The organism is Mesobacillus harenae (genome assembly GCF_013343715.1).
Lineage (GTDB): Bacteria > Bacillota > Bacilli > Bacillales > Cytobacillaceae > Mesobacillus_A > Mesobacillus_A harenae.
This window is the reverse complement of sequence record NZ_JABUNR010000008.1, coordinates 1-57671: the sequence shown is the minus strand read 5'-3', so window position 1 is coordinate 57671 and position 57671 is coordinate 1. Positions and strand designations below refer to the sequence as shown.

Below are 57671 nucleotides of genomic sequence, written 5' to 3'. Positions count from 1 at the left end.
AAAGTCACTACCCATAACAGAACATAACCATACAATTGCTGGGTGGTTCAAAATAGCATGTACATACTCTAGATGGTAATCGCTACCATCCGCTATAGAAACTGCACAATATCCTGCTGTCCCTCCAGAAGCTATTACCATGTCGTTGTAATCTAAAAGATTTAACGGATTTCTTCTATGTGTATTTACCCCAATTATTATTTTGGGATTGTTTTTAAAATCTTTAAAAGCTTGGTTTCTACCATAATGATACCACGTATCCTTTGTTGCATGGGGAACATCTCGTCCTTTTTTATTGGGACTAAGTTGTTTTGGTAGCAGTCTGTTATAGTAATGGTTTAAATATTTCCAGGTTTCCGAAAAATCTTTCTTCATTACTGTTGGTGAATAAATTTTTCCGCTCTCGTCATAAGGGAAAATTATCCACATGAAAGGCTGGACTATATCGTAACTCTTGATATTATTATCCTTTGATCTACGAGGTTTAAAGTATGGCTTTACTATAGCTTTTTCTATAGGAAAAGTATGGCCATCCCTATTGATATAGAAATAACTGCTATCTTCTTTTATGATATCTTTCTTAGAGAAGGAATAGACAGCTGGTTGTTCTGCGCTTGTTTGTACACCGTTAAACGTATGGAAAAAATTCTCGTCCCCTAGTAATATACTATCCCTGTACAAAATACTAATTAAATCCCATTCTTTTGGGTTAGCGACTAAAAGCCAAAGGTCTTTGGTCAATAGTTTAGAGTCTAATGTCATTCTTTTTAGGGAGTCAGGATCATCAACCTGGTTAGTCCACCACTCATTTAAATCGTTTACTTCCTCAAAAATAAATGATTCAGCAGCAGGTTCTTTCTTTATAGTAATAATAGAGCTATAAGCAATTACCTTTCTATCTCTAAATAATTGCGTTGAACCGAAATCAATAAACTCCTTAACAGCATAACTTGAAATTAACTCTCTTAATTTTTCTCCTGCGTCAATTTTGGAGAACTTATTTTGCACTATAAAACTCAAAATACCTTGGTCTTTTAATTTTGAAAGACCACGTTCAATAAACATATAATACTTGTCAAATTGCTTATACGATGTAGTATATTGTTTCTTGTAAATTTTGAATTCGGTTCCTGTTAAAAAAGCTCTCATATCATCTGTCTTTACATAAGGTGGATTTCCAACAATAGCATCAAATTCACCAAAGCCATTCGTTTCCCAATTAAATGGGGAAATCATTAGTCTTTCTTCTCTCGGTGGTAACCCACCTTGAAAGTGGTTTGAATCAACTAAGGCATTTCCTTGAAGTATATTTCTTGATAAATCTGGAAGAACCTTATTTTTACCATCTAGAGTTGGGATTGTCTCTCCTTCTAATAATTTTAGTAACAAACTAAATTGGGCTACATCTACAGCATTAGCATCAATATCTAATCCAAAAATGCATGATTCTAAAACTCTTCTTTTAAGATCAAAAGGAAGATAGTGACTATCATTTTCCCCTTCAATTAAGAAATTCCTCTGATTATCTAAGTACCAATTTTTTATATAGTTTATAAGGAAATCATACACTTCAACTAAAAAGACACCTGAACCACATGCTATGTCTGCTATCTTAAGCTCCAGCAACTCCTCTGGCTTTTTATCTTCAACCAATGGGGTTAGTGCTTTTTTAACAATGAACCTTACTATTTCCGTAGGAGTTGAGACGACATCTCTGTTTTCTGCCCTGCCTTTTTTTTCTTTCTTAATTTGTTTAACCTTAACGAGAGTAATCTCTCCATCGACTATTTTTAGCTTCTGAGATAAAAATAATTCATAGATTTCTCCTAAGACATTAGATTCAATTACATTAAAGATATAGGGGCTCTTAGGATAATAAAGCCCCTCTATCATTTCCATAACGATATTATTATCCAGGTTCATTACAATTGAATTATTTTCAAAGAGGCCAGAATTATACTTTTTGTCCGCCTGCTCAAGTACTTTAAATACCTCTTCTTTGATAACTTCGTGGTCTTTTAATGTTTCTTTTAAATTGTGATACAAAGGCAAATTACGATCTTCGCAAATACGCAGGAAAATCATCTGATTAATAAATGTTTGCGTAATATCATTAACTTGTTCTATTGAATACTCTTCATTGTCTTGATAAAACAAATAATTCGCTAGCTTCAATCTCCAATCATTTATCTGCTCCAAAAAATAGTCATCAACAGTTTTTACAACTCTATGATTAATTAAATCCTTAAAATTCGCCTCAAACTTACCACTAAAAATGGAAGCTCTTGAAATAATTGAATGGATATCATCCCATTTAGCTTGATACTCTGTATAATGGTATTTTCCAAGTAAGGCAACATGAGGTTCATCATTCTCCATTGGGATAACACTAGTATCATAGATTAGTAGATACTCAAAGTTAGTTAGCACAGTTATGTAATGTTTTGCAGAAAATCCGTAACGCCTCGCTTGTAGAGCTGCACTTTTGTTTGTCGTTATATCAACCGCTGGTTTCTTTGCTTCCAAAAAGAACTTTTTAACTCCACTCACCGTAAAGGTATAATCCGGGCGGTCTCCTTTCTTCGCATAATTCTCTGGTATGACTTCTCTTAAATTCGGTTTTAATCCATTCTGATTAGTTACATCCCATCCTAATAAGACTAAGAGCGGATCAATATATTCTATTCTTGTGGAATGTTCATTATAGCGACTTGAGCTGGATTTATATTCAGATAAGTTTGCATGGAAGTTATCCACCAAAGTTTTCAAATCATAAGCCATATGTATCCTCCTTTTATTTATTATTCGACCTATATTTAATCCCTTTAAATCACAAAAAAGACATCACCCGGTTACATTAAACTAAAGTGAACTTAACAAGCTAGCTTAAAGTTTGATTCACTTATTCTTCCTATCGTTCCATTCTTCTATTTCCCTTACTGCTCAATCAAAAGTAAGAAGTGTTTGTTTGGTTGGTTCGAATTTAACATTCGGAGAGCCTTCTATGTATATTCCATGCTAAGATATTGTCCACTTTCTTACTTTCCATTCCACATTACCGCTCCCTACAATATCTCTGCGTAAGATCTACCGTTTAAGACGCCGAATTCAACCGTTGCAGGAAACATCTTAACCCCGTCTGCGCTCGTCATTAGTACGTTTAACGCCCATCCGTGAAGCTCTTCTGGCAATATGTACGCCTTTGCTCCGTTCCCTTTCTTTACAGTTGCTATTGGCGTCTGTTTTCGGTGCATACCAACGGAAAGTACTTTGTATAATGCGCCCTGTTCTGCCGTACTCTTTAGCGTAGGAATCGCTAATACTTCGTGCTTACTAATATCTGTATACACCTTTGCTCCTGCCTTGTTCACAACATATTCCGCCATATTCTTCGCCTCATTTCACGGTATTCTACCAATATCTTACACTATTACACCTCTTTTGTATACGCACATTCGTTCGCAGTTGACCCCTCGAGTATTTTTTTGCATGCGCATTGTTTGAAAGGCAGTCGTAGAAGGGGGAAGGGGTGGCTTGGGGGGAGGGGAACTGCTCAACGTGTATCCTAATTTCATCATTCCTTTAATTTTAAACGTTGTATTTTTGTGAACATAAGCGAGTTCAGAACGTTTATGAAGCCGCTTCAATAAGTGTTATATAGGCTTTCTTTTATGCACAATACTACAAGGAAGAGCTTCCTTTATTTGCGTGCGCTCCTTCACTTTAAACTTTCATTCCAGATAGGAAGTGCAACTATGATCTATGATGCCGCCAGTTACACTATACTTACCCTGTAGCCGCATGTATGCCCGCCTGTTCTCTCTACTAAGCGCTCTTAATGGTTTGGAATTTCCCTGGCTTGCAGCATAAAAAAGAGCGCCTTATAGCGCCTTCTGCTCCCTTTTAGCCCGTATTAATGTACTCTTGCTTATGCCCGTCTTCTCTACTACTTCCGTATATGAGTGCGTTTTTAATAGCTCTAACGCAAGCTCAATTTGCTTCCTATTAAACTTTTTCGGTCTACCCTCTTTAAAGCTTGGGCGCTGCTTTGCAATTGCTTTCCCTTCTTGTGTCCGCTCTACTATCATATCTCTTTCGAACTCTGCGAAGCCGCTAATTATCGTAAGGATTAATCTACCTGTGGGCGTGTCTTCCACTAGCCCCATATTTAGGACGTGTACTTTAACGCCCTTCTGGAACAGCGCTCTTACTGTATTTATTGCGTCCACTGTAGAACGTGCGAAGCGGTCTAGCTTCGTTACTACTAACGTGTCACCTGCTTCAAGCTTCACAAGTACCTCTGTAAATTGTGGGCGCTCTGCCTTTGTTCCAGTAAACTTCTCCGAATAGATGACGTTACAGCCTTCGTGCTTTAGGATTTGTAGCTGGGCTTCTAGGTCTTGCTGTGTAGTACTTACTCGTGCGTACCCGTACTTCATCAAAAAACTCTCCTTTTGCCAATACATTTATGGCACTAAGTTATGACACAGTTCTATATATTGATCCTATCATATCCGCAAAACAGGGTCAAAACCTTTAAGTTATGACATCAATAGTATTTCGCGTAGTTGAATATTAATCTTCAAAATAAACTCTTAGCCCCCTGGGTTTGTTAGTAGCTCAGTCCGGATGACTTCCTGCGGTTGTTCACACCATCTTATAGATTCTCTATATACGTATACTTTTGTTCATTATAACGAATAAGTTATACTAGTCTTCTCTCCTATAGTCGCAAGGGTTTGGACACTTCGTTCCCTAATTTCATAGTGGTTTACATACGACTTAAAACGAATTTCTATCGGTTTGTGGAATAGTAATCATTGTCTGAACGAAAAAAGAGCGCTTATTGAGCGCCCGGGCTGCTGTCCTTTTCTGCTTCTTTCTCAGTGTCCTTAATCATAGTAGACAAAATCTTTAGTGTCTCAAAATTATATTCTTCTTTTTCATGTGTCTGATATGTTTTCAAAGACGAAGCAATTGTTTTCATAAATTGTTCAGCTTTTTCTTCCCCTTTTGGTAGTTCGTATATAACTTTTCTAATTGTATTCCTCCAGAAGTTAAGCTCTTTTCGATAATCATTTAACCGAGCTAGGAGAAGAATATTATGTTTTCTTATATCAGTTTTAAAGTTGTTTAATTCTTTCTCAAATTTATCTATTTCTTTTCGTGCATTTTGGATTTCTAGGTTTTTCTCTTCTAGTAATTTTTCATTAACCTTGTTAGCAACTTCATAAGAAGATCTTAAGTCTGCTTTGCTCTCCTCATATCCTTTAAATGCAGCATCTCTTTCTTCTTTAGCAGCTAGTATCTTTTTGTCTCGTCTCTTATCCGCCCAAGAGTTTAATGCAAAAACTATTACAGCATATAGAATAGCGTTTATTATTAATTGTCTTTTTTGATCTTCTAAAGGACTTACAACATCTGATGAATATCTAACATCTACCGCATTCCCATTTTTGTTAATTATTATATCTTTACTATTTAACATAGTGGTCGTTTCGACCATTAACCCTACAGTAGAATCAGAGTTCACTTTGGCTATCTCAAAAACAGAACCATTCTCAACCCCAATGTTATTCTCTATGCGTAAAATATTTATTGGTGCACTTGAATTGACTTGGTTCTCAGTCAATTGCTCATTCGGGATAGTTATACTTAATTTATTTATATTATTTAGAGCGTTAATATTTATAGGTGTCAAATATTGATTTTCTTTAATTTCAATAGATTCACCTACAGTTACCAAAGAATTATTCGCAAAAAAATAAGCTATTGTCCAAGTGATTATAAAGGTAAAAATTGCTGGAATTATTAGATTAAAGATTATTTCCCCTATTTTTTCAGGCATATTATTTCTCCCTTTGGATTATTGATGACTTAGCTTTAATTAAAATAGAAATATATCTCTATTATTACATTTCCTTCCTAACACGTATATAAAAAAAGAACGCTTTAAGCGTCCTCTAGATATATTCAATTTCCAATCTAAAAGGATAATACTTTCTCTCGTCGATCCTAGCAGATAGTGCTCGTATCTCTGGCGGCATTTGACGGTAATAGCGTATTTGCTTAATAATTGTCTTAAGCTGTTCATTCTGCCGGATTGAGTCGAGGTCTTTAAAGTGCTCAATCGTTTCTATCACGTCTCGTAACTTATCTTCGATTCCTTTTAAGTTTATCTCCGTTTGTTCTCTCCTTGCGTCCTCTAACCCAGCCTGTAGAGATTCAATGTTATTCGTGATCTCCTGTTTCTTAGCGGCTAGCTCTTCATGTGTAAAAATATCCAATAAAGCTATTTCGATTAATTTCTTACTCTGCTTCTGCTGTTCGACTAGCTGGCGCTCAAGCTGTGCTACTGTCTCCGCTAAGCTATGCTCGATACCGCTAGTGTCTAGTGCTAGTATCTGATCTAGCTGCTCTTCCAGTTCTATTCTGTGCGCTTCTAGCTTTTCTTTCACATCGTCTATAACGTATTCTAATAGGATTCCAGCGTTCCCGCATTTCTTCGTTGAGTATGGCAGCAGGGCGTCACAAACTTTTACGTAGTTCTTGCCGCTCTTGCTATCTTTGCGTATGGTTAGCTTTTTGCCGCAGCAGCCGCAGTAGAGAAGGTCTTTTAACATCGTTACTTCTGTTACGGATCTCTCTCTATTCTTTAGCGCTTCTTCGGCTCTGGCTTCTCGTATCTTATTTGACTTGTACCATGCAGCGGGCTCTATAATCGGCTCGTGAGCGTTCTCTGTAATATAAGTCTGGATAGTTTTATATACGTACTTGCCTCCTTCTTTTACTCGCTTCCTGTCGTTAAAAACTACTGCCCCTCTATAGGCTTCATTTCGAATAATGCGTTTAATGGATGGAAGGTTGAACGCTAAGCCCTTCGCACTCTTGTAACTTGCTTCGTTAAGAATATCTCGTATCTTGTAGCTACCTAGCCCGTCCGAGTGAAGCTTAAAGATAAGGCGTACTATATCGGCTTCTGGCTCGTATATTTCTAGTTTTTTTATCTTGTTATTGCGTCTGTATCCAAAAGGAACATTACCGCTTATATGCAACCCTGCTTTGCTCATTTGTATCTTATTTGCCTTAGAACGCTTCCCGATTAGCGCATGTTCCTGCGAAGCTATAATAGAACCGAAGCGAAATGTAAGAACGTCGTTATTGTTATTGGCTAGGTCGTAGGTATGAACAGGTGTAATAATGGGTTTATCATAGTCTTGACATTGTTTTAGCACTACTTCGCTGATGTAACCGTTACGAGACAGACGGCTCAGCTCCATTACTATAATAGCATCGAACATTTCAATTTCGTTAAGTAGCTTCTGAAGCTGTGGTCTTGCTTCCATTTCACTAGCGCCGCCGCTTAACACTTCACCGTATACTTCATAGGTCAAACCGTTTTCTTTGCAATATTCTTCCAGTATATCCCTATGGTTAGCGAGCGTCTCCACGTTCTCACTTTTCTTCTCCTGTGATATGCGCAGGTACATAGCTACGTGCTTTATACCTGTTGCCGTTTTTGTCATTCATTGCTGCCTCCTAAAATATTGATATTACAAGCATTATACCATACCTCCTTTAAAAAACGTAGTAGGGACTGCATACCCCGAAGTGTGCCCCCTGAGACCTTCAATGATTTCCAGTCCTTTTGAGACAGGTGCGCGGAAATGTCCAATTCCCTCTGATAGATCACACTGATAAATATAGTAGGGTCTTACACGAATTTTAACTAAATCATGCATGAGCTTTTTCATAATCGGCACGCTGTCATTGATCCCCGCCAGGATTACTGATTGATTTCCAACAGGCACGCCTGCATCAGCAAGCATCTCGCAAGCCAGCTTTGATTCTTCTGTGATTTCTATCGAGGTGTTAAAGTGTGTATTAAGCCAAACTGGATGATATTTTTTTAGGATTGAACACAGATTTTCTGTGATCCTTTGCGGAAAAACAACTGGTGCGCGCGTCCCTATCCGGATAATTTCAACATGCTCAATGGCACGGAGGTTTTTTAAAATATACTCTAAAATAGTATCGTTAATTAGAAGGCCATCTCCGCCTGATATTAATACGTCCCTGACTTCTGGTGTATTTCGGATATAGTTAATAGCTGCATCGAGCTGCTTTTTGGGGACCCCCATACCAATTTGGCCTGAGAATCTTCTTCTCGTACAATAACGGCAATACATTGAACATTGATTCGTGACAAGGAAGAGGACTCTGTCTGGGTATCTGTGTGTCAATCCGGCGACTGGGGAATCTTCGTCTTCATATAGTGGATCCTCCAGGTCATACTTTGTTTTGTAAATTTCCTTTGATATTGGAACTGATTGCATCCTCACAGGACATCTCGAATCATTTGGATTCATTAGAGATGCGTAATAAGGGGTGATATTTAGCGGAATTGTTTTTGTCGAAATTCGGACTCCCTCTTCCTCTTCTGGGGTCAGCTTAATAACCTTTTTTAAATCATCCAGCGTTCTGATTGTATTTGTCAGCTGCCAAAGCCAATCATTCCACTGGTCCTCAGTTACATCTTTCCACAATTCAATATCCTTCCAATGGCGTTCTGGTTTATATAAATATTGTTTCATTAAAACTCCCCCTTGGCATAGCTTCTACTTAATTACTTTGCAAGTTCTATGCCAAGAATTAAAACCTTACTTGTACTACTAAAAAGTAATGCCGATTTCTAGAAAATAACGTACATCTAACCCCCTCAATATCCATTGTAAGAGCCGATTTTATAGAATGAAGCACACATCTTAACAGAAATATAAGTTTTAAACCTGAGTAAGGATACTAAAGACAAAAAAACTGCCCGTTATTCGGCAGGTCGTTTGTTTACTTTTTTAATTTTGTACTGTAAGGTCTGCCTAGGGATTTCCAGAAGCGCAGCTGCTTTTTTTATATTTCCGTTACTAGCGGCAAGAGCCCTTTCAATGAGTTCAGACTCAAACCTGCTTAGGTTCTCTCTTAAGGATAAAGAATCTATTCGTGCCTGCTGTTTCACTCCTCTTTCTCCTCTTAGCATCAACGGCAGTTCATTTTCAGTAAGTGTGGCGCCTTCACATATGTTCATCATGTATTCAACCGTATGTTTTAGTTCTCTGACATTCCCTGGCCAAGAGTAGTTAAGGAACAGGTTTTCAACAGTTTTATCAAAGCCCGCAATCTGTTTACCCAGTTGCCTATTGAATAGGGTAATAAAATGCTCAGCTAAGTATAAGGTATCATCAGGGCGCTCACGCAGAGGAATTAATTCGAAACCTAAAACACTTAATCTGTAAAATAAATCAGAGCGAAGACGGCCCTCCTTAATAGCCTGGTGAGGATGGAGGTTCATTGCTGTTATAATCCTGACATTCACCCCGAAGCTTTTTGTGCTGCCTACTCGCCTGACCATCCCGTCTTCAAGTACGCGAAGAAGCTTAGCCTGCAATTCAATAGCCATGGTGTGCAATTCATCAAGAAACAAGGTTCCTCCATCAGCAAGCTCTAATAGTCCAGGTCTTTCTACGGCCCCTGTATAGCTCCCCTTTGCTGTACCGAATAAAATGCTTTCAAGAAGAGATTCAGGGATAGCAGCACAGTTTTGAGCCACAAAAGGAGCATCACTCCGCCGTGAAGCTCGATGCACCCCCTGAACAAATAGCTCTTTCCCAGTTCCGCTTTCTCCATAAACAAGGATGGGGGAATCAGATTTAGAAAGCTTGATTGCTTCCTGTTTAATTTTTAAAAATGCCGGATTTTTAGTAAGTAAATCCGCAAATGTAAATTTCGTTTGTTCTCTTCTGGTTTTCGCGGTTATTTTTTTATAGCCTTGCTGAATGTCAACCAGCCGTTCAGACAGCTGCTTGATCCTTGAATAATCTTTAGCTATTTCAACGGCTCCAATCATATTTCCATTGATAAAAATCGGAAGAGTGGTATTAACAGTTTCAATTCTTTTTCCATGAACATTTACAAATGTCTGTGTTTGATTGTATAGAGGCATTTTCGTTTCCATCACTTTAAGGAGAGTGCTTGAGGATTTGTTTAGAGAGGGGAAAATATTCAGCAAGGGGCGCCCAAGAACTTCTTCTGCGTTCAGGCCATCATGCCGGGCAGCTACATCGTTATAAAAAATGGTTATTCCATTTGTATCGACCACGTGTATGGCTTCGTCTATTCCATTTAAAATGGCAGATAGAATTTCTTTGGTGATCTCCTCCATGCTCCCCATATTTTCACATCCTCCCTTTTCCTGCTCATGCCGACTTTTCGGCTTTCTATGCCAGTATTTCAGCACCTTAACTTAAATTCTTCACCCACATATTCATATCTTCAAGCTTGTCATAAATATAACAGTTATTCTTAAGTCGTCCCCTATACTCATAACCAAGCTGATAAAGAGCTGCATTCATTCCAAATGACAGAGATCTGGCAATCGAGTAGGCACAAAATATTCCGTTTTCTTTCAATTCTCTCTCTAGCCTTTGCAGCAAGACTTTCATTAAGCCATGTTTTCGGTGTTTTATCAAAGTAGCACAATCAGTCAATTCTGCATTTTTATAAAAAGTGTTTATTTCAGCCGACGCTGCACTGACAATCTCTCCTTTAAAGAAGTAGCCAAAATAAACTGTGCCATCCTGCATGGTTTTTCTGACATATTCGGGATCATTCAGAGGCGTAGGGTATACCTGAAAAACCTGCTTGTAAAGAGCAGCCAAAACTTCACTATCCTTCTCTGCTATCCTCTTTAACTGATATTCTTTTGGAAGACGAATGGTTTGCTCTGAATTGCCAAGCAAATACACGCTTTTTATAATGCTGTCTTCTGTAATCCAGCTTTCACTACAGCTGCGAGCGGATGAAAAGTATTTACAAAAAAAATATGCATCAGAACCAAGGAAGTATCTGTCAACTGTGGCTTCAAGCTGATATCCATATTTTAATAAGGTTGCTAACTGTTCTGACCTTCCTTTTACAATCAGCTTTTCTGCACCATTCTCCTTACTAAGCTCTTCTGCTGTAACAAGGATTTTTTCCGTACTTCCCCAGAAATCATCAATTCGAACACGTCCATTCTCGGGATCCACAAATACATTTAAATAATAATCGTTTCCCGCCAGTTGTTTCGTTTCGCCCATGCTGTCCCCCCTATAGTTCGAAAGCCTGTGCAGCCAGGCATTGAATAAATATAAACACGTATACTTTTTATCCATTTTACCTTCTGGTGTGAGACATTTTCTATACTCGCAGACTCCTGCACATCAAACCCTTCATTTAATTGTTTAGGCGTTATTACAAGCGGCATTAATAGGCGGATAACATGGAAACATGGGTGCAGGTAAGCCTCAATTTGTTCATGCAGGACGGCAACTACCTCGGGTGGACAGTGCCCAATATTAGAGTACCGATTGCCCCGGGAAAATCTATCAACGTATTGCCATCTATATTAGTCAGAAGAGCCCCTCTTCCTTTTGCTGCAAACGTTTGAAGGGTATTGAAGGGGCCCTGCGGAACATTTTTTCCCTTTCGTTCTAACAGCTTTGTTGCCAGCGGACCGGGAATCAGCGTTCTAATACGAATATCCCCCATTCGGTTTTCCCCTTTTAGTCTGCAGCTTCACACCATTTTAATATGGCAAGAGCTATTACTTCCGCAGCCTCAAACATATCTGCCAGATTAATAAACTCATTGGTATCATGGGCTGCTTCTGTGGTTCCGGGCCCAAAGACAACTACAGGAGTTTGACCTACCGAGGATAAAATACCCCCATCCGTTCCCCAAGGAGATGCTTCAATAATTGGAGCTGTTCCTTTAACCTCACTAAAGCTTTCTGCCATTGTAGTCATTAGCGGATGATCAACAGGTAAACTGCCGGGCAGCCACCTTCCTCCAAACCACTCAATAGAAGGCTTATGATCGGATATCCACGGGTCGGCGTTCTCCCAATCCTTGAGGCATTCTAGCATTTCCTGCTTTGCCTGATCAGGACTTTCTTCAGGAGAGACACCCATCCTGCCTTCAATAATCGCAATATCTGGAACGGATGAAGGCCATTCCCCACTGGCTATTTTTCCAATATTAATTGGAATAGGTATAGGAATTCCTTTATATAAAGGATCTGTAATTTTTTCATTTCTTGCTTTCTCTAAAGCTTGCAGCCTCCCGATCAATGACATAGCTTTTTCAATAGCACTTACCCCTTCATATCTTGTACCCCCATGAGCAGAACGACCTTTTACAGTAATTCGAAACCACATAGATCCTTGTTGCTTTGGAAAAAATTTCATATTCGTTGGCTCTGGAATAATTGCTCCATCTGCTTTATAACCCCTGAGAACAGCTGCAAGTGTTCCTGCTCCTCCACTTTCTTCTTCAATTACGCTTTGATAGATAACATCACCTTTAAGTTTCACTCCTGTTTTAATAATCGCCTCCAGAGCCATGAGCATGGAGACTGTTCCGCCCTTCATATCTGTCGCTCCGCGGCCGAATAGTTTTCCGCAGCTAATATGTCCGCTAAATGGATCCTGGTCCCAGTCCTTCCGGTTACCGATTGGTACGACATCAATATGCCCGTTTAGAATAAGAGACTTTCCGCCTCCTGTTCCTTTAAGGACCCCTACCACATTGGGATTTCCCGAAAAGTCTTTCCTGTCAGAACAAAATGCCTCATGGGATACCAGTTTTGTTTCACCAATTTCCCAAATGTCTAGGTGAAGGCCTAACTGCCGGCATTTTTCCACTATAACGGCCTGGGCTGAGCTTTCATTTCCTCTTGTGCTATCCTCCTGAACGAGTTTTTGGAGCAGCCGGGTTCCCCGGAGCCGGTTATCCTTCAAATAATCTTTTAGTGTTTTCTCAATCGTTTCCACCCTCTCACTCCCCGTCAAGTTAGTATTCTATTTTTCTAATTTTACTTGCAGATAAGAATCCGCAATCCGTTTTTTCGGTAACCTCTTCTATGCTGTACGGTGAAAATAATTCAGTTAGAACCAGTGATCGGTCTTTGATTTCAAAAACAGCCATATTTGTAATCACCATATCCACACAAGCTCCCGAAGTTAACGGCAAGGTGCATTTTTCGAGAAGTTTCGATTGGCCGTGCTTATCGGTATGTTTCATCAAAACGATTACTTTTTTCGCTTTTTGTGACAGCTCCATTGCACCGCCCATACCTGGAACCTTTTTTCCAGGTACAATCCAATTGGCCAAATCACCGGTTTGGCTGACCTGTAATGACCCAAGTATCGTCATATCTATTTTTCCACTTCTGATCATTCCGAAGGCCGTGGCACTGTCACAATAAGATGCTCCTGGTACAACAGACACCGGTAACCCTCCAGCATTGCAGAGGTTTTCATCCTCTGAGCCCTTTAATGGTGTGCCGCCAATTCCGAGTATTCCATTTTCCGCATGAAACATCACAAGTAACTCAGACGGCAAATGATTGGGCACAAGGGAAGGAATTCCGATACCTAGATTAACGGCCATACCTTCTGTTATTTCTTCAGCAGCTCTTTTTGCCATTTGGTTCCTCTCGTCTATTCCCATGCCCATTTCCAGTTCACCCCACTCGATGGAATCAAGTAATCCACAAAAATCCCCGGGGTTACAATCTCTTCAGGATTTAAGTTCCCCAGTGGTACAATCTCTTCCACTTCGGCTATTGTAATAGAGCCGGCCATTGCAACGAGGGGATTTGTATTTCGAGCACTCTTATCGTAAACAAGGTTTCCATAAGGATCGCCTTTTTTCGCATATACAATAGAGACCTCAGCGGTTAACGCAGGTTCTACAAGATACTCTTTCTCATTTAATGTGAACCGCTTTTTCTTGCCTGACACTATTTCATTGTCCATACCAATATCTGATAATATAGCTCCTAGACCCATTCCACCTGCCCTTATTCGCTCCGCAAGAATTCCTTGCGGTGAAAACTCTACCTCTAGTTTTCCATCTGTCATCAATTGTCCGGCAATTGGGTTAGAGCCTATGTGTGAGGCAATTACTTTTTTCGCTCTTCCAGCCCGGATTACTTTCCCAATTCCAATATCAGGGAATCCAGTGTCATTTCCGATCAAAGTAAGTTCCGTTTTCCCACTATGCAATAGAGCATCAATTAAACCTGGGGGGCTTCCGACACCACCAAAGCCTCCAAACATTAACTCCATTCCATCATGATAATATTTCATAATATGTTTTATATCTGTTATTTTATTAAATGGATTTTCCATCCTATTCTCCCCCCTGGACAGCAACCTTTCCTAAATAACTCTTTAGATCCTCAAATGTTTGTTTTAAAAGAAAAACCACATCCTCAATCTCCCGTTTAGTTATCGTTAGCGGGGGGGCGATTAAGATAGCGTCTCCGTTTTCCCCGTCATCACCTGAACCTGCAGGGTAAACTAGAAGGCCATTCTGTTTAGCTAGCAAAACAACTTCTTGTGTGACGTTTATTCTTTTATTAAAAGGTAGCTTGCTATCCGGATCAGCCACAAACTCAATTCCGATTAACAGACCCTTCCCGCGAACGTCTCCAATAAAAGAGTAGGCATCTTTAAGCTTTAAAAGTTTGTTTTTTAAAAACACACCTTTGAACTCTACATCGTTCAACAGTTTATTCTTTTCTAGATATTCCAGAACTGCCAGAGAAACAGCACAGCATTGCGGATTAGCGCTAAGGGTATGACCGCTCATAATCGATTTGGACCCAGCTAAAATGGGCTCCATCACCCGTTCACTGACCAAAGCAGCTGCGATTGGAGCGTAGCCTGCCCCCATCCCTTTTCCAAGCGCAACAATATCAGGAATAACCTGCCAATGTTCAATGGCAAGCATGGGGCCAGTTCGCCCAAAACCGGTCATGACCTCGTCAGCAATAAATAGAATATCGAATTTTTCACAAATCGATTTAATGATTTTATAATAATCAGGTGGTGGTGTAATTGCAGCCCCCGCAGCTCCAACAATCGGCTCCGCAATAAAAGCGGCTATATTTTCTGGGCCCATTCTTTTAATGATTGTTTCCAGCTCATGGGCACATAAAGTGCCGCACTTAGGAGTGCTGAGATTATACGGGCAGCGGTAACAGTATGGTGGATGAAGGACCGGAAAATCTTCAAGCAGCGGCACAAACCGAGATCTCCTGCCAGTATGACCGGACATAGATAAAGCACCCAGCGTGATTCCGTGGTAGCTTAGCCATCTTGATATTATTTTATTTTTTTTATGCTTTCCTTTTTCCTGCCAATATTGAATCGCAATTTTCATCGCCGTTTCTGTTGCTTCAGACCCGCTATTCACAAAAAAAGACCAGTTTAAGTCCCCAGGAGTTAGCTGGGCAATTTTACGAGCCAGCTGCTCTGCTGCTTCACTTGTAAACTGAGACCGGTAAACGAAAGACACTCTGTTTGCCTGCTTCTGCATCGCCTCAATTATCTCTTTTACACCATGTCCGATATTAGCTGTTACAGCTCCTGAAGATGCATCGAGATATTTTTTCCCATCCAAATCAAACAAATAAATGCCTTTCCCATAATCAATGGCCGGATAACTTTCATCAAGCTGCGGTTTAATAAGATAGGACTGCTCCACTGCCTCACTCCGTTCCATATGAAAGCCTAAATATTCACTTTACGACAGTTCGATAAATTATATGATTAATGAAGATGAATCTTTCTTATATTTTCTTTCAGACTAGCAGAAAAGAAAATACGTTCTGGGACTTATTAGAGCAGCCAGTACTGTCAATAAAAAATAGCTGACAAGGCCACTGAAGTCTGCAAACAAAAAAGGCCGAAACGTTACGAATAGTTAACATTCTGGCCTTTATCACTGACTCATTTAATTGGACCGGTGATTTCCACTGCAGCACTCGTATCCGCTGGGCGTGCTGTTCGGAAAAATTGGCTAGATGCTGGTTCTGATAAGCACCACACATACTCTTATCCATAACTTGGTATGTTAATCTAAAACAGAAAAAAGGCCTGTCACATAGACAGGCCTTAAGATTACACACCAACCGGCTCTAGTTCTTTTGCGGTTTTTATTTTTTTAATAATATTACGGGCCACCCATACACCACATGCCCCAGCTTGGGCGAGACCTCTTGTAATTCCGGCCCCATCACCGCCGACATAGAGTCCGCTAATTTCAGTTTCAAACTGTTCCGTTAATTTTGGTCTAGCTGAATAAAACTTTGCTTCAACCCCATAAAAAAGTGTATGCTCGGAAGCCAAACCTGGGCTTACATGATTTAATGCTTCTGTCATTTCGATCAGGCTTTTCATCGTGTTATACGGAAGAACTAGTCCAAGGTCGCCAGGAACTGCTTCTTTTAGGGTCGGCTCAAGGAAGCCTTCTTTAATCCTTTTGTCTGTTGATCTTCTTCCCTTTAAGATATCGCCATATTTCTGAACAATCAAACCGCCATTTGACAGGCTGTTTGCCAGGCGAGAAACTTCGTGTGCAAATTCGTTAGGCTTATCAAACGGTTCTGAAAAGGTATGTGAGACGAGTAAGGCAAAGTTCGTATTCGGGCTGCCTAGCGCAGGGTCCTTATAGGCATGTCCATTTGCCAGCATGATCCCAGAGTGATTTTCTACAACTACATGTCCAGATGGGTTGCTGCAAAAAGTTCTCACTCTAGTTCCAACAGATGTGTTAAAGGTAAACTTACCTTCATATAAATGCTTATTGATTTCTTCCATAACAATATTGGATGTTTCCACTCGAACGCCTATATCTACCTGATTGTTTATCATTTTTAAACGGCGGGATTTTAATAATTTTGCAAGCCATGTAGAACCATCGCGTCCAGGTGCAATAACTACTTTGTCAGCAAAGATCTGTTCTCCGTTTTTAAGGTGGATCCCCTTAACATTATGGCCGTCTTTCGATTTCTCAGTGATAAGGTCTTCCACCTCAGCTTTAAATACCATGTCAACCTTATCGTTTAAGTACACATATATACTTTTTAAGATTTCGAGATTTTGCTCAGTGCCAAGATGGCGTACCTGGGCCCTTAGCAATTTTAAGCCGGCTGCGTAGCCACGATGTTCAATTTCCCTAACCTCAGGTGTTAAAGGATCTGTGATGCTCTCAGTTGCGCCATGTTCTAAATTAATTCCATCTACGTATTTTATTAAATCAATTACCTGAGAATTAGAAAGGTAGTCTGTCATCCACCCGCCAAATTCACTCGTAATATTAAATTTCCCATCCGAATAGGCACCCGCACCGCCAAACCCATTTGTTATCGAACAGGCTGGGAGGCAGCCTGCAAAATCCTTTTTACCTGCTGCAGGTGGGCATTTCTCAATTTTTTTCTGTAAAATCGGGCAATTTCTTTTATAAATATCATGACCTTTATCAATTAATAATACTCTGGCTTCTGGCATTTTCAATGTTAATTCGTAGCAGGTGAAAATTCCGGCAGGACCTGCTCCGACCACAATCACGTCATAATTTGATTTCATATCATTACCCCCACTAAGGATTTTATATAAATTCAGATGATCCTTGGTAAATATAACAAAAAACCATAGCATAGTCAATCTAATTAACGAACTATTTTAATGGTCAATTACGATATTGTTCGTGAATAGAACGTTAACGAAAAATTCAGTATATGTAAAAAGTGTCGCCAATAAGTTTTTGTCTCATGAGCAAAAGTGCAACCACCTTTTAGCGACTTTGGACTGGAGTACATCGCCTGAGATAAAGAAAACAGAAAAGCCGTAGCGTTTCGACGTTAACTTATATACGGTAATCCGTAAATTGGAACCTATTAGAGCACGATAAAAAAAGAATTGCCCGAATAGCAGGGCAATTCTTTTCTGTTTTTACCAGGTGCCGTAACAAACAGCACCTATTATAATCAATAGTATAAACAAGACAACAATAAGCGGGAACCAATTGTTCGCTACTCCGCCTACATAAGGCGTACCGCAATAGCCTGCGTCAACATACGGGGTACCATAATAACCTGCGCCAGCAACCGGTGCACCGTGATCAAATCCATCATGTTTGTAATGCATAAACGCTTCACTCCTTACTTGTTATATCTGTTTCACTTTTAACATATGACCCAGGTACTTGGCCTGTATGTGCGTTCGCCCATATAATCATTAATTATTTAGGCACTTTTGCTAATTCACTCCATGTTCCGGCCAAATGATTAGAATCCTATTGTATTTTTGCAAGAATAGGTGTATTGTACTCACATAATTTAATTAACAGGGGAATGTGTATGAAAAGTATCTTTAAAAACTTTATCAATGGAATTTTGACGATTGTTCCTATTATTCTTGTGATTTATGTAATTTATAAACTGTTTATGTTTTTAGATGGGTTACTTGGAAATTTATTAAGGCCCTATTTTAGAGAAGACTATATTCCTGGCATTGGATTATTAACAACCGTTATCTTAATCACTGTGTTCGGATGGTTGTCTACTAAGTTTATTACGGGCAGTGTTATCAAACTTGTTGACCGCTTACTTGAAAAGATCCCTTTTGTTAAAACCGTTTATTCAGTAATAAAAGATACCGTTCACTCCTTTTTGGGTGAAAAAAAATCTTTTTCCAAGGTAGCCCTTATCACGATACCTGGCACCGACATGAAAAGTATGGGATTTATTACTGCCGACCAGCTCGAGAGCTTGTATAGCCCCCTAAAGGATTGCGTTGCGGTTTATGTTCCACAAACCTTTCAAGTTGCCGGTTTCACTTTCCTTGTCCCAAAAGATCAAGTAGAAGTGATTGACGTGAAACCGGAGGACGCAATGAAGTTTATTTTGTCAGGTGGAATGACGACAAAAGGTAAATAAAAAAACAAAAAAGAGAAAAGCCGCTGCTTTTCTCTTTTTTGTTTCGCTGTTTATTTTAGAGTAACCTCTAAAAGGGGGGTCGTACCTTTTTCTGCCTGGCCGCTGCCCAATACCTTTATTGATGATGTTTGGTCTGTATTTGTAATTATAATTGGCGTTATTGTACTGCTTGCCTTTTCAGAAATGATACCAAGATCAAAGGTGACGAGTTTATCCCCTGATTTAACCTGATCTCCTTCTGAAACATGGGTCTCAAAAGCTTCTCCCTTTAAAGAAACCGTTTCAAGCCCAATATGGAGAAGGATTTCGGCACCATTATTGGCTCTAATTCCAATCGCGTGCTTCGTAGGAAATACTTGAATAATTTCGCCATCTACCGGAGAAACGGCAACCCCTTCATTTGGCCTAATGGCAATGCCGTCACCCATCATCTTTTGAGAAAATACTGGGTCCGGGACTTCTTCTAGGCTTAAAATAGCCCCTGTAATTGGTGACACTAGCTGTACGGTTTTATTTTCTTCTTGTTTGCCAAATAGCTTTTTAAACATATAGAGATCAAATCCTTCCAATCAGCCTTTTGTTTCGTCGTTAAACCACTTTACATATTCCCCATATCCTTCTTCGGTAAGCTTCTCTTTTGGAATAAACCTAAGTGAAGCAGAATTGATACAATATCGTAACCCTTCAGGCCCCGGCCCATCGTCAAATACATGGCCAAGGTGAGAATCCGCAGTTTTGCTTCTTACTTCCGTACGGACCATAAAGTGGCTTTTGTCTTCCTTTTCAATGACTTCTTCTTCTGCAAGAGGTTTGGTAAAGCTTGGCCATCCGCAGCTTGAGTCAAACTTGTCCCTCGAACTGAACAGCGGCTTGCCTGAAACAATATCAACATAAAGACCTTCCCGAAAATCATTCCAATATTCATTTCTGAAAGGTGGTTCCGTTCCACTGTTTTGTGTAACTTCGTATTGAATTGGTGTAAGCCGTTTCTTTAAATCTTCACGATTTTCCATACTATTCCTCCCAATAGGTCCGTATGTAGGCATCTCTTCCAGATCCTTTTCGGTATGCGTTATACCTTAGCGGACTTTTCTTGTAAAAATCTTGATGATATTCTTCAGCAGGATAAAATTCTTTTGCTGGAAGAATCTCGGTTACGATAGGGCGGTCAAAACGGCCGCTGTTTTCAAGTTCCTGCTTAGATTGTTCAGCTAAGCGTTTTTGGTCTTCGTTTTGGAAAAATATAGCTGTTTTATAAGAGCGGCCTCGATCAAAAAATTGTCCGCCTGGATCTGTGGGGTCAATTTGCTGCCAAAATAGCTCAAGCAGCCTTTCATACGGAAACACATCAGGATCAAACGTAATTTGAACTGCTTCATAATGTCCAGTGGTCTCTGAGCAGACTTCTTCATAAGTAGGATTTTCTTTGTGACCTCCGGTGTATCCGGATACAACATTAATAATCCCTGGCTGCTCATTGAATGGCTTCACCATGCACCAAAAACAGCCGCCAGCAAATATTGCAACTTCTTCGCTTTTCTGAACCATTAAAAACACCCTCTTTTCTAGCTTCCGTTATTCTTATTCCCGTTTGTTCCTATTTTAACGCTAAATTTAACTAAGTTAAACAAATGTGCCCTATATCTGCAAATATCATAACAAAAGCGCAAGTGCCCGTTAAGCGACCTATGGACTGGAGGACACCTACTAAGTAAAGGAAACACGGAAAACTGAAGCGATTCGATGTTGACTTATCATTGGGAGGTTGACCACCAAACTGGAACTTTATAGTTTCCTGAACAATTATAAAAACCCCTTCATAAAAGAATTGTCGACAAAGACAGCGAGAAGCCTTTCCTCGCTGCCTTTTGTCATTTTTTTAGTGGAATGGTGGGAAAGGGCCGATTTCTTCTCCGCGGGACAGTACTCCCCCAGGACATTGAAGGGCTTCCATGGGTAAGGCCGCACTGAAGAAAATGCGATAGCATTTTCAAGAGGATGTTCTGCCTCTTCTTATATTGATTATGTGTAATAAAGTTGATTAGAGCGGAGGGTGGCGACTCCTGCGGGAAAAGCGGGACAGTCGAGACCTTGGACTGAGCGTAGCGAGGGAAGCGGCTCGGCCCCGCCCGCGGAAAGCGTCCGCCCGGAGTGATAATCTAACCACAGTGGTTATTCTATCTTGATTTTAAATTAAAAAAAGACTTGTAGGGAGACTCAATTTTCTTCGAGTCCTGCCTACAGTCTGAAACCCCTTCATAAGAAAGGGTTTAAAGTGTATCTTCCTGACGTCATAAAAGGGAAGGCAGATACGGTATCTTTAGTTTGCCGGAACATACAGCGTGAATGAAATATTATCGGATTTAAGATCAAATTCATTAGCTCTGACTTTTATATCACTCTTCAACTCCATGTTTTGAAGCGATACATAGACTGTTTCTTCTTTTGGCTGTATGATAACCCAGTCAGGAAGGGCATATCGGTCTCTGACAATTTTCATTACTTGGGAGGCCGGCAGCTGCAGCCTGCCAATAGACATTGATTTTTGTTTAAGAAGCAGGTCGCCATTTTCCAATGCTTGAGGTTCAAAAGAAAGCTTCATTTGGAGATCCTGCCCAAAAACAGCAAGGGTGCCATACAGGTCTACCTCATGATCCAGAATGACATCATAATTAATCTGTCCGGATTTTATTTCCTCATCGAGATAGTGATTTATGACTTTATTCAAATCAGATTTATTGCTTGTTACAAGAAACCCTACATCTTCATTTGTACCCCGGTCTGCCACATCAGGTGTACCTCCCTCAATAGGGAGAAATAAATTTATCAGTATATATAAGACGATTGTGATGTTAAGGCCCATCAGAATAAAAAAGGCCATTTTCCAATGCTTTTTCATTAATCACTGTTCCCCTTTTCACTAGCAGTATAAGCATTCCTGGCAATGCTCTTCAATGGTTCTCCACCCAAACTTTCGAATATTCTCTGAGCCATCAATTCATATCCTCTGTCATTAGGATGGAACTGATCTGTATATAATAAATTTTCCTCTTCTGTTTGAAAAATATCACCTATTTCCACAAAGTAGGCTGATGGATAACGGGCTACTATTGACCGGCTTACGCTATTCCATTCGTCGATAATATCATTCATTTCCTCTATATCGGTAAACCACTTATAAAATGGATTATATAAACCAACCAAAACAACCATTGTTTCGTTATTAATGGAACGAATTTCGTTTAATATGGTTACAAGCCTTTTCTCATAGTTGCTCCGTTCAACGTTGAATGGATCAAGTTCAAGCTGAGTAAAATTTTCCCTGACAACCTTCATAACGTCATTGCCGCCAATCGTCAAGATTACCATGTCAGACTCTCTGATGCTGGTTCGAACTTCTTCACTTTTTATTCGGTCAATCAGCTGTGAACTTTTGTTCCCCTTTATACCGAAATTATCCATTCGAACTTCTCGTATGTTTTTTTCCTTCTCAATCAATTCCTCTAAATAAGGCAAATAGCCGCCCCGTTTTGTGCTGTCCCCTATCCCTTCTGTCAATGAATCTCCTGCAGCTACAATATTAATCTGCCTTGGGAAAAAGTCAGGTTCTGGAGAGAGTTTATTTCGATAATGAACCTCTTTACTTATATGAAACTCTTTTTCTATTGAAGAATTTAAAGGATTACATGAAATTAAAACCAAAAGGCATAGAAGAAACATAGTAAAGATCTTGCGCAAAGTGAGTCACCTGCCATGAGTTGTTATTCCCCAATTATAACACGAGTAACCATGGAGTGGCCCCTTGGATACGGAAGAAAAATAGACCTGTTTCCAGGTCTATTGTAATGTTTTAATATCCTCCAAAATTTCGTCAAATGGAATCTCATTTAAACCGCTATAATCTTTTACAATTGTACCTTCCTGGTTGACTAGATAAAAGCTGGTGCCATGAGCAACCTGGTCACCCTGCTGTGGTTTCTTTACCAGTGTTTTAAAACTATCAACAGCGAAGCTTTCAATCTCTTCCTGCGAGTAGCCTGTTAGGAAATTCCAGGATTGTAAATCAGCATTAAATGAGTTCGCAAATTCTGATAGTGTATTGGGATCATCAACACTTGGATCTACACTAAAAGAAACAAATTCAATATTTTCAATCTTAGCCTCTGCTGCCATTCTTTGAAGTTTTGCCATATTAGCGGTCATTGGAAAGCAAACATCTTCACAGTTAGTAAAAATAAAATCAGCCATCCAAACCTTTCCCTCTAAATCACCAAGCCCGAATGATTCCCCATCCTGATTTGTTGCTGAAAAGTCCTCTACAGGCCAATTGTGTGCATCTTTAATCTCATTTCCTCCGCAAGCTGCAAGGAGAAGCACAGAAAAACCAAGAAGAAAAAGTATCTTAAATCTCATTCTTTTCACCTGCTATCTTAATATACGTACAGACATTATTCTAGCAAACCCGTACAAAAGAAGAAAGAAAATCCGCTTATTTTTATTTACTAGAATAAACCAATGTTAGCAGTCTCCAGTCTGATGTAAAGCAACAAGTCAGTACAAGCTAATTCTCTTCCTCGTCTTCTGCCAGGGGCACATATACTTTGAATGTGGTCCCTTCTCCCTTATTACTGTAAACCTCAATGCGTCCCCTCATTCTTTCAATGATTTGATAGCAAACCATCAAGCCCATTCCAGTTCCTTTTTCCTTTAGTGAATAAAAGGCCGTCCCTAGGCGGTCGAGCTCCTCTGCTGTCATACCTATCCCTGTATCTGAAATAGTAAATATTGCATTTCTGCCATCATCCTTGAGGGTAAGCTCTAATTCTCCGCCTTCTTTCATTGCTTCAATTCCGTTTTTAAGAATATTAATTAGTACCTGCTTTAATTCATTTTTACTGCCTTTTACATTTACATTCGGTTGAATATCCGACTTTAAGACAATATTTTTTGACATCATTGCATATGTGCTCATTAAATCAATAGCATTTACAGTTAAATCACTTCCATCAATCCTTTCTGACTTGGCCATATCGGGTTTTGCGAGTTCAAGATAGTCATTTATAATTGATTCTGCTCTATTAATCTCTTCGATCATTAATCCAATGAACATAACCTCCTCTTTGCTCATCTTTTCTTTAGTAGAGAAGATCTGCAAAAAGCCTTTTACTACGGTCAATGGGTTTCTAATCTCATGAGCCACAGAAGCAGCAAGCTGACCGATGGCATTCATTTTTTCTGCATGCTGGAGTTCCTTTTGAACCTTTGTGTGCTCTAATAGACTTTCCATCTGGCCAATAGCAGTTTCAAGCAACGGAGTGCTTTCATTAATCTCCTTGATCGTTTTAAGCTGATCAGAGGCGGCAGTTAACGTGGCAAAAAGGGTAGATAATTGTACAGTCATTTCATTAAATTTAAGGCTAAGCTGACCAAGGTCTGATTGGTCATGAATAGGCAAGCTGACGTTAAAGTTCCCTGCGCTTACCTGCTTAATGCCACAAACAATATCATCCACCGGCTGAAGCACCTTTTTAAGTCCCCATCTTAAAACAAAATACACGATCAAAGACACAGCGATGAACCCGCAGGCCAACAGCAGGAGAATTTCAGCCTGGCTTCTTTTCAAGATTGATGCATCCAGATCAATACCGAGAAGCGCAATGACTGCTCCGTTTTGATTTTTTATGGGGGCAAAAGCTGTAATCCACGTTCCGAATTGATCTCTATACACAGAGGTGCTAGAAACAGAATTACTGTTCATGCTTTGTGTAAAGGCACTAATAAATTCAGGGCCTCCATTATAATGTTTAACCTCCTCATTAAAAAAGTCGTTATAATGCCTTGAGGCAGCAATAATTTTGAACCTGCCTGCTTCCAAATCATCCACTGTCATTAAATAGGCACCTAATACAGAAGAATTCTGCTCATGCACCAAGGAAACATGATCGATTAAACGATCCTTGGCAGGATGGCTTGTCTCAATAAATTCAAGCGCTTTTTCTATATCCTCAGGTGCTATTGTCGTTTTCCACAAACTCGCAAGTCCCTCTGCTCGAGAGGTCATTTGGTCTGTTAGCAGCTTAGAATGAAGGAAAAAGTTAAAACCAGCAGTTGTACATAAAACAAAGAAAGTAATTAATAAAGTTAACGAAAAAAGTTTATGATATAACTGGAGGTTTTTAAACCTTTGCTTTATGCCCATATTCTCAGTCCTTTAGATGGTAAAGATTAATAGCTAATTCGACATTTCCTTTCGAATTCCTTTGCAGCAAATATAAAAAGCCTGAACAAAATTGTTCAGGCTTTATGCTATTTAAAATAATACATAAACCCAATAGCTCCGGGACCTGTGTGTGTACTAATTATCGGGGTAGTATCCTGGATCTCGAACTGATCAAAACTTGTTTTGTTTGAGATTTCCTTTTTAAGCCTTTCAGCTAATTGATACCCGTCAGCATGCACCAACCCTACCCCCAAGACTTGCCTGCCTTTTAGGTCCTCCTCAAACTGCTTAGTAAGGAATTTAATCACTTGTGAATGCCCTCTAGCTTTGGACACGGGAGTATATTCGCCTCCCTCTAGAGATGCTATCGGCTTAATATTTAACAAAGATCCCATCATGGCTCTGCCTTTTCCGATACGCCCTCCTTTTACCAGATTCTCCAGGGTATCAACGACCACAAATAAACGAGTGTTTTTACGAATTTCATTCAGACGAGCAACGATTTCTTCTATGTCCTTCCCCTGATCAGCCATAATTGCTGCCTCAATAACCTGAAAGGCTAAGCCTTTTGAAATATAGCGGGAATCTACGACGGTAACCTTCCCTTTACTCAATTTGGCTGCACTTTCAGCCGATTGAACTGTACCGCTCATTCCACCAGTCATATGTATGGAAATTACATCGAAACCTTCTTCTTCAAGCTGATCGTAAACGTTAAGAAACTCTCCTGCTGAAGGCTGTGAACTTTTGGGCAGCTCTTTAGATTTCTTCATTTCTGTCATGAATTCTACGGGAGTAATATCAACGCGGTCTAGATATGTTTCACCATTAATTGATAACGATAAGGGGACTACTTTAATGCCGTACTTTTCAATTATTTCATCTGATAAATCCACTGTTGAGTCTGTAACAATCTTAATTTTCGTCATACTATCACACCCCATTCAAAATCTAGTTAATAATTTTGCGAGTTTTAGACACGTTCCTCTCATAACCGCTATTTGGTCTATTATATCAATGATTATTTATTAGGGGAATTACAAGAACCGCTAAAGTACAGAAAATTCAATTCTTTTCAAAACAAAAAGCGCCCTGGAAAGGCGCTAAAAAGATTTACGCATTATTTTTCAATTCTCCGGATTTAAATATCTGTTCGTAGTCCGGCCATTTGAGTACTCTTTTCAAATAATCCTTAAAAGAGTAATATTTTCGAGCAGTTTTCTCACGGTAAATGGATGTAATAAATGTTTGCAAACGGACTTGGATCATGAAATAATAAGGGCTTTTTTCTCCCAATAAAGGAATCTCAGAAACTTTAACCTTCTGTCCAACAGCGTTTTTGAACTCTAGGCTTTTGTATAACAAAATATCAATCCTCTTTTATCCCCGTTTGAATATATTATACCTTATGTTGCTCTCGAAATGTGTCTGATTATGCGCTGTTAAAAAAATTTTCTTAGCAAGTGTTCTCATTTCTGCACATGCAAAAAGCCCCTAAATAAAAACCCCTCAGATTTTGAAATCCAAAGGGTAAATCACCGCTATCCTGCATTTTCAGTTTCATTATCGTAACCATGTTCCTCTGCCCACTTTTGTTCCCTTTTAAGCTTTCTCTTATAAACTATCTTAGAAAGATTTATACTAATTTCATATAAAAACAGAAGTGGAATCGTCACTAAGACATCTGACATAAAGTCCGGCGGGGAGATCACTACAGAAATAATAATTAGAACGAAATATGCGTATTTTCGTATCCTTTGTAGAACATATGGGTTAATTATGCCAAGAGATGTTAAAAACATAACAACAACAGGCAACTCAAACAGTACTCCAAAAGGCAAGGTCATATTCATTATAAAGCGAAAGTATTTTTCAGCCGTAAAGTTTGTGGCAAGCATATCCCCGCCGAGCTCGATCAAAAAGCTCAAAACGGTAGGGAAAATAACGAAATATCCAAATGCCAGTCCAACAAGAAACAGAACGAACAAAGCAGGAATATATGCTATTGTGAGTTTCTTTTCAAACGGCTTAAGAGCTGGTTTAACAAACATCCATATTTGGAGTGCAAGCACAGGAATTGTACCTGCTATCGCAATTACGGTGGCAATCATAAAATAAATCCAAATAATATCGCTTGGCCCGAGGACAATCAGCTTTACATCCAGATCCCGCACAAACCAACTATAAATTTCCTTAACATAAGTGAATCCAGCTATAAAAAATATTACAAAGGCTACCGCCGATATAAACAGCCGCTTTCTCAATTCATCCAAATGGTCAATGAGGTTAAGTTCTTTATCTTCCATATAGTTCCCCTGCCATATATTGCTTATTTAGTCACAAGTCTTACTGGCTTTTGTTTTAATTTCAAAGCTAAATAACATCCTAATGTTGTTTGCTGTGAATGAAAAAGGTGTAAGACAAAAGTCTCTTACACCTTTTATTTTGGTGCTTTTGTGGCTTCTTTTTTCTCTTCTTCAAAATCTTCCATTACATCGCTAGTCAGTTCACGAGTCGATTTTTTGAACTCACGCAAAGTTTGTCCAAAGGCACGGCCAATTTCCGGAAGTTTTTTCGGTCCGAAAATAATTAAGGCAAGCACTAGTATTAAAATTAACCCGGGTACACCGATATTTGATAACATGAATCAACATCCCCTTTTCATTTGCATTGTTAAATCTACTATGATTATAGTACTTTTATTTCGTTTGTGGGGAAAAGTCCGTTAAAGTTCATAAGAATTTCACAAAACGGTTAAGAAATTACAAGATTGTGACTTTTCTCATTTCACGAAAAAAAGGGAGGAAGACTCCCTTTTTTATTATACCAGTAAACTAAAAAGCTGGTTATCTTTATTAATCGCCAAATATGGAAATCCTTTTCTTTCCATTCTAGTCACAAGTGGTGTGTATTGGTTCTTATTCTTCAATTCAACCCCAACTAATGCTGGGCCGCTATCTTTATTATTTTTCTTCGTGTATTCGAACCGGGTAATGTCATCATCTGGCCCAAGAACATCATCGAGGAATTCTCTTAGTGCTCCAGCGCGCTGTGGGAAGTTTACGATAAAATAATGGAGCAACCCTTCATAAAGAAGGGATCTTTCCTTTATTTCCTGCATTCTGCTAATATCGTTATTGCCTCCGCTAATAATACAGACTACTGTCTTACCCTTTATTTCTTCTTTTACCATATCCAGTGCTGCAATTGGAAGAGCTCCTGCAGGCTCTGCTACAATTGCATGCTCATTATATAGTTCAAGTATTGACGTACAGACCTTTCCTTCAGGAATAACCATGATATCATCTAGGATTTCTCGGCAAATCTCAAAGGTTTTATTTCCAACACGTTTAACTGCCGCACCATCAATAAAGGTTTCAATATGTTCGAGTGAATAAGCTTCATTGTGATCAATAGCTGCCTGCATCGATGCAGCCCCTGCCGGCTCGACACCAATCAGCTTGGTTGAAGGAGAAACACTTTTTACATAGGTTCCTACACCCGACATAAGTCCTCCGCCGCCAATACTGCCTAAAACATAATCAACAGGGTCTTCACAGTCATTTAAAATTTCAACCGCTACTGTTCCTTGTCCGGCTATTACTCGTTCATCATCAAAAGGATGGATAAACATTCGCTGTTCTTTTTCAGAACACTCTACTGCCTTTTTGTAGGAATCATCAAAAGAATCACCTATGAGGATAATTTCAACATTTCCTCTGCCGAACATTTCGACCTGATTGACTTTTTGCCGCGGTGTTGTTGCTGGCATAAAGATTTTTCCGTTTACACCAAGCTGTCTGCATGCGAATGCAACTCCCTGAGCATGATTTCCTGCGCTTGCACAAACAACACCTGTATTGACTATTTCCTTTTCTAGCAGCTTCATCGTATAGTAGGCACCGCGCAATTTAAAAGAGCGGACATGCTGTAAATCTTCTCTCTTCAAGTAAATAGTACAGCCGTATTTATCTGATAAACGCTCATTTTTTTGTAAAGGCGTATGCGCTACTATGTCTTTAAGATGCCTGTAAGCTATCAGAATATCTTCAACTTGCACCCATTTTTTAGTTTTGGTTTTCTGTTCCATACTATCCCCCCGCGTTAATCCTCTGTCATTAATTTGTTCATTATATCACGTATCATTATGTTTTCAATGAATTATGAAAATATTTGAACATTTTATTGATTCAACTTGTATAAAATCCCTTTTCCTAAACATATAATAAGGCAAATTTACATGATAGGAGGCTGAAACGGCTTGGAGATTTCCCTGCTCAGTTATGATGGCGCCCTTCCGGTGGAAATAACCCTCGATGAGGATAACGGCCGCTATATGATTAGAAAAAGTGATACAAGCGGAGAGGTATTCAACACCCCGCTTGAGCTCATTCAGTGGGTTAAAATCCATTTTCATGCAGAGGAGTTTTGTAATGTTCAAGAGTTCCAGAGCATGATGAAGCTACTTTCGGAATATGAAGAAACAATCTGAGCGTCTCCCTCTCATAAATACGTTTCAGTTATGTCGAACCTAATTCTTATTCCTGGAGGTCTGCCGATTTAGTTCCCAAATAAAGCTCCGATAAAGAGGTTAGTTTGTCGGAGCTTCCATTTGTTAGTTCTGGACACTAAAGCAAGCTTCCGAGAATCATCCTAGCAGGTACAAGCTTTTTTCCTGCGGAGCCGGCTCCGTTATATTCGTCAACCTTCATCGCCCAGCCCGAGCACCTTCGTTCGGCCTTGTTTTATCCCCTTATTACGAAGCGATTCTTTTTTGGCTTTGGGTTGAAATGATGGTTTGCCTGACATCTTCGGCAAGTTCTTTTAGTTCCCTGCCCTTATAATGGGCATATTCCAAATGAGGACAAATTGTTACAGTGATTTCAGCTGGCTTGACCAGCTTTCCATTTTGCTCAAAAACTTTAGAAGTTCCTGCAATAGAGATTGGAACTATCGGTACTTCAGCCCCCTTAGCCAAACGAAACCCTCCAGATTTAAACTCACCAATCGGGCCGCCTTTGCTCCTTGTTCCTTCTGGAAAAATCGCTATTGAATGGCCTTTCTCCAACAATCGAATCCCCTCTCCGATCGATCCGACAGCCTGCATGCGATCTTTCCGATCCAGGAAGACACAGTTTATAGCTGCCATCCACGATGACAGGATTGGTATTCTTTTCACTTCAATTTTTGAAATAAATCCAAACGGCTTATTGATATAACCAAGTAAAACAGGAATATCAAAATCTCCTTCATGGTTACACACAAACACAACAGGCCCTTCAGGAAGTTTCTCCTCCCCGTAAACGTCTACCTTTGATCCAGTAAGCTTTATGATTGTCTTAGACCATTTTTGTGGTGTCACATGGGCTATCCTGTCTCTTTCATTAACCGGCATGTCTGCGGGCAGTCTGTTCACTATTTTAAGCTTTGGGATGCTGTAAACAAGATAACCACTCATGTATAGAAAGCATGCTATTAAACGAAGCATCTTCTTCCTCCTCTTTTTTGCTAGACGTTCCCATTAAAGTCGAAGCTGACAGTTAGGAAAAATACAGATCAAAAGAAAAAGCCGCAGCTGCAGCTGTGACCTTTAGACAAGCCTCACATTATTCTTTTCGATCGTAAATAAAAAACTCATAGTCATACGGATTCTTCTCATTTTTAGGCCCTTTAAACTGTTCAATTACTTCCCAACCTGAAAGATCGAGTTCCGGGAAAAACGTATCCCCCTCAAACGAGTGGTATATCTTTGTCAAATAGAGTCTATCTGCATCAGGCAGGATCTCTTTAAAGATTTCTGCCCCGCCGATCACGAAGACCTCTTGCCCCTTTTGCTGGGCATATTCGCGTAATTCATTCACAGAATAAAGTACAGTACAGCCTTCGCATAAGAAACTTTTATCTCTAGTTATAATAATATTCTCTCTGCCTGGGAGGGGCTTTCCTATGGATGTATAGGTTTTGCGGCCCATTGCAATCGGATGCCCCATGGTAACTTTTTTAAAGAATTTGAGATCTTCTGGAAGGCGCCATGGCAACTGGTTATTTTTTCCAATCGCTCTGTTTTCATCCATAGCCCATACTAGTGAGATCATACACTAACCACTCCCTTTATATGGGGATGTGGGTCGTACTCTTCAAGCTGAAAATCATCGTAGGCAAAACCAAAGATATCTTTTACTTCCGGATTTATCTTCATTTTCGGTAGTGACCTAGGCTCCCTTGTCAACTGAAGTTTAACCTGGTCCATGTGGTTTGAATAGATATGGACATCTCCAAAGGTATGTATAAATTCACCTGGTTCAAGATCGCAAACCTGCGCCACCATCAAAGTTAAAAGTGCATAGGAGGCAATGTTGAAAGGCACACCCAGGAACACATCGGCTGAACGCTGATAGAGCTGGCAAGAAAGCTTCCCATCCGCTACATAAAATTGAAACATACAATGGCAAGGCGGAAGTGCCATATTCTCAATCTCTCCGACATTCCAAGCATTAACGATCAGTCTGCGGGAATCAGGATTTGATTTAATTTGGCTGATAAGCTCACTAATTTGGTCTACTGTCTTTCCATCAGCACCTGTCCAAGAACGCCATTGATGTCCATATACAGGGCCCAGTTCACCTTTTTCGTCAGCCCATTCGTTCCAAATGCGGACACCGTGATCCTGCAAATATTTTACGTTCGTATCCCCATCAAGAAACCAGAGCAGCTCATGGATGATGGATTTAAGATGAAGTTTTTTTGTCGTTACAAGTGGAAATCCTTCCTGAAGATCAAAACGCATTTGATAACCAAATGAACTGATTGTTCCAGTTCCTGTCCTGTCTTCTTTTTCCGCCCCGTTTTTTAAAATATGTTCACATAACTGTAAATACTGTTTCAATTCCTACACAACCTTTACAAAAAAATATCTCTGGTATCTATTTTACCTTTACCAGAGATTACTTCAAGCTTTTAATAAAAAGATAAGTTTCAGGTGCAGCCTCTCTTAACAATTCCGTATGCTCATCACCTGCAAAAAACATTGCAAAGGTTTCAGCAAAATATTCTTCAGGATAATTTATAAAATAAGGTCTGCCAGGAAAAAGAAGTTTGCTTTCTTTCTTCCAAACAAACACGAATGTCTGGTCATCCCTAATTGCATCATATACATAACGGTCAACTGAGTGGGCTAGTTCATGCAATTCAAGATTAACAGAGCCATGCCCCATCCCTTTCTCGCTGTTCCCTATTTTTGCGAGCACAATTTTTGAACCGCCGACCCCGGGAACTTCATCCCACTTTGTCCCATTTTGATATCCGCGTGGAATTAACCCTTTTAAGTGGTCAGCACTTGGGTTATCTGTTAGCTTACCTTGAAATAATTTTAACTGGATTCTATGGTGCGCAATTTTTTCGAGCATCGAGTCAGGCAGCTTATCGATCCTGCTGATCATATTAGCTGCTTCAATCTGATCAAATTCTTCTTCGGGAAGAAGAATGATATTTTCAATATGATTCTTTGATTTTAGCGTGAGAGAATCAAAGAGTATTGACTGCTGGGGAAAATCCCTTAAAGGAATTCCATTAACAGTTGCCTGTGAGGTTCCAAGCAATGTAAGAGAGACAGCAATTGTAAAGAAAAGAAACAATAATTTACGCATAATATGTCTCCCCTTCACCAAAAGCGATAATAGTTTATGAATCTATTTTACTATTAAAATTATACCATATGAGTTTTTCAAAATGGCTGAGAAAATCAGGTAAAAGAAGTAGGTGAACATGCTGGTTTATGCTTGGCCAAGTCACGGCTGGTCATTTTGAAATTTGGAATACAAAATAAAAGGAACTGACTTATAATCAGCTCCTGTACCTATAAAACTGTTAACTTCTCCAATTAGGCGGTGTATTTTTATCCCAATATATCGTCCCGAGCTCGTGGTGTGACTGAAACTGATCATGATAGGTATGGTAATGAAAGTTAAACCAATATCCCTCAAGAGGAGGCTGGTCCCTTCTCACATGGAACCTAATGATATCATGGCCATCATCGTCAGTAAGATTAAAGATTTTTTCTGATCTTCCTCCTCCAGGCCCTTCCGTAATAGCCAAGCTGGTAAGTTTTTCATTGGGATACTGTTCAGCAACAGTTTCTATTGTTCTCTCGATATTTGGCAGGATAACCTGGCGAAACTCATCTTCAATAACGGGGCCGATTTTAGTGCCGAATTTCTGCAGCGATTGTTCCTCAGCTTCCCTTACCATTTTCCCTATAAAGGAATGACGGTCTATATCTCCTGGCAGTATATCGTGCGGATTGGTAAAAACAGAAACCTCATGAGTGTCTGACTCTTCAGCTGCCTCAGAAACAAAGAGCCCATTTGCCTGAGCAGGGGTTACAAGACCGAATGATAAAATCGTTATAAGGACTACTATCGACTTGCGAAACCAGACTGGCATTAAATTCTCCTCCTATCTGACGCTTTTTTATTAAAAAGACTGCTGTCTGCTATGCTCTTAACAGCTTTAAGCAGCTCTGCTTCAGGCTGTACAAGGGCAATCCGCACATATCCTTCTCCATACCTTCCAAAAGCATTTCCTGGTGTAACTACGACATTCGCTTTATGAAGCAGTTCAATTGAAAATTCTTTTGATGAAGAAAAGCCTTGAGGGATTTCTGCCCATATAAACATGGATGCTTGCGGAATATCAACATGCCAGCCGATTTGCTCCAGCCCAGATATCAAGACATCTCTTCTCGCTTTATAAATTTCTCGATTGGATTGAAGGAAATTTGACTCAGCGATCAATGCTTTGGCAGCAGCGTTCTGCACGGGCAAAAAAACGCCATAATCCAGATTGGATTTAAGCTGGGCTAGTTTTTCGATTAAATCGGGATTACCAGCAGCATAGGCAACCCGGCAGCCTGCCATATTAAAACTTTTGGATAGTGAGTTCATTTCGATGCCGACATCTTTTGCTCCTTCAACCGCTAAAAAACTTAATGGCTTTTCTCCGTAATAAAGCTCGGAGTAAGCAAAGTCATGGAGAATCACAATCTTGTATTTCTTCGCAACAGCTATAGCTTCCTCGAAATATTTTCTGGTTACCATAGCTGGAACAGGGTTACCAGGAAAGTTCAAGATCATCAGCTTTGCTTTGTGCAGGATGTCCTCTGGTATATTATTTAATTCTGGGAGAAAACCAGTTTCCTTGCGTGAAGGCATAGGATATAACTCTGCTCCTGACATAGAGGCTCCCGTTGCATATGCAGTGTACCCTGGATCAGGAACGAGGATGTAATCACCCGGATTACATAAAACCATTGGGAAATGGACAAGGCCATCCTGAGATCCCATTAATTGTATAATCTCATTTTTTGTATTTAAGGAAACATTATGATTCTTTTTATAATAAGTACGGACCGATTCCTGAAACTCTTCAGTTCCTGTTAGAGAATATCCGTATGCTGCAGGATTAAGGGCATCTTTACTGATTGCATCCATTAAAAATTTTGGAGGAGGCAAATCAGGACTGCCAATACTTAAATCAATAATCTTTTCACCCTCAGCAATACGCATCTTTTTAAGCTGTGATAATTCTGCGAAAATGCTTTGTTCAAATGCTTTCATGCGGCGTGAAGTGGTGAAGCTCATACTCAATTACCTCCAGGACAGCGCTCTTTTTCTTGAATCTATTATACTTCTTTTTGCAATACCCTGAAAAGTGGTTTCAATCGATTATATTTAGGATATTAAACCAATTAAGAATAACGCCTGCTTAATCGCATAATATTTGGGAAACACTAGGTGATATTAAAGGGGGATGAAAAATGGATTGGACTTGGATGATTGTCATTGTCTGTTTAGTAATGCTGGGGTATTTTATTTATCTTTCCATCGCAGATTAAATAAGAGAACGGAGGCTGTCCTCTGTTCTCTTATTTTTGCAAAAATCCATAGTGAAACTTTGCCGTTTTCCTTTTTAACACGTTAAAATGATAAGCCGAAAACAGGCTGCTTTGATAATGATCTTTCAGAATGACACGGTGCCTAGCTACTCTCAGCGCTTCAGCAATTAATGGTTCTGTCAGCTTTTCATAGTGAGCCAAGCGGGTTAAGCTCTTAATCCCATCGGATTCTACGATAGTTTCTTCAAACATTGGATCGAAATAAACACAATCGATACTTCTGTCATCCATACCGGCTAAAACTGTCATGGCATGTTTATTTATAACTTTGATTCTCTGCATCGCTTTATTCATCTGCGAAATTCCAGAGTCCCAGTTACTCAATCCTTCTTTTACGATAAAGGCAATATATTTATTAACCTCTGCGCCAATTACTTGCCCTTCAGATCCTGTTGCAAAGCTTCCCACAATACTGTCCGATCCTAAACCAAGAGTACAATCCAGCAAAGTCATCCCATTTTTTAACTCCGCTGCCTCTATAAAAGGATCATGCTCCTCATTTAAGAGCCGTTTGATTCTGAACATAGCTGAGTTAGGATGAAAGAAAAAAGGTTCTTTGACCCCGATTGGATAAAGTTCGAGTCTATCTCTCCCCATTACGATACAATCATCCTGCTCCATTTGCTGAAGCTGGCTAATAGATCGCTTCTTTCTCGGAACATACAATGCTTGAAGCTGCTGTGCTGCTTCTTGTGCCTTGGCACCCAATTCTTTTTCTGCTCTCCCGGCAGTAGTAATGATCATGGCGTCAACTCCTAGCATTTAGGTGGATTTTATCATTATTTGTGAGAACTTCTGTTTGAGGCTCTTCTTAACCTATACTTCAGCTTGATTTTATAAGTCTTTGACCTATAACAAAAAGGATACCTGGTTGGCATCCTTTTTGTGGTTTTTTTAGCAATTAGACTCAAAAGCCCCGATTAAGTTTTCCATAATAGCTTCCAAAGGCTGGCCTTCGATATCATGGCGAGGGATGAAGTGAATAACTTCTTTTCCTTTTAAAAGCGCCATCGAAGGAGAAGAAGGCTCAATTCCCTCAAAATATTCCCGCATTGCTGCGGTTGCTTCTTTATCCTGCCCTGCAAAGACAGTTACTAAATGATCCGGCTTTTTGTCACTTTGAAGAACAGCCTGAGTCGCAGCAGGTCTCGCAAGTCCGGCAGCACATCCGCATACAGAATTAACAACTACCAGCGTCGTACCTTCCGCTTTATTCATATAGTTCTCAACATCTTCTGGGGAGTGAAGTTCTTCAAAACCAGCTTGAACAAGTTCTTCTCGCATTGGTTTGACCATCTGTTTCATGTATTCTTCATATGCCATCGACATAGAGATCCCTCCTATCTGTTTGCAGTGTTAGCATACTATAAATGATGCCTCTTACGCAATCTTAGACTGAAGGCACTTTATTTAATTAAGCTTTTACTGTTGAAGGCTTGTCGGCTGTTTCAAAATTGTCTGTCACAGCACCTATAGAAGAGCAGGATACAAGCCGTGAATATTTAGCCAGCTGACCTCTGGTTGGGAGTGTTGGCGCGCTCCAATTTAATTTCCGTTCAGCAAACTCTTCCTCTGACACATCAACATTTAAGATCTGCTCCTCACTGTCAATGGTCACTATATCACCATTTTTGATGTGCGCAATCGGTCCGCCTGTTTGGGCCTCAGGAGCAATATGTCCGACTACCAGCCCGTGTGTCCCTCCAGAGAATCGTCCATCGGTTAACAAGGCGACGCTTTCGCCAAGTCCTTTTCCAACAAGGATGGCTGAGATCGACAGCATCTCTGGCATTCCAGGTCCTCCCTGAGGTCCTTCATACCGAATGACCAGGACATCTCCTGCTTGAATTTCCCCATTCATAACTGCTTCAGTGGCACTCTTTTCGTCATTAAACACCTTTGCAGGTCCTGACATGCGCTTCACCTTTAAACCAGAGACCTTGGCAACCGCACCGGACGGAGCAAGATTCCCTTTTAGGACGACAAGCGGGCCATCTTCACGTAAAGGATTTTCAATTGGGTAAATTATTTTTTGCCCAACTTTAAGGTCTTCGGATTCCTCCAGATTTTCAGCTAACGTCTTTCCTGTTACAGTCAAACAATCTCCGTGAAGCAAACCTGCTTTTAAAAGAAGCTTCATTACTCCCGCAACTCCGCCTGCTTCGTGCAAATCCTGCATGACATATTTCCCGCTAGGTTTTAAGTCCGCGATATGAGGAACCTTCTTTTGAAGTCTGTTAAAATCATCAAGGCTTAAGTCTACTTCAGCAGAATGAGCCATCGCCATCAGGTGAAGGATCGCATTTGTTGAACCTCCAAGAGCCATAACAACAGTAATTGCATTTTCAAATGCCTCTTTTGTCATGATATCCCGAGGGCGAATATCTTGTTCAAGGAGACGGTAAACAGCTTGTCCTGCATTATAACAATCCTGATGCTTCTCAGGTGTTTCCGCCGGGTTTGATGAACTTCCTGGGAGGCTCATTCCCAGCGCTTCAATTGCACTAGCCATTGTGTTGGCCGTGTACATTCCACCGCAAGATCCTGAACCCGCACATGCATTGCACTCGATATGCTTAAGTTCTTCCTCGGAAATAGATCCTCCGCTATGCTCTCCAACGCCTTCAAACACAGAAACAATATCAATATCTTCTCCATTAAGCCTGCCAGGTTTGATTGTACCTCCATAAACAAATACTGAAGGTAGATTCATCCGACCAATAGCCATAAGGCAGCCAGGCATATTTTTGTCGCATCCGCCAATAGCAACAAATCCATCCAAACTCTCTGCGCCGACTACTGTTTCAATTGAGTCAGCAATTAAATCACGGCTTGGAAGAGAATATCTCATACCTTCCGTTCCCATTGATATACCATCTGATACGGTAATGGTATTAAAAATAAGCGGAGCTCCTCCTGCATCCCTAGCCCCTTCTTTTGCTTTGTAGGCGAGATCATTAATATGTATGTTACATGGAGTTACCTCACTCCAAGTACTTGCAATTCCCAGCATTGGCTTTTTAAAATCTTCATCTGAAAACCCTACTGCCCTTAGCATTGCTCTGTTTGGGGCTCTTTTAATATCATCACTGATAACATGACTGTTAATCCGTAAATCTCTAACCATTTTTGCTTCCCTCCAAGGTTAATTTTCTTTTCAATATAGAACTTTTTAGAGCAAATTGCAATAATTTTCGTAAAATTAGATGATTAATATTTTTAACTAAAAATACAGAAAAGTTATATAGATCCGTCGTTGATTAAAGGTATTTCTAGCTTTAAAACCTTATTGTAATATATGAAAAATCCAAAACAGCCACTCGGCCCCTGCATGGAGTTTGAACTGGAATCAACACGAAGAGCGGCAGAGATTCGGTGTGACTTATTTGCAGGGAACTGGTTCTAATCTTCGTCGCTGGGTGCTAGGCTGGAAGCAGATAAACCTCTTAAAAGTTTTTTAAAAATGGAGTTCCCTGCGGCTTGTGTATTCTGCAGGAAACTCCATTGTTGCTTTTATTCCGATTTTCGGGCATCTGTCATTTGCTTCCATACAGAACCCCGAGCTTCTTCTCCTTGTTCAATCCGCTCGATCGCAAGCTTTATTTGTAGACTTACTTCAAACTCTGGATCATCCTCTGCTGTTTTTAAAGCAGGAAGTGAACGCTCATCTCCAACTTCATATAAGAACATGGCTGCCCTCCAACGGACTAGCTTGCTGCTGTCCGATAGTGCTTTTTTCATTTCGTCTGAGGCTTCCTGAAAACCTAGATCAGAAAGACAGTCACCCGCAGTTCTCCGTACGGAAACTGCTTTATCTTTTAGAGCCTTGTAGAGCAGCGGCAGCACACTCTTATCCTCAATCATTCCTAAATAAACCGTTGCAAGACGGCGTATTGAGACTTTTTCATCCTGCAATGCTTTTTCAAGCATCGGCAGATCCTCAACAGTCGGATCCCCCATTTGTTCTAGCATTTGATAACGCTTGCGCCAGTCAGGGTCGTCCAAATGTTCTTGTGTTACCTTTAAAAGAATCCTTGCCAGCTTTTCACTTTCTTCTTTAGGATTGTTGGCCAGATGTACCAATTGCTCGAGGCGTTCCGAAGGATAAGCTGCCATTACTTCTTCAACAACTTCTTTGCCAGCCTGGTCTAATTCACCATATCTGACCCCAAAGTCCTTCCATTTTCTCAGCATGACAACATTATCATCTGGTAACTGAGCCTTTGCTGCGGCCTCGCCATAATAATCAGGCAGCCCAAATCGTTTTTCTTCATTTCCGTCAGTGAGCTTGACCTGCATTGGTATTCCTTTGAACATTTGAACAAGAACAGAAACTTCCCCAAAATGTTCATCTATTTTTGCTTCCTCATTGCTGCTGTCACTTTCTTCTCCAAATGCCTTTCTAACCTTCAAGAGAATGTCTTTCCAGTCATATTTGGCATTCCGTTCAACAGCTAGAAAATCTGCTACATGGTACACCCCTTTTACACCGTCTATAGTGAGGATGTTCTTAATAACATCAGGAGCATCTTCCTGTTTATCTTTTTTATAATTATTACTGCGGCCCATTGGAAGTTCTTCATTTAAGATAACCTTCATTGTGTTTGGACTCGGCGTTGGCTCTATTGATTTTATCTTCAAAAAATCACTCCTTAACTAAAGTTCAGCCGTTTTCCCTATTCATTCTATCATAGTGCCCTGTTAGATTCTCACCATGTGCATTAAGGGGGGAAACAAAGCGAGCTTAGACGAGCCGGAAGGACGGCTGTTTGTAGAATTTAACTAAGATAATACAGATAGCCCGGCCGCAAAGCCAGGCGAATAGAATTTATCCTTCAGCCAATTCGGAAAGGTAAGTCCATCTTTCAATAAAATGTTCGAGCTGGTCGTTCAAATCGTTTTCTTCTTTCATGAGGGCTTGAGCTTTTTCAAAATTGCTGCCAGCTTGAGCCATTTCTTTTTGAATCTGTTCAATCCTTGTTTCTGATTGCGCTATTTTGTCATCAATTTCTTCCCATTCCCTTTGTTCCTTATAAGACATTTTTTTCTTCTTCGGCTTTTCCGTTTGCGGCTGAGCCGTGGTTTGCTTTAAAGGGGCAGATGGTTTTTCCTGCTGCTTTTCCAGAAAATCAGAATAATCTCCATAATGAGTAGAAGTCCGGCCATCCCCTTCTAAAATAACCAGCTGCTCAATCGCCTTATCCAAAAAGTAACGATCATGCGAAACCGTAATTACTACACCGGGAAAGTCTTGTAAATAATCCTCAAGAACAGTTAATGTCTGTGTATCAAGATCATTCGTTGGCTCATCTAGCAAAAGGACATTGGGCTCAGACATTAGCAATTTAAGAAGATACAGCCTTCTTTTCTCTCCGCCTGATAATTTACGGATCAATGTGCCATGAGTGTGAGGCGGAAACAGAAACCTTTCTAGCATTTGTGCTGCTGAGATAGTCTTCCCATCCGAGGTTTGGACAATATGGGCCGTTTCCTTAAGGAACTCGATCATTCTGAGATTTTCGTCCATATCTTCATTTTCCTGTGTGTAGTACGCTGTTTTAACCGTTTGCCCAATGATTCGTTCTCCAGAGTCAAGCGGCTCTCTCCCGCCAAGAATATTTAAAAGTGTCGATTTGCCTGTGCCGTTTTTTCCAACAATTCCTATTCGGTCTCCTGGCTTAACCAGTAAATTAAATCCTTCTAAAATTACTTTATGATCAAATTTTTTATAAGCATCCTTTAGCTCAAATACCTGTTTCCCAAGCCTGCTGCCGCTTAATGACAGGTTTAGCTTTTCTGTCGTTTTATATGAGGCTAAATCATCGTCCAGTTGATCAAACCTGTCAATTCGTGCTTTTTGTTTTGTTGTTCTTGCCTTAGCACCGCGTCTGATCCAGTCCAATTCCTGGCGAAAGAGATTCTTTTTCTTTTCCAGCGTGGCTGCTTCATTTTCTTCTCTATTTGCCTTAGCCTCAAGAAAATCCGCATAATTTCCTTTGTAACTAAATAACCGTCCTCCATCCAGCTCGAAAATCCGGTTCGTAACACGGTCAAGGAAGTAGCGGTCATGGGTAACAAGAATAAGGGAGCCTGTGTACCTGTTCAGGTAGTCTTCAAGCCATTTTACGGTATCATAGTCAAGGTGGTTAGTAGGTTCATCTAAAATCAATAAGTCTGGAGACTCAATTAAAACCTGTGCAAGGGCAACTCGTTTTTTCTGTCCGCCTGACATTGTTCCGATTATCTGAGTGATATTTTCGATTCCCAGCTTCATGAGAATGGTTTTGGCAGCCGTGTTTGCGTCCCAGCCATTCGAGCTGTCCATATTCTGCTGCAGGGAAAATACCTTTTCCTGAAAGGCAGTGTTCTCAGGGTCGCTTTCAAGATTAATAAGAGCTTCTTCGTAGGCTCTCATGAGCTGTAAAATCGGAGCTTCTCCGGAAAACACCTGATCAAGAACTGTCTTGCTCGGGTCTAGTTCCGGCTGTTGAGCCAGGTAGGAGATTCTGTAATCCTTGGCAGCTAAAATCTCTCCAGAATCAGGAAATTCAATGCCGGCAATAATTTTTAAAAGTGATGATTTTCCAGTGCCATTAACGCCAATCAATCCTGCCCGTTCCTTTTCTGCAATCGTTATGCTTATATCCTGAAAAAGCTGCTTTTCTCCATATGTTTTTGTAACATTTTCAACTGTAATCATTTTCATTGTCGTCCATCCCATTCCTTGTAGAACTGATTAAGAAAATGCTCCATAAAAGCATGTCTTTCTTCTGCGAGCAGTTTCGCTGTGTCAGTGTTCATTTGATCTTTTAATTTAAGTAGTTTTTCATAAAAATGATGAATGGAGGAACTCTTTCCATTTCTATACTCCTCAGTGGTCATCTTCTCCCTGACAGGAAGTTCAGGATCATAGATAGCCTGTCCTTTTTTTCCACCGAAGGCAAACACTCTTGTTATCCCAATAGCACCAATTGCATCAAGGCGGTCAGCATCCTGGACAATTTTTGCTTCAAGGGATGATAATTCTAACCCGTGACCTCCCTTAAATGAAACAGAATCAATAATTTCTGTTACAAACAGAGCTGTAGGTAGCGGAAGTTCAAGTACACTGAAAAAGCCGGCGAGTTTTTCCCTACCTGCTTCTTCAGAAGAATTTAATTTGTCGTCCGGTATATCGTGAAGAAGGGCAGCCAACTCCAGTATAAATTTGTCCGCCCCCGGCTCACTCTCCGATATAAGCAATGCGTTTTTCCTTACCCGGTCGATATGATGCCAGTCATGACCAGAGGATTCTCCGCCAAGTTCCTGTTTAACCAGTTGTTCCGCTTTTAATAAAATATCTTTCATAAAGCCACCTGCTTTCTTACCGCCTTTATTTTATCATGTTCCTCGGAAAAAAGAGAAAGCAGAACTCAAAAAGGGCGGACAGGTTTTTGATATATTTACTCAAAAGGGCTATTCGGTATCATCGCCTGCAAACCATCCGATACCTAAAGTATTTTCACCTGCATGGACACCGATCACAGCCCCTAAAGGATAACTATCAAACGAGATGTCCGGAAATAATTGTTCGAGTTCCTGTTTCCAATCATCTGCAGCGTGGTGGTGAAGGCCATATAATAAAAAGACTTGCTTAATTTTAAATTGTTCATGTGATTTTCTTAGATAATCAAAAATTCTCTCTTTCGCTTTTCGATCGCTTCTTACTTTTTCTTTAATACTTAATTCTCCATTTTTCAAAGTGATGACTGGCTTAATATTTAGCACGCTGCCCAGCAAAAACTGAACTCCCGACATCCTTCCGCTCCGATGAAGCTGTTCAAGGCTTCCAATTTGTACAAAAGTTTCAATGGTATTTGTAAGTATGTTAAGCTTGTCAACAATTTCTTCAGGGTCAGTCCCCTTGGCAGCCAGACTCATTCCTTTTTTAAGCAAGGCTGTAAGCATGAATGATAATGTTTTTGAATCCACCGTATAAACTGGAATGTCTACCAGGTGGCCAGCCTGCCTGCTCGAATCTACAGTGCCGCTTAGCTTGGCTGACACATGCAGAGACATCACTGCATCGTAATCTTTTTCGAGTTTTTCATATTGTTCTTTAAAGACACCAACAGGCGGCTGGGATGTTTTCGGAGGAGAAGATAAGGTCTTTAACTTCTCAAATAAATCATGCGCGGATAAATCAATTCCATCCAAATATTCCTTCTCATCCATAACAATCGTCATTGGAATTTGATAAACATCCGGGTGGCTTCTTAATTCTTCATCTAGAAATGCAGTACTATCTGTAACCCAGGCAATTTTTTTCATCCTATTTCCCCCTTTGCTTTTAACCTATTCTTAAACCGTCTTAAAGATAAGCTCTATTTTAATTAATATATGGTTTTATTTTCGGAAATACCTTTATGGCTGTATCATAAAAGACCTGCTGGTGGAATTCTTCAGGAATTAGTTTTTTAATGAGCCGGACATAGGGAGCTACTGGCGCCAAAGGCCAATCTGTCCCAAAAATCAATTTATGGTAGCTATCAGCAAATTCAAGAGCATGCCGAAGATGATCTAAATACCTACCCTTTTCTCGCTTTAAAAGTTCTTCCTCTGTCCCAACAACCAGTCCCGATAAATCTGCATAAACGTTTGGATTTTTATATATTAGCTCAGCCCCCGTCAGGGTCCAGGGATCCCCAAAATGAGCCATCACGAATTGAACATCCTGATAGGCAACAGCTGCTTCATCTATAGTTAATGGGTGAGAATATTTTAGCAGACCTCTTTGAGAGTATGTATCACCCGTATGAAATACTACAGGAAGCTGATATTTGGCGGCCAATTTATATACTGGTTCATAAACACTGTCATAGGCATAGAAGGGATAATATCCAAGGTAAATCTTTATACCAACCACACCGGGTTTTAATACAGTTTCCTCCAGGCGGCCTAGCGCCTCTGCCCCGAGATCATACGGATTTATCCCGGCACAGTAGACGAATGAGGTTTGGCCTGGCATATCAAGTCCCATCGGAGTAATCGTCTTCCTGTCCGGAAAACCATTTTTTTCAGTTTCCTCAAGCCCCATACCTATTCCGAGTACGACATTTGCTTCTCTATATTCCTTAGCAAGTCCCTCCGCAGAATAATGAACCTTAGAAAGCTTATCGGCAGTATCGATGAAAGATTGTATATTTGAAAGGTGCATATGGGCATCGATTATTTTCATTAAATCTCTCCTTCAAAGGAATATAATATATAAGCCAGTTACAGTTTATTTTACCTTTTACAGTAAACTTTGGGTAGGAAATCTGATAAGTTTCTCAGTAGAAAACCTCTTATGGAATGGCGTAGACAAGAAGTGTCGAAACGATTCGAACTGAGTTTGCGAAGTAAGTCAGCCGTTGAGGTCTGGGGCTAGACGTAATCCATCGTAAATTTTCAAAATGGCAAAAAAACAGCCCTGTCTTATAGACAAGGGCCGTTTATGAAAAAGGGGGATTAGATTGAACACTAAATGTAGTTGAAAACTCTCCAGGATTTATTTGGGTGCAGAAATAATTCTAACTATCCAGCCGGCAAATCCTGGCTAATAAAGATCCCTACCTATCTATCTGGATTAGCTGTTCTAATGAACGTACCATATAGTTCACCATTTCGGTCAAATCGTCAATTTGTTCTTCGAGAATCAACCGATCAAAGGAAACCGATACCTTGTTTTCGATAATTGAATGATCCCCAAGAGGGTCAAAAGAAACAACTTGGGTGACTCTCCTGTTTTCACCCCAAGTTCCCTCGATCACCTTCCGTATTAACTTAAAAACTCGCGGATCATTTTTATGGGCTACCCGAAAAAGGATATCAACGCGGCAACCTGCCTGACTGGTAGCTTCACTGGTGTTTAGAAGCTCGGCTGCTAGATTCTCAAGGCCCGCTTCCAAAACAATTGCAGCTGTTGGATTCAGTTTCCCACTTGTAGTTTGAACTAAAGAAAATTTAACCGTATAACTCCTTGAAAGCTTAGCAGTATTTACGATGTCATCTCGGTCAATTACCTTAATCTTACCAGCTAAATCGTGGTCATATACAACACCTTCGACTACAATTTTCATATTTTCAAACGCAGTTGGATCAAACACCTTCTCACCTTTTCCCAATTTACTTTAAAATAAATCTGTTTTATCTATTTATTTCAGCAAAGCTAAAATAACCCTAACGCATTTCCTTCTTCGTCTACATCCATCTTTAAAGCTGCAGGTATTTTTGGAAGTCCCGGCATCGTCATAACATCCCCAGTAAGGACAACGATAAATCCAGCCCCGATTGAGGGCTTCAGCTCCCGAACGTTAACCGTAAATCCAGATGGCCGGCCAAGTTTTACCGGGTCGTCTGACAATGAATATTGAGTTTTGGCCATGCAAACAGGCAGGTTGTCCCAACCAAAACGCTCATACTCCTTCAGCTGTTTTATCGCTTTGGCAGAAAACTCAACCCCATCTGCTCCATATACCTTCTTGGCGACACAGTTTATTTTCTCTTCAAGGGAATCCGACAACTCGTATAAAGGGGAAAACTCAGATTGTTTTTCGTCGAGAACAGCCAACAGCTTTTCAGCCAGTTCGATTCCTCCCGCCCCTCCTTTTTCCCATACTTCTGTAAGGGCTACAGGGAAACCTTTCCGATTACATAGCTCTTTTAACAAGTTTGTTTCCTTCTCACTATCACTAATAAATCGATTTATAGCCACTACATAAGGCAACCCAAAGCTTTCGATCGTTTCAATATGCTTTGCTAAGTTAGCAAACCCCTTTTCCACTGCAGTAAGATTTTCTTTACCCAGCTGATTTCGCTCTACTCCACCGTGCATTTTAAGAGCCCTGATTGTTGCCACAATAACCACGGCCTCAGGTTTTATCCCTGCACTTCTAGCTTTAATATGTAAGAATTTCTCCGCTCCAAGGTCAGCTCCGAATCCAGCTTCTGTTACAACATAATCTGCTAATTTAGTTGCTGACGCAGTAGCAATAACGCTGTTGCAGCCATGAGCAATATTGGCAAAAGGACCGCCATGTATTAAAGCCGGCGTGTGCTCTATGGTCTGGACAAGATTAGGCCTGACAGCATCTTTTAAAAGCAGAGTCAAAGCTCCTTCTACACCAAGATCACTGACTGTTACCGGCTGCTTCTTATCGTTATAGGCAATGACCATAAGTCCCAGCCTTCTCCTTAAATCCTGAAGATCTGAAGCCAAACACAGGACCGCCATAATTTCAGAGGCAACTGTTATATCGAACCCATCCTCACGAGGAACACCTTGCATCGGGCCGCCCAGTCCAACAATAACTTTTCTTAAGGCTCGGTCATTTAAATCCAGCGCCCTTTTCCAGACAATTTTCCTCTGGTCGATTCCAAGCTCGTTCCCCTGCTGCAGGTGGTTATCAATAAGTGCCGCTAACGCATTGTTGGCTGAAGTAATTGCATGCAAATCCCCTGTAAAATGGAGATTTATATCTTCCATAGGAAGGACTTGTGCGTAGCCCCCGCCTGTTGCGCCTCCTTTTACTCCCATTGTCGGACCCAGGGAAGGTTCACGCATGGCGATCATTGTTTTTTTACCTAATCGGGTTAATGCATCCGCAAGGCCCACTGTTACCGTAGATTTCCCTTCCCCTGCAGGTGTTGGGTTGATCGCGGTCACAAGGATAACTTTTCCGTTCTCCTCCTTACATTGAAGCTTTTGTAGAACTTCAGAAGAAAGTTTGGCTTTGTATTTCCCGTACATTTCAATATCATCGACGCTTAATCCGAGCCGTTCCGCTATATCAGCAATCGGCATCATGCTGCTTTTGCGCGCAATTTCAATATCAGTTTCTACAATCGTATTAACTTCCATTTTCCCATTCCCCCTGACTATACTTCCGCGATTACATTTTTATTTTACCATCGGCCGGTCATTTAAGTTGTGAAAAAATTAGTGAATATTTATGAATTTTAGTGTGAACAAATTGCTTCTAATCTTTATGAGTTTTATAATTAAAATTATTGAATATTCACAAAAGGGGTGATCATTTGCCAATTAACATTCCAAGGCTGCTCCCTGCCCGGGAGATTCTTGAAGCAGAGAATATATTTGTAATGGACAACGATAGGGCCAGCCGGCAGGATATTCGGCCGCTAAATATTTTAATTTTAAATCTGATGCCTGAAAAAGAGAAAACGGAGGCTCAGCTGCTAAGGCATTTGGGCAACACACCTCTGCAGGTTAATGTTTCCTTTTTAAAAACTGCTACCCATGAATCCAAAAACACTAGCCCTCTTCATCTGGAACAGTTTTACACAACCTTTTCACAGATAAGGCACCGGAAGTTTGACGGGATGATTATTACTGGTGCTCCTGTTGAGCTGCTTTCATTTGAACAGGTGAACTATTGGGAGGAGCTAGAAGAAATATTGTCTTGGACAAAGACAAACGTAACATCAACACTCCACATTTGCTGGGGTGCTCAGGCAGCCTTATATTATCATTATGGGATAGGGAAGCATGAATTACCCAAAAAGTGCTCTGGAGTTTATACTCACAGGATCCATGATAGAACAAATAAGTTGCTGCGCGGCTTTGATGATAGGTTTTATGCTCCACATTCCCGACATACAGATGTATCCACTGAGGAAATCGCCAACTGTCCTGAACTGATTCTATTATCCGATTCCGAAGAAGCAGGACCGTTTATAATCAGTTCAACTGATGGGAAACAAATTATGATCACCGGACACCTAGAATATGATACAGAAACCCTTGCAGAGGAGTATCAGCGGGATAAGGAAAAAGGATTGGAAACTCAAGTGCCACTGCACTATTTCCCTGAAGATAATCCTAGCCTTAAACCGCGCAACCACTGGCGGTCTCATGCTCATCTTTTCTATTCAAACTGGCTAAACTATTATGTTTATCAGCAAACACCATTCGAATGGGATTAAAATAAAGATATTTCAGTAACATTTTAGCGTAAACATTATTTGATTAATTCTTATTTATAAATAATATTATCAGCCGGCCCAGTGCCGGCTTTTTTGTTTGTCTTCACTTGTTTATCTAGGTTTTTCAAAAATAATTCCATGATTAGAAATTATCCAAAAAATATGTAAACGGTTTAATTATATAAATTTTTATTTTTTTCAGAAAACATCTTGATTAAAAGCAGCGGTTGATTGTACAATATTTCTCATATTCAAAAACTTCAGTCAGCGTATACAGGAGGAGTCAGCAATGGTTACATTTTTGGGAGCTTTAGTTTTGCTAGTAGTAGGCTATGCTGTTTATTCAAAGGTCGTGGAGCGGATCTTTGGAATAGATGACAGCAATGAGACACCGGCCTTTACAAATAATGATGGAATGGATTTCGTCCCTATGAGCTGGTGGAAGGGAAGTTTGATCCAGCTACTAAATATTGCAGGATTAGGGCCAATCTTTGGTGCTGTGATGGGAGCTCTTTACGGACCAGTAGCGTTTATATGGATAGTTATCGGTTCAATTTTCGCAGGTGCTGTTCATGATTATTTTTCTGGAATGATGTCACTAAGGCATAAGGGTGAACAATTTCCGAGTCTTGTTGGACGTTACCTAGGCAAAGGTGCTAAAGGTTTTATTAACATTGTTTCCCTAATATTAATGATTCTTGTGGCGGCTGCATTTACGGCCGGCCCTGCTCAACTGATTGCAAGTCTGACACCACTAAGCTTCATGGCGGCTTTGCTTGCAATATTCAGCTATTTCATTCTGGCTGCAGTACTGCCTGTGAACAGGGTCATTGGAAAGATTTATCCTGTATTTGGCGGGATCCTTATTTTCATGGCCGTTTCGATCGCTATTTCATTATTATTCAGTGGGAAATCAATTCCAAACTTAACTTTTGATAATCTTCATCCCGGCGAACTGCCAATTTGGCCGCTGTTAATGGTGACTATTTCGTGTGGTGCAATCTCCGGATTTCACTCTACACAAAGCCCAATTGTTGCACGGACTTTGAAAAAAGAGTCTGATGGCCGAAAAGTCTTTTATGGCGCAATGATTTCTGAAGGAGTTATTGCTCTAATCTGGGCCGCTGCTGGAATGACCTTTTTCGGAGGCACTGGTGGCCTTCAGGCTGCACTCGCTGCAGGAGGACCTGCCGGAGTAGTCAATGAAATTTCTTCTAGTCTGCTTGGTACACTCGGTGGGATTTTGGCGATCTTAGGCGTTATTATTTTGCCGATCACTACCGGGGACACAGCCCTCCGTTCCTCGAGAATGATGCTGACGGACTTGCTTTCTTCCTTTGTAAACATGGAAGGAAAGTGGAAGGTTTTGCTGGTGACGCTGCCTGTAGCCGTTCCTACTCTTCTTCTGGCAACGATTGACTATTCATTCTTATGGAGATATGTTGGCTGGACGAATCAGCTTGTTGCAACAGTCATGTTATGGACTGGGGCCATGTACCTGCTTAGGAGCGGAAAATTACATTGGATATGCGGAGTCCCTGCGCTATTTATGACCGGTGTCGTTGCTACCTATATTTTTTATGCACCAGAAGGATTTAAACTTGGTTATCAAACATCCATTATTATTGGTGCTGTACTGACAGCTCTTGCAGCAGGATGGTATGCTGTACAAATTTTCAGAAACCGAAAAGATCACAGTGTTACCACTATAAAAGCTGCTTAATTTGAAATTTTGGTCGATAGTACGGATGACTCCTTCAATAGAAAACCTGCTATTCAGCGAATAGCAGGTTTGTATTATTTTTTAGATAATCTAAGACTGTTCTGAAAAATACACTTCCTCAAAGGGCTGAACAACCACAAAACCCTCACCAGCAAATTTCATTTGGATCGATTCCCCGCTTCCCCTGCCAAGAAATGTTTTGAATGAAATATCTGTTATAAATTCCGGATGAAGGCTTCCTGACCAGGCAACAGTCGCGTTAGGATCGGTAAAAACTGGATTATCTCGGGTAACGAGCAAAGTTAATGGCTCATAATGAGAAGTTATGGCCACCATGCCACTGCCTTCGAGCCTCACATTAAATAGGCCGCCTGCCATCATCCCACCAACCTTTTTCATCAGCTTGATGTCCCATGAAATGGAAGGTTCAAAGGCGATCAAATCGTTGCCGTTTACAAAGATCGAATCCCCTTGAAGCTGTAAAATAGAGATTTTTTTGCCTTGGTCTGCAAGATAGAGCTTCCCTTTCCCTGCAGCTTTCATAAGCGAAGTCCCTTCCCCAGTAAGAGCCTTTTTAAACAATTTTCCGAAGCCATGCTCAAGAATGCCTTCCCTCTCAAATTTAATATCACCTCTATAGGAAACCATAGCCCCTGCCTTGGCCCAAACCTGTCCATCTAAGTTTACTTCCATCAAGCGGGGAGTTTCTAATTCAAATAAACCTTCACCTTTATCCTTCTGTTTTGTTTGGTTTACAAACTCTTCAATTGAATAGCGGTTCATCATGAACTCTCCTTACTCTTTACTATTTTTCAGCATGAATACCCACATAAATGTCAAAGCTTGCTTTAGTTCAGCAGGAAGGATCTCAAGATCGAGCTGATCTGCACCTCGCTTGTATACACCCAAGTCAGCAACCTTTGTCCAGCCGTTTTCTATGGCGAGCTGTTCGAACTCCCAAATCATCATCGTATTACATATTACCTTCTCACCATAAAGACGCCTATAACTGTTTGATCGAGGCATAGCTGTTGGCCCCAAAATACCTATACATGCGAGCCCGCCGTCCTTAACAACTTTTTTCATCTCCATTAAGCCAGCCAACGGACTTTCCGTCCACTCCAGTGAGTTAATTGCCATAACTGCATCATAAGTATTTTCTTCAATATCTAAGTTTGAAATATCGCCTTTTTCAAATAAAACTTCATTCGTTCTGCTTCGTGCCTTATTGACCATTTGTTCAGAAAAGTCAATTCCTGTCACCTTGTAGCCTTCTTTGAATAGTTTATAGGAACCGTAGCCGTCTCCACAGCCAAGATCACAAACTTTGCTGCCTTTAGGAACATATTGTCCGAAAAACGGGACGATCTTTTTCCGGCTCCCTTCATCCCACATTTCCTTACTCTTTGTGCTCCATGAGCCAGCACGGTTATCCCATTGCTTTTCTGCTTCCTTTGACCATTTGAATTGATCCATACTATTTTCACCTGCTTATAAGATATCTTGTATGTATACTTCTCTAAAGATTTTTTAATACCTTTTTGTTTAAGAATTTGGAATTGGTGCGAAACTATTGGAAATGAAAGGAGGAGTAGGCATGGAAGAGGAAATTCTGATCGCCGTACATAAAAATCATCATGGTGATATTATTAGCTTTCAAACCTCTGAGGGCAGGATCATTTCTTACCGTAAGGCTTGGCTCGAGGCAGACTCTGGCAAAATTACAGGAGTTAGCCTGGCAGGAGCAGAAAATTCAGCACAAACGCTGATTCCGTTGACTGGCACCTTTGAAGAATATCCGAGAATTTATTAAGTAGGTACTAACTAACAATATAAAAAACACCTGTTCTGGATGTGACAGGTGTCTTTTCATTTAATCATCTCTCTCATTTTCCTTTTGAATCAGCCTTAATGCAGAGATTCGATCTTCATCCTCTTCAAAATACTGGACCAGGTCCCCAATCCGATCAATTGCATCCCAGCTCAGATGATGTTCAATACCTTCTACGTCCTGATATATATTTTCATCCTTAACACCGATTACTTTTAGGAGCTGCTCTAACAAATCATGTCTGTATACTAGTCGTTTTCCGGTTTTTTCACCTTTTGGAGTCAACATAAACCCCCGATATTTTTCGTAAACTAAATACTTGTCCTTATCTAATTTTTGGACCATTTTAGTAACAGATGAGGGGTGAACAGAAAGAGCCTCAGCAATATCAGATACGCGTGCGTACCCTTTCCCTTCTATAAGTAGATAGATTTGTTCTATATAATCTTCCATGCTAGGTGTAGCCATGCAATAAATACCCCCCAATACGTCCACATTAAAAGTGTACTATACAGTCTATAGGTTAGACAAGGATGGTCCCTTTCCTAATTAGTTTATTTGAAATTTAATCTTATTTTCCTTTTCGTCCCAAATTAATACTGCATTAAATTCTTTTTCCTTCCCTTTAAAGCCTTCAATTTTTTCCGTTCTTCCGTCTTTTAAAAGGGCTTTCACCTGCTTTTGGGCAACAGTCTTTCCAAGTATTTTTTTTGAAACAGTAAAATCACATTTTGTTTTTTTAAAATTGGAACACCCGTAGAAGGTCCCTTTATCAATGACATAACCGTTGCATTTTTTACAGGAGCCTAGTTTTACAGCCCGGGTACCCTTTCTTTTTCCTGGAACAAAAGCATCATTAACTTCAGCATCAAACGTCCAATTCTTGGATCCCTCTGCTGTTTCAGCCACCAGGTGCGTGACCATCTTGGCCGTAAGCTCCATGAATTGTTTAGGAGAAGCCTTTCCTTGGCCGATCTCGTGCAGCCTTTGTTCCCACTTTGCAGTCATTTCTGGAGAAGCGAGTATTTGTTCTCCAACTGATCCAATTAGAATTTTCGCCTTTGCTGTGGCGTATACAATATTTTTTCGAACTTCAATATAATTTCTGTCCTTTAGCATGGTGATGATACCTGCTCGAGTGGCCTCTGTTCCAAGCCCCTCTGCTTTCATAAGAACCTTTTCTAGTTCTTTATCTTCAATATGTTTTCCGGCTGTCTTCATTAAGGTAATTAACTGTCCCTCTGTCAGCCTTTTAGGAGGCTGTGTTTTGCTTTCCTTCACCTCTGCCTTTTCAACATGACCTGTTTCCCCTTTTAACAAGACTGGAAGAGACGGTTCGTTTTCTTGCTCTTTTTGCGGCAGCACTTTCCGCCAGCCTTCACTTAACATAACCTTTCCTTTTGACACAAACATTGCCCTGGAATCAACGACTGTGTTTACCGTTGTGTATTCCACTGAAGAAGCCTGGTAATGTGCAGCTAGTAAAGTTCTCGCTAACAGGTCATAAAGCTTTTGGGCATCGGCAGACAACTTACCTGCAGGAGGAACCTGTTCTGTAGGGATGATAGCATAATGATCAGTTACCTTTTTATCATTAACATACCGTTTATTCGTAATGATAGAAGCGGTTGGAAGCGGGAATAGCTCAGCATATTCTGGATAGGCCTGAAGTTTCTTTAAAATCACCGGAAATGTCTCTGCTTCTCCTTCTGTAACGTGCCTGGAATCACTTCGAGGATAGGAAATGATTCCCTTTTGATAGAGATCTTGCAGAACATCAAGGGTTTTTTTAGGAGGGAACTTATAGCGCCTATTTGCCTCTGCCTGGATCGCAGAAAGATTATACAGAAGTGGTGGCAAAAACTCTTTTTTTTCCGAGATTACATCTTTTATTTCAGACCTCTTTCCCTTGCAAAACCCAGCAATTTTCGCAGCTAACTCTTTAGTATCAATTCTTGTTTCACCATTATTTTCCCACTTGCCGCTATATTTTTTACCTTCAATAATAAAATCTGCTTGTACCTCCCAAAAAGGCTCGGAAACAAACTGTTCAATCTCAAGCTCTCTTTTTACAATTAAAGCGAGTGTGGGGGTCTGAACTCTTCCAACGGAAAATACATCAGCATAACCCCTTTGTTGTAAAAGCAGAGTGTACAGCCGGGAAGCATTCATTCCAACAATCCAATCAGCACAGGCACGAGTGTAAGCTTCGTAATATAAATTTCGTGTTTGTGTTTCTTCAAGGAGATTCTCAAAGCCTTCCTTGATAGCTTTTGGTGTAAGCGAAGAAATCCACAGTCTTTTCAGAGGTTTTTTTGATCCTGTCAATCTTAGGACGTTCCTGATGATTAACTCTCCTTCTCTCCCTGCGTCCCCCGCATGTATGATTTCATTAATATTTGGGTCAGCAACCAATTTTTTAATGAGCGAAAATTGCTTCGCTTTATCCCTCACAACATCGTATTTAAAGCTGTCTGGGAGGATTGGCAGCTGCGGTAATGACCATTTTTTCCACTTAGGATCATACTTCTCAGGTGAAGCAAGTTCTGTGAGATGGCCAATAGCCCAAGTTACATATGCACCTTCCGGAAAAGTTTCATTAGGAAGGATCTCAATGAACCCCTCCCGTTTTTTGATCTTAAATACAGAAGCCAATGTTCTTCCCTGATCGGGCTTTTCTGCTATGATTAATTTCATGGCTAGCTCCTTCTAAAAAAATTACTAAGCTATAACGATTCTATTTTAAGTGTTTATTATTTTAACATAATCAGCTATAGATTCACTCTTATATATTGATTGTTTTTATGAATATTGATAGAAGAAATACCCCAGAGCCAATTAAAACCTAAAGAAAGGCTTAGAGACAGGCATAACACCTGTTCTCTAAGCCTATAAGATTATTCAATGTTCATAATACCGTTTCACGCTTTTACCGTCTCTCTTATACCACTTATCTTTAGTTACAATCGAAGACACGGTTAAAATGATGGAAGGAATTTTTTCAACCCTTAAAACAGTGAGACCAATCTCATTTATAAAAATAACGAAGGAATCACCATGGGTAAACTCCTGAAGATCGGGCCCCATTTGCAATAGCGATTTTACAATCAGTTCTCTCTCTTCTGTTTCCATTTTGAGGTGCGGAGAAAATGTTATGATCCATTCAGCGTTATCAATAGTAAATCGGTACATACTTTCCCTCACCCTTTTTCCTTTTTTAAAAGATATGAGGAACTCCCGACTTTATGCTTCTAAATAGTGCCTTCAAGTATTCTCGATATCTCTACTTGGCGTTCCTTCTTTAAATCAATTATTTTATTTTTTGTTTTAACCAACACCCTTAAAGGTTCGTAAGGGTCAATTAGAATAATGGATCCTACAGCACCATTGCTTAAAAGAACATTTTGCCCTACAAGACTGGACATCATATTATATAAAAATACCAGCATGATCTTTGGATCAAATTTTCCGAAAACATCGTTTTGCATTTGTTTGATAACATGATGATACGGCTCTGCTTTATGATAGACTCTTGAAGATGACATAGCATGAAAAACATCAGCGATTGCTACAATCTTAGCTGAATTGCTTATTTTATTGCCTTTTAGTCCTAAAGGGTAACCTCTCCCATCTTCCCGTTCGTGGTGCTGAAGGGCAATCAGTGATATTCCCAAGTCTATTTCAGGGGTACCCTTTAAAATCTCATAACCATAAATAGTATGTTTCTTTATTTCTTCATACTCTTCAAATGTGAGTTTGCCTGGCTTATTTAAAATAGATCTTGTAATTTTAGTTTTTCCAATATCATGAAGAGTAGCTCCTAAGGCCAGTTCAGATAAATCAGCAGGCCCCAATCCAACCCACTTGCCAATCATCGTTGAGATAATGCCCACGCAGATAGTGTGTCTATATGTATACTCATCTTTTGACCTTAGCTCATAAAACAAATGATAAATATGAGGAATTTCAGCAGCTTGTTGAATAACTGGAAGGATCTCATACCTGATTTGGCTGATTGGAATTACTCCAGTTTTTTCTACATGGTTAAATACCTCTTCCATTTGTTTTGAAGCATAATCAATCCGCTGGGCAATGCTGCCCAATGAGGATGGCTGTATTGCCTGAGATTGAGATATGTCTGGCTGTATATGTATTTCTTCATTTCTTTTTGATAAAAGAAGGCTGTCCAATTCATTAACTGAAAACTGAGCGGCATTTTCAGCCCTAGATGGGGGTTTCTTCATATATCACCCTCCTAGAAAGCGATTACATTAAGAAAATAATAACAAATTTTACTAATAATAGGAAGATATATATTTTTCAGATAAGTTTAGTTTGAGACCACCCTTGGTTAATACTGCATACGCATTAGGAAAGCCAGTGATTAAGTAAGACCTTTTAAAGCTTTTCAGTCTAGTTTTAATTGAGTTGACCTGTATGACTTTCTAGCTGTTCAACCACAAAATCAGCAGTCTTTATTCTTCTCCTCTTAATCTTTTAGATTTTTTAGTATATTCTTATCCTTTTCTTGACTGCAGCCCACAAATCATGTATATTATAAGCATCATTTATGGAATATTTACGCTTTTCGCTAATAAAAGCCTATATATCTATTAAATGATAATATTTAACTGGGACACTTAAAGTGTCTTGAAAGGCATAGGAGGAAACAGTAATATGCAAAACGGTAAAGTAAAATGGTTCAATAATGAAAAAGGGTTTGGATTCATCGAAGTTGAAGGCGGAGATGATGTATTCGTACATTTCACTGCTATCCAGGGAGATGGCTTCAAAGCTCTAGAAGAAGGCCAAGAAGTTTCTTTTGAAATCGTTGAAGGAAACCGCGGACCGCAAGCTGCGAACGTTGTTAAACTTTAATACTACCTGTTAAAAGGCTGGCCTTGTGCCAGCCTTTTTGTTTTTTATTTGGAAACTCTCACCGCTTTAGCTTCCATATGTAACAAAATATTCATTTTCCTTAGCTTGAAGCCTAGTAATTTTTTATAAAATGGGCGTATAGGACTAAGAAAGGAAGTGGCTAATGTTTCTAAAAGGGCGATCGGAGTCATTAGAACTATTGCATTTTCAATATTTAAGCACTCGAATGAAGTTAGATGGAAAAGAAAAATCCCACTATTTAAACCTTAAGAAAGGCTATGAAGGTGAGTTGAAATTCGACCTTCTAGCTGAGATTCTTCGAGAGGAAAGGTATGTCATAAACGACTTGCTGCTAGAGGTAAACAACTCTTATTTTCAGATTGATACACTCATCATTTCACAGGAAATCATCTACTTATTAGATATCAAAAATTATGAAGGTGACTTTTCTCTAGAAGCAGACAAACTCTGTGCCTTGTCAACTAACCGTGAATATAAGAATCCATTATACCAACTAAAAAGGAGTGAGTCTCTTTTCCGACAACTCCTGCATAACCTCAATACAGATTACCTCATTGAAGCTTCTATTATCTTTATCAACCCTGAGTTCACCTTATATCACGCCTCAGTGAACTACCCAATCATCCTCCCGACTCAGCTAAATCGCTTTTTTTATGATTTAAATAGAGCTCAGTCTCGGTTAAATGATGGACACAAAAAACTAGCCCGAAAATTAATTTCATTACACCAAACTAAAAATCCATTTACGGTATTGCCTCAATATTATTATGACCAGCTGCGAAAGGGGATTTATTGTAATGCCTGTAAGTCGTTCCAAATTTCCATAAAAAATACTAGCTTTGTATGTGGAGTTTGCGGAGAATATGAAAAGATTGAACAAGCTATTCTGAGGAATGTGGACGAATTTAAGTTATTATTTCCTGACCGATTGATCACAACATTAAATATCCATGACTGGTGCAATCCTGGTTTAAATAAAAAGACACTTTGCAGAATTTTAAAGAAAAATTTCACCGCAAATGGAAGTACAAGAGATACTTATTATACCTAATTTTAATTTTAGTGGACCTCTATTCGGACTCGCCTGGGTCTTTTCTCTCTTCTCCTGTCCGAATAGTAAAGTTAGTCTAAAAAGTGGACACGTGAAAATGAGATTTTATTTATAATATAAATATCATTTAAAAGGACGTGTTCAAGATGGGGAAGCACTTTTCACAAGAGTACAAAGAATATGTATCCAAGTTAGTGGTAGAAGAA

The 57671-nt window shown here is 40.0% G+C and carries 55 protein-coding genes and 1 pseudogene (1 of these 56 running past the window's edge); 7 read left to right on the top strand and 49 right to left on the bottom strand.

Features of this window, described 5'->3' with window-relative positions:
• The 15 genes and pseudogenes from HRJ06_RS11065 to HRJ06_RS23475 form a co-directional block, all read right to left on the bottom strand.
• On the bottom strand, nt 1-2781 hold the 5' portion of the coding sequence (locus tag HRJ06_RS11065) for an Eco57I restriction-modification methylase domain-containing protein (protein WP_174732990.1). Its footprint begins 276 nt before the window's first position; 2781 of the gene's 3057 nt are visible here — the first part of the coding sequence; its start codon is at nt 2779-2781; the stop codon falls past the left edge of the window.
• A 284-nt stretch (nt 2782-3065) separates the two neighbouring features.
• Nucleotides 3066-3386, bottom strand: coding sequence for a hypothetical protein (locus HRJ06_RS11060; protein ID WP_174732989.1), 321 nt, complete (start codon nt 3384-3386; stop codon nt 3066-3068).
• A gap of 495 nt (nt 3387-3881) precedes the next feature.
• Entirely contained in the window at nt 3882-4439 is a 558-nt protein-coding gene (locus tag HRJ06_RS11055; protein WP_174732988.1) for a recombinase family protein, read from the bottom strand.
• A gap of 404 nt (nt 4440-4843) precedes the next feature.
• Complete coding sequence (locus HRJ06_RS11050; protein ID WP_174732987.1) at nt 4844-5848, bottom strand: hypothetical protein; 1005 nt, start codon at nt 5846-5848, stop codon at nt 4844-4846.
• A gap of 115 nt (nt 5849-5963) precedes the next feature.
• Entirely contained in the window at nt 5964-7526 is a 1563-nt protein-coding gene (locus HRJ06_RS11045) for a recombinase family protein (protein WP_174732986.1), read from the bottom strand.
• Nucleotides 7527-7589: 63 nt separating this feature from the next.
• Nucleotides 7590-8594 (bottom strand): annotated as a pseudogene (gene kamA / locus HRJ06_RS11040) (lysine 2,3-aminomutase); the annotation flags it as partial.
• A 230-nt stretch (nt 8595-8824) separates the two neighbouring features.
• Nucleotides 8825-10225, bottom strand: coding sequence for a sigma-54 interaction domain-containing protein (locus HRJ06_RS11035; RefSeq protein ID WP_242035208.1), 1401 nt, complete (start codon nt 10223-10225; stop codon nt 8825-8827).
• Between the two features lie 67 nt (nt 10226-10292).
• A complete protein-coding gene (gene ablB, locus HRJ06_RS11030; protein ID WP_174732985.1) occupies nt 10293-11132 on the bottom strand; it encodes a putative beta-lysine N-acetyltransferase in 840 nt (279 codons plus the stop codon).
• A 232-nt stretch (nt 11133-11364) separates the two neighbouring features.
• Nucleotides 11365-11583: a hypothetical protein gene (locus HRJ06_RS11025; protein WP_174732984.1), complete on the bottom strand. Its 219-nt coding sequence runs from the start codon at nt 11581-11583 to the stop codon at nt 11365-11367.
• Between the two features lie 14 nt (nt 11584-11597).
• Nucleotides 11598-12866: a peptidase gene (locus tag HRJ06_RS11020; RefSeq protein ID WP_174732983.1), complete on the bottom strand. Its 1269-nt coding sequence runs from the start codon at nt 12864-12866 to the stop codon at nt 11598-11600.
• 19 nt (nt 12867-12885) lie between these two features.
• Nucleotides 12886-13551 carry a 3-oxoacid CoA-transferase subunit B gene (locus HRJ06_RS11015; protein WP_174732981.1) on the bottom strand — a complete coding sequence of 222 codons (666 nt, stop codon included), beginning with the start codon at nt 13549-13551 and terminating at the stop codon, nt 12886-12888.
• Complete coding sequence (locus HRJ06_RS11010; RefSeq protein WP_174732979.1) at nt 13536-14228, bottom strand: CoA transferase subunit A; 693 nt, start codon at nt 14226-14228, stop codon at nt 13536-13538. The genes HRJ06_RS11015 and HRJ06_RS11010 overlap by 16 nt, the downstream gene beginning before the upstream one ends.
• A gap of 1 nt (nt 14229) precedes the next feature.
• The gene (locus HRJ06_RS11005) at nt 14230-15588 is read right to left on the bottom strand and encodes an aspartate aminotransferase family protein (RefSeq protein WP_174732977.1); all 1359 of its coding nucleotides are present in this window, start codon (nt 15586-15588) and stop codon (nt 14230-14232) included.
• Between the two features lie 416 nt (nt 15589-16004).
• Complete coding sequence (locus HRJ06_RS11000; protein WP_174732975.1) at nt 16005-17471, bottom strand: NAD(P)/FAD-dependent oxidoreductase; 1467 nt, start codon at nt 17469-17471, stop codon at nt 16005-16007.
• A gap of 366 nt (nt 17472-17837) precedes the next feature.
• Nucleotides 17838-18032, bottom strand: coding sequence for a YjcZ family sporulation protein (locus HRJ06_RS23475; RefSeq protein ID WP_197969930.1), 195 nt, complete (start codon nt 18030-18032; stop codon nt 17838-17840).
• 212 nt (nt 18033-18244) lie between these two features.
• Here HRJ06_RS23475 and HRJ06_RS10990 point away from each other — a divergent pair, with 212 nt between their 5' ends.
• The gene (locus HRJ06_RS10990) at nt 18245-18823 is read left to right on the top strand and encodes a DUF502 domain-containing protein (RefSeq protein WP_174732973.1); all 579 of its coding nucleotides are present in this window, start codon (nt 18245-18247) and stop codon (nt 18821-18823) included.
• 50 nt (nt 18824-18873) lie between these two features.
• Here HRJ06_RS10990 and HRJ06_RS10985 read toward each other — a convergent pair whose 3' ends face one another.
• From HRJ06_RS10985 to ilvA, 12 genes are all read right to left on the bottom strand, one after another.
• Complete coding sequence (locus tag HRJ06_RS10985) at nt 18874-19371, bottom strand: PTS sugar transporter subunit IIA (protein WP_174732971.1); 498 nt, start codon at nt 19369-19371, stop codon at nt 18874-18876.
• A gap of 21 nt (nt 19372-19392) precedes the next feature.
• Nucleotides 19393-19836 (bottom strand): peptide-methionine (R)-S-oxide reductase MsrB, encoded by a 444-nt coding sequence (gene msrB, locus HRJ06_RS10980; protein ID WP_174732969.1) that lies wholly within the window; start codon nt 19834-19836, stop codon nt 19393-19395.
• Between the two features lies 1 nt (nt 19837).
• Entirely contained in the window at nt 19838-20371 is a 534-nt protein-coding gene (gene msrA / locus HRJ06_RS10975; protein WP_174732963.1) for a peptide-methionine (S)-S-oxide reductase MsrA, read from the bottom strand.
• Nucleotides 20372-21143: 772 nt separating this feature from the next.
• Complete coding sequence (locus HRJ06_RS10970) at nt 21144-21722, bottom strand: YpmS family protein (RefSeq protein ID WP_174732962.1); 579 nt, start codon at nt 21720-21722, stop codon at nt 21144-21146.
• Nucleotides 21722-22561 carry an SGNH/GDSL hydrolase family protein gene (locus HRJ06_RS10965; RefSeq protein WP_174732961.1) on the bottom strand — a complete coding sequence of 280 codons (840 nt, stop codon included), beginning with the start codon at nt 22559-22561 and terminating at the stop codon, nt 21722-21724. Before HRJ06_RS10965 ends, HRJ06_RS10970 begins: the two co-directional genes overlap by 1 nt.
• 99 nt (nt 22562-22660) lie before the next feature.
• Entirely contained in the window at nt 22661-23236 is a 576-nt protein-coding gene (locus HRJ06_RS10960) for an SCO family protein (protein ID WP_174732960.1), read from the bottom strand.
• 148 nt (nt 23237-23384) lie between these two features.
• The gene (locus tag HRJ06_RS10955; protein ID WP_242035207.1) at nt 23385-24854 is read right to left on the bottom strand and encodes a sensor histidine kinase; all 1470 of its coding nucleotides are present in this window, start codon (nt 24852-24854) and stop codon (nt 23385-23387) included.
• 275 nt (nt 24855-25129) lie between these two features.
• On the bottom strand, nt 25130-25972 hold the full coding sequence (locus HRJ06_RS10950; RefSeq protein ID WP_174732959.1) for a DegV family protein: 843 nt from the start codon (nt 25970-25972) through the stop codon (nt 25130-25132).
• Nucleotides 25973-26156: 184 nt separating this feature from the next.
• Complete coding sequence (locus HRJ06_RS10945) at nt 26157-26408, bottom strand: DUF2535 family protein (RefSeq protein ID WP_174732943.1); 252 nt, start codon at nt 26406-26408, stop codon at nt 26157-26159.
• Nucleotides 26409-26584: 176 nt separating this feature from the next.
• The gene (tatC, locus tag HRJ06_RS10940; RefSeq protein WP_174732941.1) at nt 26585-27349 is read right to left on the bottom strand and encodes a twin-arginine translocase subunit TatC; all 765 of its coding nucleotides are present in this window, start codon (nt 27347-27349) and stop codon (nt 26585-26587) included.
• Between the two features lie 134 nt (nt 27350-27483).
• Nucleotides 27484-27687 carry a twin-arginine translocase TatA/TatE family subunit gene (locus tag HRJ06_RS10935; protein WP_174732939.1) on the bottom strand — a complete coding sequence of 68 codons (204 nt, stop codon included), beginning with the start codon at nt 27685-27687 and terminating at the stop codon, nt 27484-27486.
• A gap of 177 nt (nt 27688-27864) precedes the next feature.
• Nucleotides 27865-29133, bottom strand: coding sequence for a threonine ammonia-lyase IlvA (gene ilvA / locus HRJ06_RS10930; RefSeq protein ID WP_174732937.1), 1269 nt, complete (start codon nt 29131-29133; stop codon nt 27865-27867).
• 171 nt (nt 29134-29304) lie between these two features.
• Here ilvA and HRJ06_RS10925 point away from each other — a divergent pair, with 171 nt between their 5' ends.
• Nucleotides 29305-29535: a hypothetical protein gene (locus HRJ06_RS10925; RefSeq protein ID WP_174732935.1), complete on the top strand. Its 231-nt coding sequence runs from the start codon at nt 29305-29307 to the stop codon at nt 29533-29535.
• 264 nt (nt 29536-29799) lie between these two features.
• On the opposite strand, the gene HRJ06_RS10920 is transcribed toward HRJ06_RS10925, so the two are convergent.
• The 16 genes from HRJ06_RS10920 to HRJ06_RS10845 all read right to left on the bottom strand — a co-directional run bounded on the left by HRJ06_RS10920 (nt 29800) and on the right by HRJ06_RS10845 (nt 46876).
• The gene (locus tag HRJ06_RS10920) at nt 29800-30531 is read right to left on the bottom strand and encodes a lysophospholipid acyltransferase family protein (protein ID WP_174732933.1); all 732 of its coding nucleotides are present in this window, start codon (nt 30529-30531) and stop codon (nt 29800-29802) included.
• Between the two features lie 118 nt (nt 30532-30649).
• Complete coding sequence (locus HRJ06_RS10915; protein WP_174732931.1) at nt 30650-31138, bottom strand: dihydrofolate reductase; 489 nt, start codon at nt 31136-31138, stop codon at nt 30650-30652.
• Nucleotides 31135-31929, bottom strand: coding sequence for a thymidylate synthase (locus HRJ06_RS10910; RefSeq protein ID WP_174732929.1), 795 nt, complete (start codon nt 31927-31929; stop codon nt 31135-31137). The genes HRJ06_RS10915 and HRJ06_RS10910 overlap by 4 nt, the downstream gene beginning before the upstream one ends.
• Before the next feature lie 58 nt (nt 31930-31987).
• The gene (locus HRJ06_RS10905; protein WP_174732927.1) at nt 31988-32689 is read right to left on the bottom strand and encodes an anthrax toxin lethal factor-related metalloendopeptidase; all 702 of its coding nucleotides are present in this window, start codon (nt 32687-32689) and stop codon (nt 31988-31990) included.
• A gap of 220 nt (nt 32690-32909) precedes the next feature.
• The gene (locus tag HRJ06_RS10900; protein WP_174732925.1) at nt 32910-33485 is read right to left on the bottom strand and encodes a YpjP family protein; all 576 of its coding nucleotides are present in this window, start codon (nt 33483-33485) and stop codon (nt 32910-32912) included.
• Nucleotides 33485-34681: an LL-diaminopimelate aminotransferase gene (locus HRJ06_RS10895; RefSeq protein ID WP_174732923.1), complete on the bottom strand. Its 1197-nt coding sequence runs from the start codon at nt 34679-34681 to the stop codon at nt 33485-33487. Before HRJ06_RS10895 ends, HRJ06_RS10900 begins: the two co-directional genes overlap by 1 nt.
• Nucleotides 34682-34965: 284 nt before the next feature.
• Nucleotides 34966-35739, bottom strand: coding sequence for a class I SAM-dependent methyltransferase (locus HRJ06_RS10890; protein WP_174732921.1), 774 nt, complete (start codon nt 35737-35739; stop codon nt 34966-34968).
• Nucleotides 35740-35889: 150 nt separating this feature from the next.
• Nucleotides 35890-36324 (bottom strand): BrxA/BrxB family bacilliredoxin, encoded by a 435-nt coding sequence (locus HRJ06_RS10885; RefSeq protein ID WP_174732919.1) that lies wholly within the window; start codon nt 36322-36324, stop codon nt 35890-35892.
• A gap of 85 nt (nt 36325-36409) precedes the next feature.
• Nucleotides 36410-38122 (bottom strand): dihydroxy-acid dehydratase, encoded by a 1713-nt coding sequence (gene ilvD, locus HRJ06_RS10880; RefSeq protein ID WP_174732917.1) that lies wholly within the window; start codon nt 38120-38122, stop codon nt 36410-36412.
• 386 nt (nt 38123-38508) lie between these two features.
• Complete coding sequence (locus HRJ06_RS10875; protein ID WP_174732915.1) at nt 38509-39636, bottom strand: conserved virulence factor C family protein; 1128 nt, start codon at nt 39634-39636, stop codon at nt 38509-38511.
• Nucleotides 39637-39823: 187 nt separating this feature from the next.
• Nucleotides 39824-41701, bottom strand: coding sequence for an ABC-F family ATP-binding cassette domain-containing protein (locus tag HRJ06_RS10870; RefSeq protein WP_174732913.1), 1878 nt, complete (start codon nt 41699-41701; stop codon nt 39824-39826).
• Nucleotides 41698-42342, bottom strand: coding sequence for an HD domain-containing protein (locus tag HRJ06_RS10865; RefSeq protein WP_174732911.1), 645 nt, complete (start codon nt 42340-42342; stop codon nt 41698-41700). Before HRJ06_RS10865 ends, HRJ06_RS10870 begins: the two co-directional genes overlap by 4 nt.
• 108 nt (nt 42343-42450) lie before the next feature.
• On the bottom strand, nt 42451-43305 hold the full coding sequence (locus HRJ06_RS10860; RefSeq protein ID WP_174732909.1) for a DegV family protein: 855 nt from the start codon (nt 43303-43305) through the stop codon (nt 42451-42453).
• 58 nt (nt 43306-43363) lie between these two features.
• Nucleotides 43364-44212 carry an amidohydrolase family protein gene (locus HRJ06_RS10855; protein ID WP_174732907.1) on the bottom strand — a complete coding sequence of 283 codons (849 nt, stop codon included), beginning with the start codon at nt 44210-44212 and terminating at the stop codon, nt 43364-43366.
• 373 nt (nt 44213-44585) lie between these two features.
• Nucleotides 44586-45122, bottom strand: a complete 537-nt coding sequence (locus tag HRJ06_RS10850; RefSeq protein ID WP_174732905.1) for a hypothetical protein — start codon at nt 45120-45122, stop codon at nt 44586-44588.
• Nucleotides 45123-45184: 62 nt separating this feature from the next.
• Nucleotides 45185-46876: a formate--tetrahydrofolate ligase gene (locus HRJ06_RS10845; RefSeq protein ID WP_174732904.1), complete on the bottom strand. Its 1692-nt coding sequence runs from the start codon at nt 46874-46876 to the stop codon at nt 45185-45187.
• A gap of 176 nt (nt 46877-47052) precedes the next feature.
• Between HRJ06_RS10845 and metA the strand changes: the two genes are divergently transcribed.
• Together metA and HRJ06_RS10835 are read left to right on the top strand one after the other, a co-directional pair.
• Nucleotides 47053-47961: a homoserine O-acetyltransferase MetA gene (gene metA, locus HRJ06_RS10840; RefSeq protein ID WP_174732902.1), complete on the top strand. Its 909-nt coding sequence runs from the start codon at nt 47053-47055 to the stop codon at nt 47959-47961.
• A gap of 289 nt (nt 47962-48250) precedes the next feature.
• A complete protein-coding gene (locus tag HRJ06_RS10835) occupies nt 48251-49684 on the top strand; it encodes a carbon starvation CstA family protein (protein ID WP_174732900.1) in 1434 nt (477 codons plus the stop codon).
• A 90-nt stretch (nt 49685-49774) separates the two neighbouring features.
• On the opposite strand, the gene HRJ06_RS10830 is transcribed toward HRJ06_RS10835, so the two are convergent.
• Nucleotides 49775-50467 (bottom strand): AIM24 family protein, encoded by a 693-nt coding sequence (locus tag HRJ06_RS10830; RefSeq protein ID WP_174733141.1) that lies wholly within the window; start codon nt 50465-50467, stop codon nt 49775-49777.
• A 12-nt stretch (nt 50468-50479) separates the two neighbouring features.
• Nucleotides 50480-51160, bottom strand: a complete 681-nt coding sequence (locus HRJ06_RS10825) for a class I SAM-dependent methyltransferase (RefSeq protein ID WP_174732898.1) — start codon at nt 51158-51160, stop codon at nt 50480-50482.
• A 121-nt stretch (nt 51161-51281) separates the two neighbouring features.
• On the opposite strand from HRJ06_RS10825, the gene HRJ06_RS10820 reads away from it, so the two are divergent.
• On the top strand, nt 51282-51497 hold the full coding sequence (locus tag HRJ06_RS10820; protein ID WP_174732896.1) for a DUF3892 domain-containing protein: 216 nt from the start codon (nt 51282-51284) through the stop codon (nt 51495-51497).
• A gap of 60 nt (nt 51498-51557) precedes the next feature.
• Here the strand turns inward: HRJ06_RS10820 and mntR are convergent, their stop codons facing one another.
• From mntR to HRJ06_RS10800, 4 genes are all read right to left on the bottom strand, one after another.
• A complete protein-coding gene (gene mntR / locus HRJ06_RS10815) occupies nt 51558-51983 on the bottom strand; it encodes a transcriptional regulator MntR (RefSeq protein WP_174732894.1) in 426 nt (141 codons plus the stop codon).
• An 81-nt stretch (nt 51984-52064) separates the two neighbouring features.
• Nucleotides 52065-54212: a DNA topoisomerase III gene (locus HRJ06_RS10810; protein ID WP_174732893.1), complete on the bottom strand. Its 2148-nt coding sequence runs from the start codon at nt 54210-54212 to the stop codon at nt 52065-52067.
• 204 nt (nt 54213-54416) lie between these two features.
• Nucleotides 54417-54707, bottom strand: a complete 291-nt coding sequence (locus HRJ06_RS10805; protein ID WP_174732892.1) for a hypothetical protein — start codon at nt 54705-54707, stop codon at nt 54417-54419.
• A gap of 59 nt (nt 54708-54766) precedes the next feature.
• Nucleotides 54767-55759: an HD-GYP domain-containing protein gene (locus HRJ06_RS10800; protein WP_174732891.1), complete on the bottom strand. Its 993-nt coding sequence runs from the start codon at nt 55757-55759 to the stop codon at nt 54767-54769.
• A gap of 433 nt (nt 55760-56192) precedes the next feature.
• On the opposite strand from HRJ06_RS10800, the gene cspD reads away from it, so the two are divergent.
• Both cspD and HRJ06_RS10790 read left to right on the top strand, forming a co-directional pair.
• Nucleotides 56193-56393 (top strand): cold-shock protein CspD, encoded by a 201-nt coding sequence (gene cspD, locus HRJ06_RS10795; RefSeq protein WP_174732890.1) that lies wholly within the window; start codon nt 56193-56195, stop codon nt 56391-56393.
• Nucleotides 56394-56556: 163 nt separating this feature from the next.
• On the top strand, nt 56557-57465 hold the full coding sequence (locus HRJ06_RS10790; protein WP_174732889.1) for a nuclease-related domain-containing protein: 909 nt from the start codon (nt 56557-56559) through the stop codon (nt 57463-57465).
• Nucleotides 57466-57671: the final 206 nt, after the last annotated feature.

Bases quoted from the DNA above. Each gene is read 5' to 3' on its own strand.
- HRJ06_RS11060 (WP_174732989.1), bottom strand. From the start codon at position 3,386: ATGGCGGAATATGTTGTGAACAAGGCAGGAGCAAAGGTGTATACAGAT.
- HRJ06_RS11055 (WP_174732988.1), bottom strand. From the start codon at position 4,439: ATGAAGTACGGGTACGCACGAGTAAGTACTACACAGCAAGACCTAGAA.
- HRJ06_RS11050 (WP_174732987.1), bottom strand. From the start codon at position 5,848: ATGCCTGAAAAAATAGGGGAAATAATCTTTAATCTAATAATTCCAGCA.
- HRJ06_RS11045 (WP_174732986.1), bottom strand. From the start codon at position 7,526: ATGACAAAAACGGCAACAGGTATAAAGCACGTAGCTATGTACCTGCGC.
- HRJ06_RS11035 (WP_242035208.1), bottom strand. From the start codon at position 10,225: ATGGGGAGCATGGAGGAGATCACCAAAGAAATTCTATCTGCCATTTTA.
- ablB (WP_174732985.1), bottom strand. From the start codon at position 11,132: ATGGGCGAAACGAAACAACTGGCGGGAAACGATTATTATTTAAATGTA.
- HRJ06_RS11025 (WP_174732984.1), bottom strand. From the start codon at position 11,583: ATGGGGGATATTCGTATTAGAACGCTGATTCCCGGTCCGCTGGCAACA.
- HRJ06_RS11015 (WP_174732981.1), bottom strand. From the start codon at position 13,551: ATGGGCATGGGAATAGACGAGAGGAACCAAATGGCAAAAAGAGCTGCT.
- HRJ06_RS11010 (WP_174732979.1), bottom strand. From the start codon at position 14,228: ATGGAAAATCCATTTAATAAAATAACAGATATAAAACATATTATGAAA.
- HRJ06_RS11000 (WP_174732975.1), bottom strand. From the start codon at position 17,471: ATGAAATCAAATTATGACGTGATTGTGGTCGGAGCAGGTCCTGCCGGA.
- HRJ06_RS23475 (WP_197969930.1), bottom strand. From the start codon at position 18,032: ATGCATTACAAACATGATGGATTTGATCACGGTGCACCGGTTGCTGGC.
- HRJ06_RS10990 (WP_174732973.1), top strand. From the start codon at position 18,245: ATGAAAAGTATCTTTAAAAACTTTATCAATGGAATTTTGACGATTGTT.
- HRJ06_RS10985 (WP_174732971.1), bottom strand. From the start codon at position 19,371: ATGTTTAAAAAGCTATTTGGCAAACAAGAAGAAAATAAAACCGTACAG.
- msrB (WP_174732969.1), bottom strand. From the start codon at position 19,836: ATGGAAAATCGTGAAGATTTAAAGAAACGGCTTACACCAATTCAATAC.
- msrA (WP_174732963.1), bottom strand. From the start codon at position 20,371: ATGGTTCAGAAAAGCGAAGAAGTTGCAATATTTGCTGGCGGCTGTTTT.
- HRJ06_RS10970 (WP_174732962.1), bottom strand. From the start codon at position 21,722: ATGAAAAAGCATTGGAAAATGGCCTTTTTTATTCTGATGGGCCTTAAC.
- HRJ06_RS10960 (WP_174732960.1), bottom strand. From the start codon at position 23,236: ATGAGATTTAAGATACTTTTTCTTCTTGGTTTTTCTGTGCTTCTCCTT.
- HRJ06_RS10950 (WP_174732959.1), bottom strand. From the start codon at position 25,972: ATGACGAAAATTAAGATTGTTACAGACTCAACAGTGGATTTATCAGAT.
- tatC (WP_174732941.1), bottom strand. From the start codon at position 27,349: ATGGAAGATAAAGAACTTAACCTCATTGACCATTTGGATGAATTGAGA.
- HRJ06_RS10935 (WP_174732939.1), bottom strand. From the start codon at position 27,687: ATGTTATCAAATATCGGTGTACCCGGGTTAATTTTAATACTAGTGCTT.
- ilvA (WP_174732937.1), bottom strand. From the start codon at position 29,133: ATGGAACAGAAAACCAAAACTAAAAAATGGGTGCAAGTTGAAGATATT.
- HRJ06_RS10920 (WP_174732933.1), bottom strand. From the start codon at position 30,531: ATGCTTCGTTTAATAGCATGCTTTCTATACATGAGTGGTTATCTTGTT.
- HRJ06_RS10915 (WP_174732931.1), bottom strand. From the start codon at position 31,138: ATGATCTCACTAGTATGGGCTATGGATGAAAACAGAGCGATTGGAAAA.
- HRJ06_RS10905 (WP_174732927.1), bottom strand. From the start codon at position 32,689: ATGCGTAAATTATTGTTTCTTTTCTTTACAATTGCTGTCTCTCTTACA.
- HRJ06_RS10900 (WP_174732925.1), bottom strand. From the start codon at position 33,485: ATGCCAGTCTGGTTTCGCAAGTCGATAGTAGTCCTTATAACGATTTTA.
- HRJ06_RS10895 (WP_174732923.1), bottom strand. From the start codon at position 34,681: ATGAGCTTCACCACTTCACGCCGCATGAAAGCATTTGAACAAAGCATT.
- HRJ06_RS10890 (WP_174732921.1), bottom strand. From the start codon at position 35,739: ATGATCATTACTACTGCCGGGAGAGCAGAAAAAGAATTGGGTGCCAAG.
- HRJ06_RS10885 (WP_174732919.1), bottom strand. From the start codon at position 36,324: ATGTCGATGGCATATGAAGAATACATGAAACAGATGGTCAAACCAATG.
- ilvD (WP_174732917.1), bottom strand. From the start codon at position 38,122: ATGGTTAGAGATTTACGGATTAACAGTCATGTTATCAGTGATGATATT.
- HRJ06_RS10870 (WP_174732913.1), bottom strand. From the start codon at position 41,701: ATGAAAATGATTACAGTTGAAAATGTTACAAAAACATATGGAGAAAAG.
- HRJ06_RS10865 (WP_174732911.1), bottom strand. From the start codon at position 42,342: ATGAAAGATATTTTATTAAAAGCGGAACAACTGGTTAAACAGGAACTT.
- HRJ06_RS10860 (WP_174732909.1), bottom strand. From the start codon at position 43,305: ATGAAAAAAATTGCCTGGGTTACAGATAGTACTGCATTTCTAGATGAA.
- HRJ06_RS10855 (WP_174732907.1), bottom strand. From the start codon at position 44,212: ATGAAAATAATCGATGCCCATATGCACCTTTCAAATATACAATCTTTC.
- HRJ06_RS10845 (WP_174732904.1), bottom strand. From the start codon at position 46,876: ATGGAAGTTAATACGATTGTAGAAACTGATATTGAAATTGCGCGCAAA.
- HRJ06_RS10835 (WP_174732900.1), top strand. From the start codon at position 48,251: ATGGTTACATTTTTGGGAGCTTTAGTTTTGCTAGTAGTAGGCTATGCT.
- HRJ06_RS10830 (WP_174733141.1), bottom strand. From the start codon at position 50,467: ATGAACCGCTATTCAATTGAAGAGTTTGTAAACCAAACAAAACAGAAG.
- HRJ06_RS10825 (WP_174732898.1), bottom strand. From the start codon at position 51,160: ATGGATCAATTCAAATGGTCAAAGGAAGCAGAAAAGCAATGGGATAAC.
- HRJ06_RS10820 (WP_174732896.1), top strand. From the start codon at position 51,282: ATGGAAGAGGAAATTCTGATCGCCGTACATAAAAATCATCATGGTGAT.
- mntR (WP_174732894.1), bottom strand. From the start codon at position 51,983: ATGGCTACACCTAGCATGGAAGATTATATAGAACAAATCTATCTACTT.
- HRJ06_RS10810 (WP_174732893.1), bottom strand. From the start codon at position 54,212: ATGAAATTAATCATAGCAGAAAAGCCCGATCAGGGAAGAACATTGGCT.
- HRJ06_RS10805 (WP_174732892.1), bottom strand. From the start codon at position 54,707: ATGTACCGATTTACTATTGATAACGCTGAATGGATCATAACATTTTCT.
- HRJ06_RS10800 (WP_174732891.1), bottom strand. From the start codon at position 55,759: ATGAAGAAACCCCCATCTAGGGCTGAAAATGCCGCTCAGTTTTCAGTT.
- cspD (WP_174732890.1), top strand. From the start codon at position 56,193: ATGCAAAACGGTAAAGTAAAATGGTTCAATAATGAAAAAGGGTTTGGA.
- HRJ06_RS10790 (WP_174732889.1), top strand. From the start codon at position 56,557: ATGTTTCTAAAAGGGCGATCGGAGTCATTAGAACTATTGCATTTTCAA.